The sequence below is a fragment of the sulfur-oxidizing endosymbiont of Gigantopelta aegis genome, assembly GCF_016097415.1.
Classification (GTDB): Bacteria; Pseudomonadota; Gammaproteobacteria; order GRL18; family GRL18; genus GRL18.
This window is the reverse complement of the sequence record NZ_JAEHGE010000002.1, coordinates 230,687-275,236: the sequence shown is the minus strand read 5'-3', so window position 1 is coordinate 275,236 and position 44,550 is coordinate 230,687. Positions and strand designations below refer to the sequence as shown.

The window sequence follows — 44,550 nt, the reverse complement described above, 5'->3', positions numbered from 1 at the left end:
CTAATTTAGTATAACAAGGAGAGCCGGCTTTTGGATGCCCAAACAATTATTGATGACATGAAAGTATTACCTGAAATTGATGCTGAATTTGAGATCCAGCGACGTATTACATTTATTCAAACGCAACTCAAACAATCAGGACTCAAACACCTTATTCTAGGTATCAGTGGCGGTATCGACTCAACCACTTGTGGTCGTTTAGCGCAACTTGCAGTGACACAGCTTAATGAACAGGAAACTGATGCCAACTATCAATTTATTGCGGTTCGCTTACCTTATGGCGTGCAAGCAGATGAAGTCGATGCCCAAACATCGTTGGCCTTTATTAAGCCTGACAAAAGTTTAGCCGTTAATGTTAAACCAGGCGCGGATGAAATTCATCGTGAGTCCTTAAGTGCGCTTGAAGAACAAGGCTTATTAACACAATCTGAATTTGCCATTGATTTTGCCAAGGGCAATGTTAAGGCTCGCACACGTATGATCATTCAATTTGAAATTGCAGGAATTTTAGGTGGCTTAGTCATTGGTACCGACCATTCTGCTGAAAATGTCACCGGGTTTTACACAAAATATGGTGATGGCGCTTGTGATCTAGCCCCATTATTTGGCCTCAATAAACGCCAGATAAGACAAATAGCTCAAACATTGGGCGCACCGCTACAACTGATTAATAAAACACCAACCGCCGATCTAGAGTGTCACTCCCCTTCTAAAGCAGATGAATTAGCGTTGGGTATCAAATATGATCAAATTGATGACTTTCTTGAAGGCAAAGAGATTAATGCAGAAATTAAAAAGAAAATCATACAAATCTATACCAACACGCAACATAAGCGCCAAGCAATTCCGACGATTTATGGATAATTAATGTCCAGCCGTTTATTCTAGACTGATTTGATAATTGTGATCGTAGGGTGGGCACGCTTTTTGTGCCCCACACTGAAAGTATGAATACAAGCTATTGAGCCCGTGTGGGCAGATAAAGCCATGCCCACCCTACAAATTATAACTCACTCCATTAATGCCAACATTGCCTTGCCCATTTCTGCCGGTGAACGAGTAATACTCACCCCAGCGGCTTCAAGGGCTTTGAATTTTTCTTCTGCAGTACCTTTACCACCCGCAATAATTGCCCCCGCATGTCCCATGCGTTTGCCCTTAGGTGCGGTGACGCCAGCGATATAAGCGACGACTGGCTTGGTCACATTTTGCTTGATATATTCAGCGGCTTCTTCCTCTGCGGTACCACCAATTTCACCAACCATAATGATACCTTCGGTTTGTGGATCTTGCTCAAACAAGGCCAAGCAATCGATAAAATTCATACCATGAATAGGATCACCACCGATACCAATACAGGTACTTTGCCCTAGACCAGTTATTGTGGTTTGATGAACGGCTTCATAAGTTAAAGTGCCTGAGCGGGAAACAATACCGATTTTACCTTTAAGATGAATTGAACCCGGCATAATACCAATTTTACATTCATCTGGGGTAATCAAGCCCGGACAATTAGGGCCGATTAAATACACATCATCGGGCAAGCCTGCTTTCACTTTCAACATATCAAGTACAGGAATACCTTCTGTGATGCAGGCAATGACTTTAATTCCAGCGTTAGCCGCTTCTAAAATGGCATCCGCAGCAAAAGGTGCAGGCACATAGATCATTGTGGCATTGGCAGCAGTTTGCTGCACCGCCTCTTTCACGGTATTAAACACCGGCCTCTCCAAGTGCATCTGACCACCTTTGCCCGGTGTTACGCCACCAACCAGATTGGTTCCATAAGCAATAGCCTGTTCGGAGTGGAAAGTACCTTGCTGACCGGTAAAGCCCTGACAAATAACGCGAGTTGATTTATTAATTAGGATAGACATTATGCATTTTCCTCGCTCTTGTTGGCTGAAGCAGCCTTTACCACTTCAACCGCCGCTTCAGTAAAGTCACCTCGGGAAATAATATCCAAACCACTCTGTTCCAGTAATTCACGCCCCAGCTCAACATTCGTGCCTTCAAGACGCACTACAACCGGCACGCTGAGTGTCACTTCTTTAGCGGCTGCAATAATCCCTTCAGCAATTAAGTCACAACGGACAATACCACCAAAAATATTAATTAATATGGCTTTAACATTGGGATCAGAGAGGATCAGTTTTAAGGCTTCTGCGACACGTTCTTTAGTAACACCACCGCCCACATCTAAAAAGTTGGCCGGATCACCGCCATTGTTTTTGATGATATCCATGGTTGCCATTGCCAAACCTGCACCATTGACCATACAGCCAATATCACCATCCAAGGGTACATAATTCAATTCAAATTCTTTGGCACGATTTTCTTTATCATCTTCTTGTGAGGGATCACGAAATGCCTGCATATCTTTATGACGATAGAGGGCATTGTCATCCAGAGAGATTTTGGCATCCAGAGCAACCACTTCACCACCCGAACCATTATCCTCTGTGACAACCAATGGATTAATTTCCACTTGAGAGGCATCTTTATCCATAAAGATTCGATACACACCTTGCATGACTTTCATTAAACCTTTTTGTTGCTGTGGCGATAAGTGCATGGCGAAGCCTGCCTCACGCACCTGATTAGGCATCAGGCCATTGACCGGATCAATTGATAGGGTAATGATTTTTTCTGGTGTATTGGCAGCCACTTCTTCGATATTCATGCCCCCCGCTTCAGAGGCCATCATCGTCACTCGCTTAGAGCCACGATCAACCAAAGCACCCAAATAAAGCTCCCGAGCAATGGAGCTGGGAACTTCAATCATCAATGTATTGACTGGTTGACCCTGAGCATCGGTTTGAAAAGTGACTAATTGAGTACCCAGCATTTTTTCTGCAAAGGCTTTGATTTCGTCTATCGAATGGGCTTTGATAACACCACCGGCCTTGCCTCGACCGCCAGCATGTACCTGCACTTTCACCATCCATTCATTGCCACCTAATTCACTCACCGCCTGCTCAATTTCATCCACTGAGTTTATTGTGCGGTTTTCGGGGACAGGAATACCATAGTCAGAAAAAACCTGTTTTGCCTGATACTCATGTAAATTCATGATATTTCATCCATATTATTGTGTTTCTTATTAAAAGCAGACCTAAGTGCCGAGCAGTTTGCTTAATTTAGCGTTTCATTTTAACCTAGCTCAGAGTATTTTAGCTTAGGCTCAAGGCATTTTAACTTAGCTCAAGACATTTTAACTTAGCTCAAGGCTGTTGATAAGCTATTTTGAACTTGCTTTCATGTTATTTTACAATTTTAGATAAAAAAGAATGGCATTTCTGATATGATTTAGCCTACATCATCACTCTTTAAATTTTACAGGGATCACTTGTGAGTCGCATTTTATTGATTTTAGGTATTCTTTTCCTTGCCTGGATGGGCTATCGTTTTCTCAATAAAACGTGGTCAACTCGAGTCAAAGAAGTAGAAAAAAAAGCACGTCAGGATTCACAGCAACAGCCCAAAGCCGTGCAACAAGTCAAATCTTGCGCCTATTGCAAGGTTCACATCCCTGAGGCAGAGGGTATTTATAAAGATAAGCAATTTTTCTGTAGTTATCAGCACTTAGACAGCTATCTTGACCATAAAAAATAGCAACGGCTGATATTATGTCCTCTTCAAAAATGTCTGATAGCAAACAAAATATTAAAGAATCTCTTTTTTCTACCAATTTTCAAACAAATCTTTCTCAAGAACAAAAAGCTTGGCGGCCCTTACATTTATTAAACTTATACCGCCTGCTTATTTCTGGTATTTTTGTTGCGCTTATTTTTTCCAATACCGAAATAAGACCCTTTGGTCTCATTCATCCTGAACTTTTCAAAATTGTTAGTTTTGGCTACCTCATTGCCAGTATTCTAAATGGCTTTACTATTCGCTGGCGCTGGCCGGCATTATGGTTTCAAACTCATGCGCATATATTACTGGATTTTGGCGCCATTATTCTGATTATGCATGCCAGTGGCGGTGTCACTAGTGGTGTTGGATTACTTTTACTGATTCCCATTGCCGCTATCAGTATATTATCGATGGGGCACTCCTCCATTTTTTACGCCGCGCTAATGACTTTAATCTTATTGCTTGATCAGGTATATTTACAGTTAACCCAAGAAATAACAACCACTTATGCACAAACAGGTCTGCTCGGGGGTATTTTATTTCTCATTGCTTTTTTGACTAATTATCTAGTCAAAAAAACCGAAGAAAGTGTTGAAATAGCCAGCCAGAGAGAGGTTGATCTGGCCAATATGGAACAACTCACTCAATTCATTATGCAGCGAATGCAAACCGCCATTATCGTTGTCGATTATCAAGCTAAGGTACAACTTGTTAATGAAACAGCCATTAATTTACTTAATATAAAAGAAACGACTGATGCTAATAAGCCTAAGCATTTATATGACTATTCACCCGAATTAGGTGATACCTTTCTATCGTGGCAAGAGACACAGGACTATCAAATTCATAAAATTAAACAGGAAAACTCGGTTTCTGATTTAAATGTTAAGTTTGCGGCTTTAGGGGCTCAAAGTGAAAGCGGCACCGTTATTTTTATTGAAGACAATGCCGAACTCACCCAACAAGCCCAGCAATTAAAATTGGCTTCACTTGGGCGCTTAACTGCCAGTATTGCACATGAATTACGCAATCCTCTCGCCGCCATTCGCCATGCAGGCGAGCTATTAGGCGAATCGCCCACATTAGAAGAAACCGATAAACGTCTAACAGAAATCATTGATAAACAATCTATTCGCGTCAATGACATTATCGGCACGGTATTGGATTTGAGTCGCCGTCAACAAGCTGAACAGGAAACAATCAACCTATTTCAATGGATTCAGGAATTTTTGAGTGAATACATACAATTACCTCAGGAACGATTTTATCTGAAATTTGAAAGTGAAGACCTCGAAGTCCAATTTGATCGCCAACATCTACATCAAATATTTAACAATCTCATTCAAAATGCCCTAAGACATACGATTGAGCACAATCACCACTTTCGTCCTATCGTCGTCACTGTTGGCGTGGATGCCCTGAGCAAAAATATTTATCTGCAAGTCATGAATTATGGCATTTCAATCCCCGAAGATGATATCACTCAATTGTTTGAACCTTTTTTTACGACTGAAGCCTCAGGCACTGGTTTAGGCTTATACATCTCCCAGGAAATGGCCGTATGTAATTCTGCAAAACTGGAATATATTGGTATCAAGGAAGGTGCCTGCTTCCAACTACGTTTTGCCGATTCCAGACGCCAAAAGCAATAATGAGATTTTTTCATTAAATAGTGCTATTATTTTTACACACTTCAAAAAAATTCAAAAAAACATTACATAAATGAACAAACACCTTGCCCTTATTGTTGATGATGAGCCCGATATTTGTGAACTGCTAGAACTCACTTTAAATCGCATGGATATCAATACTCTTTCAGCAGGTGACTTAAAGTCCGCTTACAAAATTCTAAATGAACATAATATTTCTATTTGTCTCACTGATATGCGCCTGCCTGATGGCAATGGCATTGAATTGGTAAAAAAGATACAGGAGCAATCATACGACATCCCGGTCGCGATGATTAGCGCTCATGGTAATATGGATACGGCAATAGAAGCACTCAAAGCCGGGGCATTTGATTTTGTATCCAAGCCATTGGAATTAGCTGAACTCAGAAATTTAGTGAATTCAGCAATTAAGCTAGCTGATAAAAACCACTCAAAGAAAAGTTTCCAAAGCAAACGAACAAGCCGAGAGAATAGTGAAGAAGAACAACCGCTACTATTGGGTGATTCGTTACAAATGCAACAAACTACAAAATTAATCAACAAATTGGCAAAAAGCCAAGCCCCAGTTTATATCAGTGGAGAATCTGGGACGGGTAAAGAATTAGCCGCCAATCAAATACATAAAATGAGCTCCCGCTCTGATATGCCTTTTGTCCCTGTCAACTGCGGTGCCATCCCCTCAGAATTAATGGAAAGTGAATTTTTTGGCCATACTAAGGGTAGTTTTACTGGTGCCAATAAAGATAAACAAGGCCTATTTCAAGCTGCCAATGGAGGCACTCTATTTTTAGATGAGGTTGCTGACTTACCATTATCAATGCAGGTTAAATTACTCAGAGCTATACAAGAAAAAGCAATCCGCCCTATAGGCGCACAAAAAGAAGAAAAAATAGACGTACGAATTATCAGTGCCACTCACAAAGACCTCAAGAACCTTGTTGCTGACGGCAATTTTCGTCAAGATCTTTACTATCGGATTAACGTCATTGAGTTACCCATGCCACCATTAAGAGCTCGTGTAAACGATATTTTACTTTTGGCTGAGTTTTTTTTGAAGCAGCAAACCTATAATGGCAATCAATATACTATTTCCCCCGAAGCGGCTGAGACCCTGATGTCTTATTCATTTCCAGGTAATGTGCGGGAATTAGAAAACATCTTAGAACGAGCTACAACGTTGTGCGATGGACTCATTATTCAGAATACTGACTTATCATTGCGTTCAGAACCTCTATCCGTTCCAACCAATCAATCAACTCAAACCGAAAAAACAACTGAAAACTTAGTCTCACCCTTAAGTGACGAAGAAAAAATAAAAAATGCCCTAGAAAAAACTCGATGGAATAGAAAGGCGGCAGCAGAATTACTAGGGGTTACTTACAGACAATTTCTCTATAAGTTGAAAAAAATGAGCTTGGACCAATGAGAAGCATGATACTCGATAAATTTAAAGCATCTGCAATACATCTCACAATAAGTGCCATTATTATTGGCGTTTTTCTTTTCCTGGTTTATTCTATTTGGTATCCCTACCCTTTGTACGTTACCGAAGGTCTATCAGAAATCACCATTATTCTATTGGGTGTTGATTTAGTGTTAGGCCCTATTATGACGCTCATTCTCTATAGAAAAGACAAAAAATATTTGCTTTTAGATCTATCCATTATAATTATCATTCAGTTCAGCGCCTTTGTATACGGGGTCAATAGCATTGCCGAGGGCCGTCCCGTTTATTTAGTTTTTGCCACCGATGTTTTTAAAACCGTATCGCCTAACATGATTGATATCAACACATTAAAGGATAGCACTCTTAGATATTCTTTATTCAGTAAGCCAATTTATATTTATGCCACAGCACCTAAAGATCCCAAAAAACGCACCCGATTGATGTGGAGTACCCTATCTGGGGGCAAAGATATAGAACAACTACCGGAATATTATCAATCATATAATAAAAATATTGATAAAGTTATGAGCAAGCAATTTAGGTATAATAATTTTTTAAAAAAACACCCTGACCTGCAAAACATTCTCATCTCAACATTACACAAATATAAACTAACTCAAGCAAACTCTGCATTATTCCTTTTATTAGGGAAGAAAAAAGAAACCTTTGTCATCATCGATTTAGCAACAGGCCATATTATTGATTTTATCAATCCAGCCGTTTTGTAAGCCAATTGTCACTATAAAACATTTATTGTGTTATTTTTGTCACTTATTGACAAAGAAAAATGATCACTTCCCCCGTTATTCGACATAAACAATCACACACAGAAATTTGGCATGGTTAGTGCTTTATTATAATCAAACAGTTCCCCCCTACAAACAAACCAATTTTATTTTTAGGAGCATTACATGAAAAAGTTATCCCAAGGTTTTACACTTATCGAATTAATGATTGTTGTAGCAATTATCGGTATTTTGGCTGCAGTAGCCATTCCCGCATATCAAGACTACATTGCCCGCGCCCAAGTTACGGAAGCTGTCAATCTGACTGGTGGCCTAAAAGCTCCGGTTGCTGAATTCATTCAGAGCACAAACTCAATGCCTGTATTGTCCGATGTAGGTGCAACTAATTTAGCCGGTGCAACAGGTTCTGGTGTAGCAAAATATGTTGACTTTTTAACTATTACAGGAACCACAAGTAGCTTAACAATTCAAGCCACCATGAGAGCAACAGGAGTTAACACCAACATATCCAGTGGAACGTTCGCTATGACTACAGTAGATACTGGTCAAACATGGGATTGTGGTAGCATAGGCAACGCAGCAGCTGGCACAAATATCGGTAACCAATATTTACCATCCGCTTGTAAGTAAAGTTATCTCAATATTGGAATGCCTCCTTTACGGAGGCATTTCTATTTATGATTTCAAAAAAATATTATATACATATTCCTTTTATTTTTTTATTAGCTTTAACATGGCTATTGTTTCAACAGGGGATATCCAATAGTTTTATTCTAGATGATGTGCCTAATTTAAGGGGCTTATCTAATTTACAAGACTTTCCCTCTTTTGATCAAATATTAGCATTTATTTTTCACAATACACATGTTAATAGCGGACGCCCTGTTTCATTTCTTTCTTTTTTTTTCCAAGTATCTGACTGGCCTAATCCTGCACCTTTCAAACAAATTAATATTTATCTACATTTATTCAATGGGATATTAGTTTACTGGTTCATTCAATTATTAATAAGCCATTCACTAAAAAAATCAATACCTCTTTTATCAATAGGAATCACGGCTCTCTGGTTAATCTCACCAATCCAAGTTGATACAGTCCAATATGTTGTACAACGAATGACGATGCTCGCCAGCACGTTTATGCTGCTCGGTTTAATCGCTTATATGTACGCACGCACACGATTATCAGAAATTTCAAAAGCTATACTTCTTCTCTATATTGTATTTGGCTCATGCTTGGTATTAGCCGTTTTTAGTAAAGAAAATGGACTACTGCTAACCACACTGATCGTTTTACTGGAATATAGCCTCTTTAAAAAAATGACTCGCCCTCGATTCTATAAAGTATGGTTTTCAATTGCGATTATACTGCCAATTTTTTTATTTATTGCTTTATTAATCTATCGTAGTGAGAATACTATTTTTTACACCTATCGTGGTTTTAATGCTATTGAACGTCTTCTCACTCAACAGGGGATAATCTTACACTACATTTCATCTGTAATAGCACCGACAACCAGTAAGTTAACTCTCTTCTATGATGACTATCCAATTTCCAGTGCCTTATTTTCTCCTCCTATCACCTTTTTCTATTTGTTAATTAATTTAGGATTGATTGTCATTGGAATAAAGTCACTGAGAAAATGGCCTTTATTTGGCATTGGAATTTTATTCTTTTACATCAATCATTTAATGGAATCCACCTTTCTACCTCTAGAACTGTATTTTGAACATCGAAACTATCTTGCCATACTAGGAATTTCAATTAGCATTTTTTCCAGTGTTTATTATCTTCAACAATTCATCCACAAAAAATCCATTGCCATTTTAATATATGCAGTCCCTTTAGTGCTTGTTGTTACATCTATATTAGTCAATATACAACAAAATATAATTTGGAAAAATCCATTGTATCAAGCACAACAATGGTATCAAAAGCATCCATTGTCACATCGAGCTCATGGTCATTATGGCATGCAATTAAATAAAAGTGGTATGTATAATGATGCCATAAAATTCTACGAGTCAACCTCTGACCTCTTTCCAAACGATCCGACAAAATCATTACTATGGCTTGAAATAAGCTGCAACCCAAAAGCAAAACCTGCCCCCGACAAACGGAAATTGCTACACATTGTACAGCATGGTGCGCATTATAAAGAAACCATTGCTATCCTACTTGATTTCATACAACTTTTTGAAGCAGATAAATGTCCTGGTGTTAGCATTGAATATTTTTTAAAAATAGTTAAGTCAGTTATGAATAACTCAAAATACAAAGGCAAAGCTGAATCAATTAATCTACTTATTATTGAATACAGAGCCTACCAACTATTATCTAACTATAGACAAGCATCCAAGGCACTAGAAAAAGTACTTTTGACAAAAAAGAGAGCCGATATATTATCAGCCCTAACTGAAAAATACATTTTGTTAAATCAGATAGATGATGCCCAGAAGATGATAATAGTATTAAAATCTTTTTGCTCAGAAAATCCGATTAAATGTGCTTATTCAAAAAAGAATATTAATTTATTGGAAAAAATGATCCTTCACAATAAAGCAAGAACACCTATTCAACAACATCAGAGAAAATAATTACATCTAATATATGTAATTATTTGAACAAAAAACTGAATAAATTCTCTTTTACAAATAATTACTTTTCAAATTGTGTTAAATAATAATGAAAAAAAAACTATCCTAGTATTAACTTCAAGTTTTCCAAGATGGGAAGGTGATACTAAATCTTGTTTTGTCTATGAACTTAGCAAAAGATTATCAAAAGAATTCAACGTTATTATTCTTGCTCCACATGATAAAAATTGCAAGACTAATGAAACTTTCGGTGGTTGTAAAATATACCGTTTTAAATATGCACCTGAAAAATTTGAAGTTTTGGCTTATAATGCTGGAATATTATCCAATTTAAAACACAATCGTTTAGCTTACTTGCTTATTCCATTTTTTTTTGTTGCACAGTACATTTCAATTAAAAAAATATTAAAAGAATATAATATTGATCTTATTCATGCTCACTGGGTCATTCCACAAGGTATGACTGCAATGATTGCTTCATACTTTTCACAAAAAAAATATCGTCTATTAATAACCACTCATGGTGGCGATCTATTTTCACTTAATTATAAAGTATTTCATTTTCTTAAACAAAAAATTTTTCAGCAAGCCGATTATATCACTGTTGTTAGCAATGCAATGAAACGACATATTATCTTAAATTACACCAATATCCATAGCCATACTTCAGTCATTCCAATGGGTACGGATTTGAAAAAAACATTTATACCGAATAAAAAAATACAACGAAATGAAGACCAAATTGTTTTTGTTGGAAGATTAGTAGAAAAAAAAGGTCTCACAGAATTATTAAATACAATGAAACTTTTGATTGAAAAATCATCAAAAATCAAACTCATAATCATAGGTTCAGGTCCAGAAAAAAAACACCTAATAAAGCAAGTAAACCAACTAAATATTAGTTCTCATATCTCTTTTGTGGGTCACCTTCCCCCCGATAAAATTGTTGATTATTATCAAAAAGCATCCATAGCTGTTTTTCCTTTTAAAGTTGCCGAAAATGGTGACCAGGAAGGTTTTGGACTTGTAGTTATTGAAGCAATGGGATGTGCTTGTCCCGTCATTGCAGGCAATGTTCCTGCAGTACACGACTCAGTTATCGACAAGCAAACAGGTTTGCTTGTCGAACCGAAAAACACACAAGCATTAGCAGATAAAATCTATCATTTACTCAAAGATAAAAAACTTCAAAAAGAATTATCATTAAATGCATATAAAAACGTTGTAGAGAAATATGACTGGGATAGAATCAGCAATAAATATGCTGACATAATTAAGAATTTATTATGAGCATCATTTTAATTCCTTATTGGCTTCCATATCAAACCACATAGCAAAGAATAGAAATTGAAACCCCATAATAAGTAAAAAAGCAGAAAAAAGAGCACTTGTACCTGCGATATTATCTGTAAATATTCTAAATATTACGAGATATAAACCTAAGCCCCCTCCACAAGGAATCAATAAAGAAGCCATAAAATAAAAAAAGACTAAGGGGTGAAAATCTCGGATAATATATTTATGCAGCATTCGATACCAAAACAAGCGGAACAACAACCAGGAAAGTTTTGGAATCATTCTCATCGGCTTAATACCAGAATGCTCTCCAATATTATATATAGGTCGAATGGGAACATCTTTAACTCTGAAGTTATGAATATTTAATCTCACTAATAAATCATTAGGTTGACCATAACGCTTATAAGTTTTATCCCAATCAATTGCTTGTAAAGCATTTTTTGAAATAGCTGTGTAGCCTGATTGTGAATCTTTTACATGCCAATAACCTGATGCAATTTTGGTCAGCAAACTCAAAGCTGAGTTGCCCAAATAACGAATCTTAGGAATCATTTCCCATGCTTGCCCACTACTTAATCTATCACCTTTAGCATAATCATAACTTTCCTCTATTATAGGATCGAGTAACAATGGTAATTCTTCTGGATCCATTTGAGCATCACCGGCCATCACGACAGCAATATGAGCATCAAGTTGTAAAGATTTTTTATAACCCGTGCTGATAGCACCACCTACGCCTTCATTTTTTTTATGTTGAATAACCAATATACGACTGTCTTTTAAAGCATAATTTTGTGCAACTTCATAAGTATTGTCAGGACTATTATCATCAACAACGATAATAGTATCCACAAAGTCAGGCAAGCCCTCTATCACTTGCCCCAAAAGCTTTTCTTCTTTATAACATGGAATGACAATAGATATTTTATTATGCTTATACAAACTAGTTTCTCTTTTTATAAATAATATTTTTGAAATAACTTATTTTACTTGAGTTTTTTGTCAAAATCTTTAACAATCTGCCTCACTCGATGTTCCCAGGTATTATCATTTGCATAACACAGTACATTATTACTACATTTCTGTAACTTATTTAATAATTCTGATGTATGGGAAAAGCTTTGTAAAAATTCTTCATAATTCATTGACAAACCAAGTTTGTTTTTTTTTATAAAATCACCCATCACACAATCCGAAAAGCTAAGCAGTGGCACTCCAAATCCCACTGCCTCAAAAGCTTTATAAGGCATAGCCAAATAACGATACGAATGAGAAGGATAAAGCATTAAACAAGCATCAGAAATAGCATAATATTCATGTAATTGATTTTTATCTTTACCCACGATAACATCTACATTCAGAAAGTTCCATTGGTAATAGCTACCATATTTATCCCACTCATTCTTGCGAATAATTATAATCAAATGAATATTGTCTCGGCCACCGATTAAGTCGAGCATTAAGCTAATATCATTTAGTGGTGGCGATATGCCGCCAGAATATAACAATGTTATTTTTGATTGTATATTTTTTTTAGGAGCCAAAGGGCTTATTTCATTTATTTTAGGCGTATCACAACCGGGTAAAAGGACTTCATACTTGCTCCGCTCTTTTTCCCCCATAAAATCAGCTAATTCAAGTGATGGAAGATAAATTATATCAAATATCTTATTAAACAAAATCCATTCTAATTTGAAACAGCCCTTTAAGAGTAGTGCAACCAGAAAGAAGTAGTTTTCAAATAAAAAATCTCCTGCCCAAAAAGCATCACGATAAAAAACAGATAGTTTAATGCCTCTTTTTTTTAATCGCCACAGATTCCAATAGTCTGAAAAAATTCGCCAATCTTTTTCTATAATCCGCTGAATAAAAAAAGGTCTATTAATAGATTCAAGATACAATCCTTTAACCCCATTTTGAGGGATATTTTTAAATCTCTGTTTCCCATTTCTGATCAATAAATTTTTACCAAACGCTTCTTTAAAAGCCAATTCCATCATATAAGGACGTATTTTGCTCGCGTTATTAATTGCTCCTTCTTGCTGTTCATAGGGATAAACAAAAATAATTTTATCCTTTTTATTTGTCATCTAATGCTCTTGTCAGTATGTTTTTCACCAATTGAGACGCTCTATAGTCAATTAATAATGCAGCAGGAAAACTAATTGAAGAAGCAGAAAACATTCCACCCCGTGAGCCACTTGGCTCACGAACAACCATATCTGCACCACCACCTTTATTCATACCACTCGCAATAATATAACAGTCTTTTGGAGCCGAACGCGATAATTTATCTGTTTCCCACCCAGAAGCGCCTGCACCATACAATCCATTCGCCAAGCCAAGTCTTCCTGGATCATAACTCCAGCCCTTCTTCGGAGTATTTTGTAACAATGACTGTTCTCCAAAATATGGATAATCTGGATGAAAATGAATATTATTAAAAGCCCAATGCTCAGGTTTTTTTACCTTGTATGCTGCACATGTTCCATAATCTCTCATAGTAAAGCGAACACCTATAAGTTGAGTTTCATCGGCATAATTTTTCTGAAAAGAAAGGCTGATACAACGGCTTGAACCATCATCAAAAAACTCAATTTGTCGGTAAAGAGTATTACCTGATAAATTCAAAATCCAAAGATTTTGTTCATTGTGAGCTTTTTTTAAAGTTTCAAACATATCTGAAGACCAATATTCACAATGAGACGACAAGACAATACATTGATAGTTATTCAATATTCTTGGATTACAATGTAAATCATAACCACTTATCATATCATATGCGATATTTTCTCTCTCTAGCCAGGCTAACAACCGCCATTCTGAACTTGCTAAGTGATTAGTAAATGGCTGATATACAGTGGACCCCATTGTCAAGACAGCTTTCTCAAATATTAAGATATAATTCTGTTGGTTATTTATAGTATTAGTCTTATCCACATATCCACAGGTCTGCCAGTAGTCCAGAGACGCTTGCGATATATCTCAGGGCTACTGGCTTGGCCTGTGGATATGTGGACAAGGCGGTTGCCAGTAAAGTTGATTATCCTCTCATCATGCTGCCCGTTTTAAGTCTGGAACAACTTCTTTCATCACGCCATAGATCTCTGCAGGCGTTTTTCCACCGTGTGTACTGTGTGGTCTTTCATGGTTGTAAAACTCAAAATATTCCTTTAATGAGCTCTTTAGCTCATCAATACTTTGGTAATCCTTGAGGTAAATTTCCTCATATTTTACACTTCGCCAGAGTCGTTCAATCATAATGTTATCCATTGCTCTGCCTTTGCCGTCCATGCTGATTTTTATATCATTGGCCTTTAGAACACCTGTAAATGCTCTGCTAGTATATTGAGCACCTTGATCCGTATTGAAGATTTCTGGCTTTCCATATCGTCGCAGTGCTGTTTCCAGACTACTGATACAAAAGCTTTCTTCCATGCTGGTTGACACTTCCCAGGACAGCACAAAACGGCTACTCCAGTCCATAACAGCACTTAGGTAGACAAATCCATGTGGCATCCGTAAATACGTGATATCTGTGCACCAAACCTGGTTATTCCTATTAATATCAATTCCTTTGAGCAAATATGGATAGAGGTTATTTACTTTGCAAGGCTTGCTGGTATTGGGTTTTGGTGCCACTGAAACCAATCCCATGATCCGCATAAGCCGTTGAACTTTTTACGATTAATTTTATAACATTTCAATCTTAATGCATTACGAATTTGACGACTGCCATAGAATGGATGTTTTATGTACAACTCATCAATCAAATTCATTAATGTTAAATCTTTATTTTGCAGAGGCTTTTTAGGTTGATAGTAATAGCTTGAACGGTTCAGGCCGATAAGCTCACATTGTTTTTGATGCTCAACTGAGGGTGCTCTTTTTCTATGCAACACCGCTTTTCTGCTCTACTCAGTTGAACATCTTCAACTTTTTGACAGCCAGTCAGCCTCTACTTTTAGTTGACCTATTTGGCTGTACAGGTGTTCTTTTTCCTTTTCATGTTCAGCATCTTTATTCTCTAATTTTTTTTGAAAAAGTATCGGCTGCACCATCAAGCATCTGCTTTTTCCAGCTATTGACCTGGGTGGTGTGCACTTCAAATTCTGACGCAATTTCTGCGACTGTTTTTTGACCTTTCAAAGCCTCAATGGCTACTTTTGCTTTAAATTTGTTGTTGAATGTTTTTCTTTTTGTGCTCATTTTTTTGTTCCCCGTTAGGTTAGCTCTTATATCTTAACCTATTGTCCAGTTTTCGGGGTCCACTATAATAAACATCATCACCCTCCAATAAACAATTAGTATAGGGTCGTTTAATTGATAGTTTTTTAAATTTCCATTGTGCAGGCTGATAAGAAAAAACTTTCTTGATCCATTCAATTATGAAATTGGGTATGAATTTCACAACCCATTCAACCAAACGAATATAAACTAATCGTTTTTGAGAAATAAAGTCTTCTGCCTTACGATCTTCATTATTTCGGTAACGGCTACGCCCACCCCAAATATTATACGATTGCCAAGTATTTGTGCTAGCCAAAACCAATAATTTAGATTGTTGATGATTTATCGAAGAAACAATAAAAGGAATAGCAAAAGTTTCATTTTTTGAAGTTAATAATACACTATAGAGGCCTGAGAGACAGTCTTCAGGAAGAGTATATGAAAAACTTTCTTCCCAGCTTAAACCACTCTCAACGAAATGATCATCTGGTGTTGACTGTTTTTGTATTTCATGTTTTCCCAGTTCAAGAATGATTTCTTTTTCCAAACCATGGCGAAAAACATTGACACCATATAATTCTGGAGCATTAACAAATACAGATATTTTTTCTCTTGGTGTAAACCAAAGCTTATTTTGATAAGCCACTAGTTTTTTTTCCAAAAGCCGTATTTTTTTTGGCAATGAATGATAAGAATATTTTTTAGATATAAATCCTGGTAATGAAACATAAATAATATCGTTGGAGTTTAATTCAGAAAAGCTCCACTGACCGTTTTTATCACTATAATTTTTTTTTGTAACAATTGAATTATTTAACACTTCAAATAAAACATTGCATAACGGTAGTGCTAACTGAGCACAACATACAGAGCCATTTTTCATCATTTATAATTTAATTCAATTAAGGGTTCTTCCAGTATTGCTTCAACTTTTACAAGGTCCTCTTGAGAAAAGTCATTTCTCCAACGTCCAGAGTGAGAATGCGAAAGGTCAATGTTAATGAGTTGTGAATGGTATTTGATTCCCCAAAAATTGCATATTTCTCGAGTGGTTAATTCAGTGTTTTCCACTAAATTTTCCAAAGAACATTCAAAAAAAGAGTTCGATGGTATATTCAACTTTATTTGTTTCCATTTAAGAAATAAATCTCTGTATATTAAAGCACATTTCTCTGCAGTGGATGGCATCCAAGTCTGATTAATAAAAGATGCTACAACATCTCTTGGATCTCGATAAATATACAACATTCTTGCTTCAGGTAATATTTCAAGAATTTTATCAAACCAAAGGATATTCCATGTATTTTTTTCAAGATAATATAATTTATTTTGCCTAGCGTTAACATCTTGCATAACTTGTAATAAAAACACTCTCAAAATTTTAATTAATTTATCCCTATTAAAATGAGAGTGATAATACATTCCTTGTGTTCCCCCACGTTCCAATCCAATCCAACGTGCTTTATATTGAAATTGATTAAGTTGTGTAATTAAATTTTCAACATGAAACAAAAATTGTGGTGATATCTTAGAAACAGAAACCCCCGAATATGCTGCTGTAACTTTAAATTTAAAGTGAGTTTTTATAAATATCTGTTCGTCTATATAACGTAATAATTTATCATACCAGGAAGATTTAGCAGTTTTAAGCAATAAAGCATTTAAGCGTTTAATATAAACATCATAATGATAAGGCGACCAAAAATCAGAATTGTTGAGAAAATCAATTATGCCATCAGGATCGATTAAAAAACGCCATTCGGGAACGTCCGTTAAATCTGGATGCTTAGCAAACATCTTTGATACTATCGTTGTCCCTGACCTACCAGACCCACCAATTAAGCAAACTTTTACAGGTTTATGAGCTAACATTAAAACATTTCAACCAATTTCCATAACTAATAATTTTCCAGGGCAATTGAGAAAAACTCTTTTTTCCAGAAAAAATATCATTCATATTAGAACGAATATTACTATTTACTACAGATGATGGATGCTCTATTGCCTGCGTTATCATTTGTAAAAAAAAATCTTTAGCTTCTGACTTCATCCAAATCTCTTCGGCGGTGGAAAAACCTATCTTATCATGACGATTACAGTGGACCCCATTGTCAAGACAGCTTTCTCAAATATTAAGATATAATTCTGTTGGTTATTTATAGTATTAGTCTTATCCACATATCCACAGGTCTGCCAGTAGTCCAGAGACGCTTGCGATATATCTCAGGGCTACTGGCTTGGCCTGTGGATATGTGGACAAGGCGGTTGCCAGTAAAGTTGATTATCCTCTCATCATGCTGCCCGTTTTAAGTCTGGAACAACTTCTTTCATCACGCCATAGATCTCTGCAGGCGTTTTTCCACCGTGTGTACTGTGTGGTCGTTCATGGTTGTAAAACTCAAAATATTCCTTTAATGAGCTCTTTAGCTCATCAATACTTTGGTAATCCTTGAGGTAAATTTCCTCATATTTTACACTTCGCCAGAGTCGTTCAATCATAATGTTATCCATTGCTCTGCCTTTGCCGTCCATGCTGATTTTTATATCATTGGCCTTTAGAACACCTGTAAATGCTCTGCTAGTATATTGAGCACCTTGATCCGTATTGAAGATTTCTGGCTTTCCATATCGTCGCAGTGCTGTTTCCAGACTACTGATACAAAAGCTTTCTTCCATGCTGGTTGACACTTCCCAGGACAGCACAAAACGGCTACTCCAGTCCATAACAGCACTTAGGTAGACAAATCCATGTGGCATCCGTAAATACGTGATATCTGTGCACCAAACCTGGTTATTCCTATTAATATCAATTCCTTTGAGCAAATATGGATAGAGGTTATTTACTTTGCAAGGCTTGCTGGTATTGGGTTTTGGTGCCACTGAAACCAATCCCATGATCCGCATAAGCCGTTGAACTTTTTACGATTAATTTTATAACATTTCAATCTTAATGCATTACGAATTTGACGACTGCCATAGAATGGATGTTTTATGTACAACTCATCAATCAAATTCATTAATGTTAAATCTTTATTTTGCAGAGGCTTTTTAGGTTGATAGTAATAGCTTGAACGGTTCAGGCCGATAAGCTCACATTGTTTTTGATGCTCAACTGAGGGTGCTCTTTTCTATGCAACACCGCTTTTCTGCTCTACTCAGTTGAACATCTTCAACTTTTTTGACAGCCAGTCAGCCTCTACTTTTAGTTGACCTATTTGGCTGTACAGGTGTTCTTTTTCCTTTTCATGTTCAGCATCTTTATTCTCTAATTTTTTTGAAAAAGTATCGGCTGCACCATCAAGCATCTGCTTTTTCCAGCTATTGACCTGGGTGGTGTGCACTTCAAATTCTGACGCAATTTCTGCGACTGTTTTTGACCTTTCAAAGCCTCAATGGCTACTTTTGCTTTAAATTTGTTGTTGAATGTTTTTCTTTTTGTGCTCATTTTTTTGTTCCCCGTTAGGTTAGCTCTTATATCTTAACCTATTGTCCAGTTTTCGGGGTCCACTATAGATTGTAAATTTTTTCAGGAATATAGTTTTTCATTGCATCTCTCAAAATACGTTTAGACACCCCTTGTTTGAATTTATACTCTGTTGGTAGAGAAAGACTTTTTTCCACTAAATTATGATCCAAAAAAGGGACTCTTGCCTCAACAGAATGAGCCATAGAGTTTCGGTCTTCTAAGTGTAATAATGATTGTAAATTAATAGATTTAGTTTGAGCTATACTAAATTGTTGAAAAGAAGACGTACGAGAATTTAGCAACAAAAAAGGATCTCGTTTATCAACCAGTGATTCTTTAAAATCAAACCATGGGGGTGTTATTTTATTATCCGTAATAATGTTTCGAATGATACCACTAAAACGACCTTTTACAAATGGATTAACAACCCGTTGAAACAAAGAAAAATATGATAAGCCCGAATTTTTTAGAATAGCTTTATATTCCTCTGAAAAATCACTCCAATGCCCCTTACAAATCTTTTCTGCAAGTAAAACGCCCCAAAAGGAGGCATAGCCTCCTAATTGTTCATCAGCCCCTTGACCATCAATCATCACTTTAACTCCTTGTTCATGAGCTAACTTGAAAACACACCACTGTGCAAATGTACTTGTTGAACGAAAGGGTTCATCTTGTGAATAGGTGAGCTCATTTAAAGAGTTTTCCAATAAACTAGCAGTTGGTGTAATGAAATATGCATCTAAACTCTGAGCCTTTACAACGCAATCAATCCATTTTGACTCGTCAATCCGTGGATCATGGGATAATGCAGAAAAAGTTTTTTGAGTTTGATTGTTTTTTTTCAAACTATTAATAACACCCACAATTGAGGATGAATCAATTCCTCCAGAGAGGCAAGAACCTACTGAAACATCAGCTTGTAAATGCATACTAACAGAATTGACAAATAAATCCTTATAGCTATTTTTTTCATCATTATATTCTAAAAAAGGTAAACTAAATGATAAGCTGTACCACATTTTTCTCAAAGTATTAATTTTTTTATTTGATATAGTAAGTTTAAGTATTTCTCCGGGAAGAACCTGGTATACACCTTTAAAAAAAGTTTCATTCGTGTGATCAATTAGTGACCAGTTTAAAAAATCATAAACAATTTGATAATTTTGCGTTGCTTTCCATGTATTTATAGCCATAAATTGTTTTATTTCTGAAGCAAAATATATGCCTCTATCATTTTGAAAGTAATAAAGAGGTTTTATTCCAAAGCGATCACGAATAGCATAAAGAGTATTAGTTTTATTATTAAAAATGATAATACTAAACATTCCTTCAAGCTTGGAGAGGCAAGATTCCCCCCAAAAAGACCATGCATTTAAAATAACCTCCGTATCAGTTTGAGTCTTGAAAATAAATCCTTCTTTATTTAATAAGACACGTAATGCCTTGTAGTTATATATTTCACCATTAAAAATTATTGTCAAATTGTTATCATGCGAAGTCATCGGTTGATGCCCGGCAGATGTCAAATCAAGAATAGATAAGCGTCTATGCCCTAAACCAACATTAAACTGTTTGTAAGATTCTTCATCATAATGCTTAAAATCATGTTTATCTCTCGAAAAAGTCATTGATAAATCAGAAGAAAAAGATTTTAAAAAAAAGCCTTCATCATCAGGACCTCTATGAATAATAGTATCATTCATAGAAATTAATTCATTTATATTTACTGAGTTTGTAGCAATAATTGCTGTCAAGCCGCACATAAGTTAAAAGTTTAACTCCTATTTTTTTAATTAAGCCTTAAAAGATAAAATAAAATCTAATAATGACTTGGAAAAAAGTGGGAAATTAATGTCTGCATTAAAATGTTTTTCCCAAGTTTTAAATGCATTAAAACTTTTAATATTTAATTTTTCTCTTGAAAAAATTATTTCTTTCAATACGTTCGAAAGATATTTGGCATCAATTTCATTTTCCAATAAATATCCATTTTCAGAATTTATGATTTCTGAAATACCCCCGACGTTTCTAGCAAGACAAGGAATGCCAAAACTCATAGCTTCCATTATGGAGACAGGGATTCCTTCGCTATCGCTTACGTTAACAAAGAGATTAAACTTATCCAATTGATATCGTTCTAGAATTTTTTCATTCTCCAAATGCCCATTAAAAAAGACATTAATATTAACATTATTTATTTTACATAAGCCATCTTCAATAACACGCATTTCTGAACCGCTTCCAAAATGATGCCATTCGATTTCTTCTTTTATATCATTTAACTCAGATAATGCATCAACTATCAAGTCAAGCCTCTTTAAAGGAATAATGCTTGAACATGATACTGATTTTTAGAATTATTTGTTATAGTACCCAGTTTAATAACAAATAATTTCTTGCGGAGGCCAGGAATATCCATGTAAAACTTATCAGTTAAATGCTCATATCCATCATATGAAACACAGCTCATATCCATCATATGAAACATAGTATAATCGATCTATCATTTCCAGCGTAGCTTTTTGAAAAGGAATATAATTTGTTTTATGTTGATAATCATATAAATCATAGCCATGAATTCTAGAAACCACTTTGATATTTGGAAATTCATTTTTTAGAAGACATAAACCTAAAGAGGCGGAAGTACACCAATAAGTATAAAAGAGAGTCGAATCTAAGGAAACACTCCTAGAAACAATGATTTTTTTAATCGTTCTTTTATAAAGATTGCTTTAGTAAAAAACACAATTGATTTATATAAATTTGTTAAGAAATATTTTCTTCTTAACAAGAGTAATTCTTTATAAAATAGCCTCGAAAAAACATTTTTATAAAAGCTAATAGCAAAAGAAAAGGATTCGCATTAATTAAGTCATCAGTATAAGATGCATTTTCAGGAATTTTATACAAACGCTCTGATTTTTTAAATGGGAATAGTGTGATTGTATTAAAACATTTAGAAAGATGCGTTATTTCTAAATCCAAAAAATTTTCACCGGGTTTAAAAGGGAAATTATTTGTAAAGATAAAGACATCAACATTTTTTTTTTTATTAGCTATCATCTTTGGTACTTTTTTTTGCTATGTATGCAAGCTTCTTGATTCTATAATTTCTTTAAAAAAATCAATACGTTGACTCTCTTTATTGTAACTTCTCAATAAGTCTGTGCAAAACTTGAAATAAAAACAAAAAAAGTCTTGACAGCATTTTAGAGGACAAAAATTGCATTTTCACTGCCCCATGTAATTTATCCCTATAAATGATCCTGTCGATCTGTCTCAGATCGAAATAGAATATTTTTGAATATTATCTTAACTGAGAGGGAGTTTGATCAACACAGGGCAAACTAAAGAGCCTTAAAAGCCATGATACAATTGTTTTATTGAAAACAACCTGTATTGATTATAGTGAAAAAATTACCTCCAATTCCAGAGATACCTGAAGAAGAAAAGACACCGGTAGTCCGATTACTCCTTGCTTTCATGGAGCAACAACAGGAAATCATTCAAAACCAACAGGTTGAAATCGATGCCCTTAAAACAGAAGTTGCTAAGCTTAAAAAGCTACCTCCAAAGCCTAAAATAAGAGCCAGTAAATTGCCAAAGGATGATGACAATGATAATCCGACAGGTCATTCAGGAAGCAAGAAAAACAACTCAGGAAATGGGACTAGTAAAAGTCGTAAACGAAAGAAGAAATTGGCTATTCATAAAACCACCGTTATCAAACCAGATAACCTGCCAGAACATTCACGTTTTTAGGGTATCAGGATTATTTTGTTCAGGAGCTGCTGATTAAGCCTTTCAATACTCGTTATCGATTGGCTCGCTATAAAACACCCGATGGTGATACCTGTATAGGAAAATTGAGCTTTGATACACATATAGGACATTTTGGCCATACATTACAGAGTTATATCGTTTATCAATATTATCACCAGAGAGTGACTCAGCCATTGATAATACAACAATTAACAGAATTAGGTTTTGATATTTCAACGGGTCAGATCAATGAGATTTTAATCCATGACAAAGACCATTTTCATACTGAAAAAATACATTGCTAACTGCCGGTATCAACAATAGTACTTATATCCATGTTGATGATACGGGTAGTCGTCATGATGGAAAGAATGGTTATTGTACTCACGTTGGCAATGAAACCTTTGCCTGGTTTTCAAGTACTCGATATAAGAGCCGGATTAATTTTCTACAATTGTTACGAGGTGCTGCTGTTGATTATACGCTCAACGATGCAGCACTTGATTATATGAGAGCAGAAAAATTACCTCACAAGCCATTGAGCGTTATTGAACAAAGTCATCAGACTTGCTTTGATAATGAAGAAGCCTGGAAATACTATCTGCAGAACAATAGTATCATAACACAACGGCATGTTCGCATTGCCACAGAAGGCGCTTTACTGGGGGCATTAATTAACAGTGGCTTTCCAAGTGATTTGGTGATTGTGAGTGATGATGCAGGACAATTTGATATTTTGTTGCACGCATTATGTTGGATACATGCAGACAGAGTGTTTCAGCGGATACTACCACTCAATGAGCGACATGATAAAGAACTGAACTGGGTACATACTCAGATTTGGGAACTATTTTATGATCTCAAACAATATAAACTTGAGCCAGATGATCCGTTGAAGTCAGCGATTGCTGAACATTTTGATGAATTGTGCCGGACTAAAACAAGCTTTGAAACGTTGAATCAGGCACTGAAACGATTGGCAAGAAATAAAACAGAATTACTGCTGGTATTGGAACGGCCTGATATTCCTCTTCATAATAATTTGAGTGAAAATGATATTCGAGAATATGTTATTAAGCGTAAAATTAGTGGTAGTACACGCTCAAAGGATGGGCAACTTTGCAGAGATACCTTTGTCAGTTTAAAGAAAACTTGTTTGAAACAAGGAATTTCATTCTGGGATTTTATTAATGACCGGATCAGCAAGAGAAATTTGATCCCATATCTGCCTGAGTTGCTGAAAGGTAAAGTTTGTGCTGTTTAAATGCACAGACTTATTGAGAAGTTACTCTTTATTATACATGTCGATATGTTTCATATCATATTTAATTTCTTTATCTTTCCAAAACCTTATAAATTCTTTTATTTTCTTTAAATTATCATGAATATTACGTTCATAATTTCCAACATTCAAAATAAAATCACAGCCATCTAAATCAGAGTCAATATAACCAAGGATAACAGGCAAACCATAAGCAACATATTCTCTTACTTTCAAAGCAGAAGCTTCTTTCATATTTTTTTTATGCAATGACAGTGTACCGATTGCTATATTCATCTTAGAATATAGCTCAGCCAAACATTTGTTATTTAAAAACCCATAAAATGTTATATTTTTTGACAATTTATTAAATTTATTTAATTCTGGGCCTACAATATGAAAATCACAATCATCCAATACAGAGGCAAGGTATACGATTTTTTCAACACCATGCCATGGGCAGCTTGAATTTCCGACAAATATTATTTGAGTTCTTATACTATTCTCAACTTTCACAGCAGTTATTGCCGATAAATCTATACCATTTGAGATAGCAACTGACACCCCATCCTTTGGTGGAATTTTATGTCTAAGCTCTCTCGTAACACAACAAAAACCATTTGCCCGTTTCAACAGCATACTTCTACTTCTTAAATGTAAAAATCGCGTTATATCACTATATAATAGAGATTCCTCAATATCATCTGAATTTATTTCTACCACCAGAGGTACATTAAGAAATCTAATTAACTGTCCCGGAAACCATATTCCAAATCGATAATAAATAATATCAGGTTTAAATCGCAATACTTTTAGCAATATTTTTATTGAAACTAATATTTTATTAAAATAAACATATTTTCCTCCAAAAACCGAGCTAAGCTTTGCTAATAATCCACTATAGAAAATATAAATACTTTTTGACTCCAAATATGAAACTAGTAATGATTTCTTACTGGGTGGCTTTGAGACCAATAACATTTCACAATCATTCTCCAGTTTTTTCCAGCAACTTAGTTGAGAAACTACTTTTCTAAGAACACCACTATCACTATATGCATCTAACTCAACAATGTATATTATTTTCATTTATCAAAAAAGTCTCTTAATTTCTAATTTATATCTCTGTGAGAAGCATATTTTAATTAAATTATATTTATATTTTGTATAAATCGTGTATAATTTTTTTTTGCATTATATTTTTCTAAGAAAATATAATGCGAGTTCATTCTTGTTTTAGTATTTTTAAAAAAAGATATGTTTTCCAAACTATTACAAACTTCATCTATTGTACAAACATTGCTTAATAGGAATCCACTTTCATTATTTACAATCATATCTGATATCCCACCAACATTAGGAGCAACAATAGGAATGCTGCAACTCATAGCTTCCATTATAGAAACAGGGACACCCTCAGACTCACTCACATTAACAAATACATCGATTTTATTTTTTTTATAAAAGTCATAAACTTTAACATTATCAAGTCCCCCCAAAAAATCAAAGTCAACATTTTGTTTTTCACCAAGTTTTTTTCTAGCTTTTATTTTTAGATTATCGTAAAGTTCTCCTTCACCTATATGTGTCCAGATAAATTTTATATTTTTAAATTTTTTCGATAAGATATATAAAACGTCTATAATTTTATCTATACGCTTTACTTCTTTTAAAGCTGAACAAGTCACCATATGAAACTTACTGCTATCAGTAGGCAGAGTTTTAATATGAAAATCATTTACTCCAAGATAACCACACTTTATTATACTTTTATCAACATTGTAATTATCTATTAAATATTCTATAGCTTTTCTTGTCACAACATAAAGAGCATCAATATTTTTATTAAATTGTTTTTTTAACGGCATATATCCCAGAGACCGTCTTTCCTTATATAAATCAATTCCATGAATTCTACTAATTAATTTAAAATCAAATTCATTTTTAAGGCTTTCAAGTGCATAGGTCACTTCATTATTCCAATAAGTATAAAAGATAATATCAATTGACTTATCCGACTTCCGTAAAAAACTTCTCATTACTTCATAATAATACTGATAGAAAGTTATTGATGAAAATAATATTTTTAATTTTCTTAAATTTATTTTTTCTTTATATAATTCTTTATAAAGTACAGTTCTAAACAATGATTTAAAAAAAAAATAAAACTTCATTCTCTTCCATGATTGACAAATAAAAGCATTATTTGCATCTATATGTTCTGGTATTTTTCTAACAAATGCATTCTTTGATAAAGGTAAAATTGTATAAGAAACAGACTTAGACTCACAATAATATTTTATTTCTGTCTCTAAGAACTGTTCACCTCCCTGACAAGGAAATTGTGATGTTATTAATACAATCTTCTTCATTACTTATACTTTTTTTTCATCTGCATTAGAAATTCATCATGACTCTTATCGATAGGAATTTTTACGCAATAACAATCAACTGTATTAAAAAACACTTGGTATATTTTTATAAATTTTTCATCAATTTCTTTCATTGTTATAATCGGTTCAAATTTCATTAATTGACAATTATTTTCATACCATAAGATATGTTGATAAACACTGTGATATTCATTTTTGATAATATTCAGTGTTAGCCTTGCTGCAATTTTGGCATTAACGACCTCAATTTCGATTGAGTTTATTGTGTTTGTTTTATATAAAATATAATATTCACTGGCATTGTTTTCCATTGTTTCAACAGAATAAAAAAAATCATTCGGAGCTATAGCTCTCCTAACTTTACTTTCCCCCTTATATTTTTTCATAAAAAACCATTGAAACTTATCAACCCACCCCCTATTTTTGAATAAATCCTTTTCAACACTATCATTACATACTGTATTATAAGCATATATTTTTGGGTAAGATAAGTTTGGGTAAACTTTAGTATTGTTAGAAATTACCGCAATATCATCTGAAATAAAACTATACCCCAATTCACGGCATAAAAGAATTTCTAATGATGTCTTTCCAACACCCCCTGTACCACCAAACATCACCACCCTATTTTGACCTTTTTTCTTCATGGTTGATGCATGTATTAATGCACTTGTCTTATCAAAAAAACTTATTGGAACCAACACCAATTCATGTAAAATTTGTCCTACATTTTCATAATTCAATCTATATCCCATACTTAAAAATTTATGAAAAAAACCACCTTTTTCACTAATAGAAATATATATTTTTAAAATTTTATTTTTTTGATATAGAATTCTATTGCTACCATAATATGCTATAAATCCATTTGAAAAGCTTTTATGTATTGTGGGACTATTTAAAAAGCTTTTTTCAGAAGGAAAGTTATCAGTGAAATTAATCTCCACATCTACACTATCATTTTCATCTGACTTTTTATATCCCATCAATTCTTTTTTTAAAATTTCTTTTATCAACCGTTTATCAACATTTATTTCTATATTTTTTCCAAAAATTTTATATTTCAATTTTTCTACCTTTTACTATTTCATAATACCAAAAAAGTCTATAAGTTGTCATACACGAACTAACAGCAGAAAACAAAGTCAAACCTAAAACAATATCATTCAAAAGCCCCCCAACAAGTAGAGAAGAAAACCTTAATGTTGTATGAATGACCTCCAGAGTTAATGCTTTTTTTGTTCATCATATATGATTACTACGGATGACATAACCGATCCAGTAAATCTAAGATATAGCATCGGTAATAAAATTTGTGCATATTCACCTGTTATCGACCAATTTTCACCAAAAACAAATGAAAAAAGATCTTTAGAATATATAAAAAAAATTACAAAAAAAGGTAATGACCATACCAGCAATCTAAACATGATTTTTTTAAAAAAAATCATCTCATTTGTATTTTTTTCAACATACAAATGACTCATCTCCTGAAAAAAAACTTGTCCAAATGATCCGGAAACAATATTGATAGGAGTCATTAGAACTCTGTTCATTAATGCATAAAACCCTGTAACAGTATTATAAAAAAAATAACTTATCAGAAAAAATGGTAATTGTGTCGAAAAAACATTCAACAAAGCATGCAACGAATTTATTTTTGGAAACTCATTATATCTTCTCATCAAAGCAAGTAATTTTAATTTTCTTGTTTTATTAAAAGATAAATTTATATTTTTAAAAACCACCTTTCCTAACAATAAAACAACTACACTTCGACCAATCACACTTCCTAAAATGAGACCACCACTACCCCACCCCAAAGCCCCCAGGCCAAGATTGGTTGTAGCAGTTGTAGAACTTTGAATTACATTGTTAATTGCTAATCGTTTATATTCTTTATTTCTATTATTCCAACATATTAAATTTTGATACACTCCATTTAAAAAAATAGCCAATGGTATAAAATAGAGCCAATTTTTAAGTTCTGGATTGCCGATTAATTTTATTATTTTCTCGTCAAATTTAAATACAATAAGAACGAGCATAAAGCTAACAAAAAAACTAATCAAAATTGACATTATAAGTATATTATTAGCATCTTCTGTTTTTTTTGGTAATAATATAGCTAATTCATATCGTCCTGTTACTACTGTTGATATGACCGTGACTATGCTTAAGTAAAGAGCAAATATTCCAAATTCATCTGGTGTATAAATCCGCGTCAATATTGGACTAATTGCAATTGGTAACGCCTGAGCAATGCTCGACCCAGCCATTAATGTTAAAACATTTTTAAAAAACATTAGATTTACTTTACCTAATTTAATACTTTCAAGATTAACAGCCATCTAGAAATTTGAATTTTGCAAATTCAGAAAAAATATGAGTTTATAATACTTATTGAAAAGTAAGCCTCCTTTTAAAAACCCCTTCGAGTCCTCATGACAGCACTGTATTTCTTTAACCAAATTATCATTACCAAATAATTAATGAGTTCAATGAGTATTATTTCACGATTCTAACTAAAATAGATTTAATGAACTATGGCTTTGCACTGAGTATGTTCATTATGTCTTTATCACGCCTCATGAAAAATCAGTTAAAAATCGTTAACAAAATAGGCACAAGGGGAAATAATCCAGTAAGGGTATTATTTACTGGCAGATAACATGAGCAATTCTTTCCTGTTCTGTTTCAGTGACATATGGATTCATGGGCAAACTCACAACCTCTTTTACAACTTTTTCTGCAATTTTCAAACTCGTTTTCTGATTTAAATATTGGAAGCATTTTTGTTGATGCAAAGGCATAGGATAATGAATGGCAGTTGGTATCCCGTGTTGTTTGAGTTTTTCTTGAAGGTTATCACGCTCAGGTGTCCTTATTGTATATTGCGCCCAAACTGAGGTTCTATCATTTTTAATCATTGGTATGATTAATGACGATGTTTGCACACTTAATTTTTTACAATAAGATTCAGCTACGTTTTGGCGTAGCGTTATTTCCTTTGCATAAAGTGGCAGTTTAACTAATAATACAGCAGCCTGAAGGGTGTCAAATCTCCCCCCCATCCCAATGTATTGATGATGATAGCGTTTACTCTGACCATGTATACGTAATTTTTTTATTTTTTCTGCATAATCATCATTATTAGTAAATACGGCACCACCATCTCCATAGCAACCTAGCGGTTTAGCTGGAAAAAAACTAGTCGTATAAATATCACAGTGATGTACTTCCATTTGTTTTTTGTAAGTAGCACCAAAGGATTGTGCACCATCTATAATGACTTTTAAATTATATTTTTTTGCAATCCCATTGATTTCGTCCATGTCTGATGGTTGTCCATAGATACTGACGGGCATAATGGCTTTGGTTTTATCAGTAATAGCCGCTACAATTTTTGTAGCATCAATATTAAGTGTGTCTTCTTCAATATCAATAAAAACTGGAATAGCTTTCATTAGGGCAATCGTTTCTGCCGTAGCAATAAAAGTAAAAGGAGTGGTTATAATTTCATCTCCAGGACGAACATCCATAGCCATCATAGCAAGTAATAACGCATCTGTACCGCTGGAGCAGGTAATTGCATGCTTGGCTTGGGTGAACTCCTGTAGTTCACTTTCCAATTGTATGATTTTATCACCCATAATAAATGATGTTGCATTTAATACATCATCCATTTGTTTTGCTATCTGTGGTTGAAGATCATAGTACTGTTTTTTTAGATTAGCAAAATCGATTTTTTGTGTTTGTTTTTTAACTTGAGCCAAAAAAATTTGAGGTGTTATAGCAACATTCTGATACTTTGCTAACATAGCTTTATCTCTTGTAACGACTTGCGCATCAATTGCGTTTGCAGAAGCTATTATCTGGGAGTTTTCTATATCATCATAGTCAAAAACAATATAAGAAGGTGTACTTGCGAGTTTAAAGTACTTGAGGATTTCTTTTATCATCTCAATGATAATAATTTTTCTTTCTTTAAAGGTAAATTCTGGTTTTTCTCTTTTTAACACGCCATGTTTTAAAAATTCAATATTAGAAATCGCTGAGGTTGATATATAAGGGTAAACATCATCTCGTTCCAATGCCAGTTCATAAGCTTTAATTGACTCAGGATATTTCTTACGCCTTGTTATACTGTAATAATCAAGAACGATGTTAATATCAAAAAGAATTTTTTTCATTCAAATAATCTATATAGGCATTGGATAATTCATCATCATCAGTTTCTGGGGTTTCATGGGTCATAATTAACTTCCGCCAATGTTGTTTCAGATACTCTTCAGAATACCCCCTCACATGTAAACTTTGCTCTGATGTTCGTTTAATCATTATTCCACTATTTTTAAATTCATCCAGAAAAGAAAGTTTTTTTACAGGGTGTTCATCATTGATATCAATTAATATTTGCATGTTTCACCTCGTTTATCTTCGAATACCATAATTCAAATAGCGGTCAAGTTATCATTTTTCAGTCGATATATTTTACCGCTGTGTGGGCAACGTATTTGTGCCTCACCTATTAACGGAAGTTCCAATTGCTCACCATATTCACTCATCCAACCAATTTGTCTTGCGGGCACACCAACCATCAGCGCATAATTCAAGACATCTTTATTCACCACAGCACCAGCACCAATGAATGCATATTCACCAATAATTACACCGCATACGATAGTACAATTTGCGCCTAAAGTTGCACCTCTTTTGACCAAGGTTTCTCTATACTCTAACTTTCTTTTAATCGCTGCACGTGGATTATAAACATTAGTAAAAACCATACTCGGTCCACAAAAAACATTTTCTTCTAATGTTACGTTATCATAAACAGAGACATTATTTTGTATTTTTACATTATTGCCAATCTTTACTTGACTCCCTATAAAAACATTTTGCCCTAATGAACAATGCTTCCCAATTTCAGCCCCAGCACTAACATGCACCCAGTGCCAGATTCGTGTTTGCTTGCCAATTCGAGCACCATCGTCAATAATTGCGCTAGGATGAGAAAAATAGTCCATTGTTATTAGCTAATATTCCAAAGGTAAAGACACTTTTTTTCCATCCCTAGCCGAAAGATAAGATGCTATTAATAATTCCAACGATCTTAAACCTTCTCTTCCATCAGTTTCGGCTCTTGCACCACCATTCAGGGTATCCACTACATTTTTATAATAGAGTGGATGTCCAAAGCCGTAAACGGATGTCGTTTCATAGCTGGCTTCTTTGACTTTTTTATCATCCGGATCTGACTCTTCAAAATCCCAGCGCTCAATTTCATTAACGGCGACTCCCCCCACTTTAACGGTTCCTTTTTCACCAATAATCGTAATTGAACCTTCCAGATTTTGGGGGTAAGTTAGCATAGTCACACTGACCGAACCCAATGCCCCCGAACGCCATTTAATATTCATCACAGCAGTATCTTCAACTTCAATATCTCTTGCCAGAGTTCCTATCATTGATTGCACGCTTTTTACCGGACCAATTAACCAATCCAGTAAGTCAATATAATGGCTCGCCTGATTCATTAAAGCCCCACCATCAAACTCCCAGGTTCCTCTCCATTTTGCCTGATCATAGTATTCTTGGGGTCGAGTCCAAAAAACATTGACTTGAACCATATAAATTTTCCCAAAGCGCTTTTTTGTTATTGCCTTCTTCAGTAACTGTAGGGTTGAATTGCGGCGATTTTGCTTAACCACAAAAAGTTCTACACCAGCAACATCACAAGCTTTCACCATATTCAAACCATCTTGCCATCGGGTTGCCATTGGTTTTTCTGTCATAACATGTCGTCCAGATTCTGCACAAAGAATTGTTTGACAAGCATGTAATCCACTGGGTGTACATAGAATAATTAATTGCGCATCATTATTTGCCAATAGCTCAGCTAGCGTTTTAAATGCCATACAATTTTGTTCTAATGCAATCCGCTCTCTAGCTTCCTGGTTAGTATCACAAATAGCCACCAATTCAAGCGAATCCTTATGTTGTTCAATAGCATCAAAATGCTTGAGCGAAATGCGGCCAACGCCAACGATTGCGCATTTAATTTTCTTCATATGCAGTAGCCATTCCTCATATTATTGTTTACCGTGCAATTTAAGCATCAACCCATGTTTATCAAATATAATTACTTCTTTTCATCGTTTAATCAACTATCCAAGGTGATTAGTTTTATAATTTAGACAGACTCTGCAAATTAGGATAGCTTAGAAGTACTTTATATCACGTATATATTCATACATTTTAAAAATTATAGTGCAATACTTGTGATTTTGTTGAAATATATCTCATTTTTACCATTTTCTTTAGAAAAAACAATAATTTTTTGGCTATAATTAAAGTTCGTACTAGAATGTATTAGTATAGTATGTCACTCTTTACTAAATCTTCTTAATAACAGGCAATTATGGTACTCGCACAACAAACAACTCAACTAACCGGTTTGGCACGACAACTCGTCATGCAAAACTTTCTCAATGAGGAAGAAGCTCTGGAGGCTATTCAAGCATCAAAAAAGGAAAAACTTCCTTTTGTTCAATATGTAACCATAAAGAACTTAGTTAAAGCCATTGATATTGCCACAATTGCTTCTACCGAATTTGGCACGCCCATTCTTGATATCAGTGTCATAGAGCTTGATAAGAATACTGTCAGTGTCATTAAAGAAGATTTAATTACTAAGCACCATGCTCTTCCTCTCTATAAAAGAGGAACTCGATTATTTGTTGCTGTTGCAGATCCAACCAATATTGCAGCGCTTGACGAAATCAAGTTTCAATCTGGCTTAAGCACTGAGGCCATACTCGTCGAAGCAGACAAGCTTGAAATTGCCATCACCAAGGCTTTATCTGAAGCAGATGAAGCCATGAACATGTCTGATTTTGATGATGACGACTTAGAAGGGCTTGACTACGAAGATACTGAAAAAGAAGAAAACAGTGCAGGTGATGGTAAAGATGATGCACCTGTTGTCAAATTTGTTAATAAAATTTTATTGGATGCAATCAATAAGGGTGCTTCCGATATTCATTTTGAGCCCTATGAGAAATTTTTTCGGGTACGCTTAAGAATAGATGGCATTCTTGAAGAAGTCGCCAAACCACCTGTTAGTCTAACACCTCGTATTCTGGCCCGTATTAAAGTGTTATCACGATTAGATATTTCAGAACGCCGAATCCCTCAGGATGGCCGTATGCGCATGAAAATATCCAAAAGCCGAGCCATCGATTTTCGTGTCAGTACCTGCCCAACCTTATTCGGTGAAAAAGCGGTTTTACGAATACTGGATCCCAGTAGCGCTCAATTAGGTATCGATGCGCTGGGCTATGAAAAGTTTCAAAAAGAACTTTACATGGATGCATTATCAAAGCCTCAAGGTATGATTTTGGTCACTGGACCAACCGGGTCTGGTAAAACAGTTTCCCTCTACACTGGACTCAATATATTAAATACTGAAGGGGTCAATATATCAACCGCTGAAGATCCTGCTGAAATCAATTTACCTGGCGTCAACCAGGTTAACGTCAACCCCAAAACAGGGCTTACTTTTGCTGCGGCATTACGCTCTTTTCTTCGCCAAGATCCCGATATTGTCATGGTTGGGGAAATTCGAGATTTAGAAACAGCAGAAATTGCGATTAAGGCCGCTCAAACAGGCCATATGGTATTATCAACATTGCACACTAATGATGCCCCCAAACACTGGGACGTTTAATGAATATGGGTGTTCCACCCTACAATATTGCTTCGGCTGTCAGCCTGATTATTGCTCAGCGTTTAGCCCGTCGCTTATGCGACAACTGCAAACAACCGCATGAAGTACCCAAAGAGGCGTTATTAGAAGAAGGCTTTACAGAAGAGAATGTGGAAAATAGCTTTACCGTCTACAAACCGGTTGGTTGCTCCAGTTGTAATGCAGGTTATAAAGGCCGAGTCGGAATTTATCAAGTCATGAAAATTTCTGAAGCAATGGGTAAGATTATCATGGAAGGTGGTAATGCAATGAACCTTGCCGATCAAGCTAAAAAAGAAAAAATTCCTGATCTAAGAGAATCGGGACTAAAGAAAGTGATGGACGGAACCACCAGTTTAGAAGAAATAAACCGGGTAACGAAAGATTAAGAGCTAAAATAAAAATCAAATTTTTTATAATTAAGGATTTATAATGGCGACTAAAGAGAAAGTAGCTCCACTTTTTATTTGGGAGGGTGCTGATAGAAACGGCAATCGAAAAAAAGGTGAAGTACAGGCAAAGAACACTGCTTTAGCCAAGGCTCAGCTTAGGCGTGAGGGAATCAACGTGCTTAAACTTAAGCCCAAGCCCAAGCCATTGTTTGGACTAGGTGGGCCAAAAAGAAAACCTATTACGCCATTAGATATTGCCATTTTCTCACGGCAACTGGCCACTATGATGAAAGCAGGTGTACCGCTGGTACAATCATTTGAAATCGTTGGCAATGGCCATGATAACTTCGCCATGCAAGAAATGATTATGGGACTCAAAGCCGAAGTTGAGGGTGGTAATTCCCTCACTGAAGCATTAAAAAAATACCCTCTACTCTTTGATGATTTATATTGTAACTTAATACAAGCGGGTGAACATGCGGGTATTTTAGATGGTATTTTAGATAAAATTGCGACTTATAAAGAAAAAACTGAAGCACTGAAAGCAAAAATCAAAAAAGCCATGGGCTACCCTATTGCTGTCATCGTAGTTGCTATTGTTGTGGTAACCATTTTATTGCTTTTTGTCATTCCAGTATTTGACGATATGTTCAGTGGTTTTGGTGCAGCTCTCCCTGCTCCTACACAACTGGTGGTTGACCTTTCTAAATTTTTGCAAGAATGGTGGTGGGCACTCTTTGGATCTATCGGTATTGCTCTCTATGTCTTCTTTTATTTCAAAAAACGTTCTAAAAAGATGCGTGAGTTTTTAGACCGTTTAATGCTGAAAATGGCAATCATTGGCCCTATTATGGAAAAAGCAGCTATAGCTCGCTACGCCCGCACCTTGCAAACCATGTTTGCGGCAGGCACACCATTAGTTGAAGCCTTGGGCTCAGTGTCTGGTGCAGTGGGTAACATCGTCTTTAGTAAAGCGGTTGATCAAATACAGCAAGAAGTGTCAACCGGTACACAATTAAATAAAGCAATGACCAACACTGGTGTATTTCCTAATATGGTTATCCAAATGACTGCAATTGGTGAAGAAGCGGGTGCGCTTGATACGATGCTAGGCAAAGTAGCTGATTTCTATGAAGACGAAGTGGATAACCTAGTTGATGGCCTTACCAGTCTTATGGAACCCATTATTATGTCGGTTTTAGGTGTCATTATTGGTGGTATTGTTGTTGCCATGTACTTGCCGATCTTCCAAATGGGTCAAGTCGTCTAAAATTTTATGAATATTTTTGTATATTTTGAGTCAAATCCTGAGTTTTTTCTTTTTTCAGTATTTTTACTCAGTTTATTGGTGGGGAGTTTTTTAAATGTGGTTATTTACCGCATTCCCATCATGTTGAAACGAGAATGGAAAGCGGATTGCATTGGCTTCCTCTCTGATGAGCTCGATCAGAAAGAGTTTAATCCTGAGCAATATGCACATCATATAAATGAAGAAACGTTTAACCTATCCGTTCCGCGTTCTCGATGCCCGTCCTGTGGGCATAAAATTACAGCCTTAGAAAACATACCGGTATTATCATGGCTGTTTTTAAAAGCTAAATGCTCTCAATGCCAGTCCAGTATCTCCATTCGCTATCCTATTATTGAGTTATCTACGGCACTGTTGTCTGTGCTAGTCGCTTATTATTTTGGTGTTCAATGGTACACCCTGGCACTCTTAGTGCTAACTTGGACGCTCATAGCGCTATCAATGATCGATTTTGACACCCAATTACTCCCTGATAATATTACTCTCCCTATACTCTGGCTGGGGATTTTACTCAGCGTACTGGGTATTTCAAGCATATCTTTGATGACCAGTGTTATCGGAGCAATAGCGGGGTATCTAATCCTTTGGTTTGTCTCACAAATATTCAAGTTAGTCACAAAAAAAGATGGCATGGGTGGTGGCGACCTTAAATTGCTCGCACTGTTAGGCGCTTGGCTTGGCTGGCAGGCATTACCCCTAATTCTATTTTTATCCGCCTTTGTAGGTGCAATTGTTGGCATTTCTCTCATTATCTTTCTAGGGAGAGATAAAAACATCCCGATACCCTTTGGCCCCTATCTCGCCTCAGCAGGTTTTATTAGTTTGCTATGGGGTGAACAAATTAAACAGTTTTACTTTAATCTCGCGGGCATATAATGCTAAGCATTGCTCTGACAGGCGGTATTGGCTGTGGTAAAAGCGCAAGCACTCAATTATTTTATCAGCTAGCATCAAAGCCCACTTCACTCTGCAAGCTAGAAATTATTGATGCTGATATCATTGCCCGGCATCTATTATCGGGCTCACTTGATGAGAATTACTCACAAAGTCTCTCATATTCTGCTCTGAAAGAGGTGCAGCAACTATTTGGCTCAGAAATATTTGATAATAAAGGCTACTTGCAACGCGATAAGCTACGCTCTCTTATTTTTTCATCCAAAGAAAAAAAAGACCAGCTTGAATCACTATTACATCCTTTAGTTTATCAAGCTATTTTTAGTCAAATGTCGGAGATTATCGCTCGAAACAACTTACCAGATAACAACAAACCATGTGATATTGTCATCGTGGCTATACCTTTGCTTTTTGAAACCCTGGATCAAGCAATAATAGCAAAGCATTTTGATCGAGTTTTACTGATTGATGTACCCACTGAAATACAAGTTGAGCGGAGTAGCCAACGTGATAATAATTCTGCAGAGCAAATAAGAAGCATCATTAACAACCAAATAGACCGTCAAACCCGTCTTAAGCAAGCTGATGATATTATTGACAATTCAGGTACACACACCGACTTATACGAAAAAATAGACGAACTTTGGCAAGCTTATTGTCATTTAGCCAAGCAATGATAAGCCAAGTACCTCACAGCTTGAAAAATCTTTGTTGCAACCATGAGCAAGATATTGGACAATGACAGCAATAACATTTAGACCCGTATAGGAAGTATTTAACAACGTGACAGACTCCACTATTTACGAGCTTCCCCTTAACGAACGAATACGCACATTATTGCGCCTCGAGTTTTTGTTCCAGCAAGCAAGGTATTCCATGAGGGGTTATTCTGTCTGGGATAGTCGTGCGACCATTAGCCATATTCTCGACATTATGAATATCATGAGCCGTATTGATTTACGCTCCGAGCTCGTCAAAGAATTAGAGCGTCAGACTGCGGCCTTATTAGCCATCAGCTCTCGCCCGGGTGTTGACCCGTCTATTTTAGAAGATACTCTAAAAAAGCTAGACACTTATACTCGCAACCTTAAATCTGCTCAGAACCATTCCAGCAATGATTTAAGCAATAACGAATTACTCAAGGTCATTCGTCAACGCGATTCAATTCCCGGTGGCAGTTGTGATTTTGATATTCCAATTTATCATTTTTGGCTTAAACAGCAACCCGAACAACGCATTGAAATTCTTGAGTCCTGGCTGGGACAATTAGACAATTACCGCCTGTCCATTGGTGTTATCTTAAACTTATTACGTGAAAGTGCCATTAATTCCCCCGTACTTGCAGAACAGGGCTTTTATCAGCAATCACTGGATACTAGCGTGCCATTTCAACTAATACGCGTCATAGTCCCAATTGAAGCGACTTATTATGCCGAGATGAGCGGTGGTAAGCATCGTTTTAGTGTGCGTTTTATGACACCAGCCAACGGTGAACGCCCTAGCCCCTGCACATCGGATATTGATTTTCAGTTATCTTGTTGCGCACTATAATCCGAAAACACTTATTCAAATTCTTGTCAAATAAGGCCTATGAAAAAACTCATCGTAAAATGTCCCAACTGTGCCAAACAACATGATTATTATCAGTCTAAACCCTGGAGTCCTTTTTGCTCTGAGCGTTGCCACATGATCGATTTGGGTGCTTGGGCTAGCGAAGAACATCGTATCAAGGGTGAACCGATAACAAATTCTGAACAAATGTCAGAATTTATCGACACCAGTCAGTCCGATAACTTATTGAATTAAATGACAGGGGAATTCGGCGCGGTATTGTTTTTTGCTTGATTTAAGGTTAACCGTAGCAAAACAATCACGACTATTCTCAGGCAGTGACACTTTTAGTCTTGCCTGCCAATTTTCTGGAACCACCTGATTGCTGGACTTATCCGCTACAAATGCAATCCGCTGGGCCTCTTCATCACTATCCAGTAGCTCAAATACCACCGCTAGCGATTCAATGCCTTCGAAGTCAAAACCCACTGCATTTAAACTCAAGGTTAAATCTAGCTCCCCAGACTGTTTATTGATAGGCATGCTTTGTTTAATTGCCAAGCTAATTCTTTGAAAATCACCCTCATTGATAATTGAAGCGCTACAAATGCTAGCAACGGGATTACACTGTTGATTCACCCCTAATTTAACGATTTTATCAGAATTTTCATCTAAAAAATCAGCAAAATCTTGCACAAAAATTAACGCTAAAATAATAATCAAACTCATTATCAGTAAACGAATATATTTATTGTTCAATGCTTCTCTACCCTTTTAATTGCCATTTTTTATTGCCACAAGCTACGAATCGCTGCAATCCCCTGCCCACCAACCTCTTGCGCTTGAGAAACATCATCAGACCTCATTCCCCCTAGCGCATAGACAGGCATTTCAGCCATTGTGACCAAAGACTCAAATGCTTCCCAGCCCATTGCTTCTTGTTCTGGATGGGATTCTGTCTGTTGTACGGGAGACAAAACAATAAAATCTATCCCCAGTTTATTGGCCTGAATAATATCCTTTTCACTATGGCAAGAAGCCGCTATTTTCTTGTTTGAAAAACGTTGTCGATAGTTTGTAACAAAAGTATCGTCATACAGGTGACGACTATTGAGATGAATACCTGCTGCCAACGCCATTTGTTGCCATTTTCTCTCACTTAGATCAAACGTTTCTTCTGATAGCCTATCTTGCAGCATAGAGGAATTAAGCAGTAACAGCGCGTTTTTTTGTTCAGAGATACGACAGAGTTGTTGGTAGAGTGTCTGTGAGCTTGACTCATTTTGTATTAACGAATCAGCTAGCTTATGTGAAGGCAGGCGAAGTTGCACTAAGGGATTTTCTGCTACTTTTTGAGAAAAACGCTTGATGAACTGCTTAATTTCTTCCTGCTCTACACTCTCCATTCCAGCAGAGCAATCCGGGGTTATTAAATACTGTTCAGGTAAATTCAAAGCATTTAGAATAGCCTGATTTGCTGCGGGGAACTGGTAATCATCCAATTTTCTAAACGGTATCCATTTAACGAGTTGATTTTCCAAGCCATACTGCTTCTTATCTGGATGAGATTCAAAAGAATATTCCTTCCCGGCAAAAGAACTGACTAATCGAGTTTCTAAAACCACACTTTTATCTGGATAATGATATTCAAGTTTGATCAGCGGTCGGCTATCTTTTATTCGTAAGCCCAACTCTTCCTGAATTTCTCTATACAGTGCTTCAACAATGCTTTCACCCGCTTCAACTTTACCACCGGGAAACTCCCAAAGCCCTCCCTGATGCGCATCATCTGCTCGTTTTGCAATGAGTACATGGGCATCTTTAACAATCACAGCAACCGCAACATGAACAACTTTACTCACTATTAAGTCCGATATTCAGCATTAATTTTTACATAATCATAGGAGAGATCACAGGTCCAAATCTGAGTTTCACATTGACCCCGATGTAAATCAACCAACACCGTAATTTCGTCCTGATCCATCACCTTTTGACCACGCGCTTCGGTATAGTCATCCGCCCGACCACCCTGACGTACCAGGCACACATCATCCAGATAAATTTCCAGAGCATCAATATCAAGCTCACTGACACCGGCACGACCCACAGCAGCTAAAATCCGTCCCCAATTAGGATCACTGGCAAAAAAAGCAGTTTTCACTAAGGGTGAATGAGCGATGGTATAAGCCACATCACTGCACTCATCAATAGAAGCACCGGATTTCACTTGAATATTAATGAGCTTGGTTGCTCCCTCACCATCCAATACGATTGCTTTGGCCAGTTGTTCTAGTACTGATGTTATTGCATCCAACAGTACTGGATAATCAGGGTGATCTTCACTATCAATCGCATTAGACATTGCCTTGCCTGTCGCCACTAACATGCACGAGTCATTGGTTGAGGTATCACCATCAACCGTGATCCGGTTAAAAGAATGATCGGCACCATGCTTTAATATTTTCTCTAATACCCTTTGTTCAATCGCCGCATCTGTTGCCACGAAGCCCAGCATCGTCGCCATATCGGGACGGATCATACCTGAACCTTTAGATATCCCCGTAATGGTCAGCCATTCATCATGCAATTTTAGCTGTACTGATGCACCTTTAGTACAGGTATCCGTTGTCAAAATACCTTCAGCCGCAGCCTGCCATCCTTGTTCAGATAAATCCTCTAAAGCATCTGGTAAGGCTGCAATAATTTTATCAACTGGCAGTGTTTCACCAATCACCCCCGTAGAAAAGGGCAATACACTATTTTGCTCACGACTTGTGAGTTCACCCAAGTGCTGACAAGTACTTAAGGCATCTTTCATTCCTTGTTCACCCGTTCCAGCATTGGCATTACCCGTATTGATCACAAAGTATTGAACAGCCTGATTGCCATTTTCATCACTCTGAGTCTCTGATAAATGCTTTTTACATACATGAACCGGCGCAGCACAAAAGGCATTTTGGGTAAATACACCAGTAACATTTGCGGACGAATCAAAGGCCATTAAGACTACATCTTTACGATCTTTAACTTTGATTCCAGCACAGGCCGTGCCTAATTTAAATCCTGCAATAGGGTGCATTTCAGGAAGTTTATTTTCGATTGCCATCGTTTTACCTTTTTATTATCCTAAAATAATCAGTTGAATCGTAGCGAGAGCGACTTAGGTGCTGAAGATTAAGGGGTTTACAGGTTATTTTGGCTTTATTCGTAGTCACCCTAAGGGTGAAGTCAAAATGTTCTGGAAAATCCTTAAGATTCAGTGCATAAGGCGGTCGCAGTAGGTTCAACTGATTTTTTTAGGATTGTTTACCAGTCAAAAAAAATGCCCACAATTTGCGGGCATTTTTTAATCAGAAGATTATTTTATCAGCTGAGCTTGCCACAACACTGCTTATATTTCTTGCCTGAACCACAAGGACAAGGCTGATTTCGTCCTACTTTTTGCCCATCACGAACAAAGGGCTTAGATTTATCTTCAGCATCCGAAGTCTCTTCCTCAGCAGCACCTTCATCCCCCAAAGAATTCATCCCATCATGCTGAAATTCCATTTCTGGTTGCTCATGGTTTTCAAATTCACTTAAATCCGGTTCTTCTCGAATATGCATCTGACTCAAACGAGCAATCACATCATATTTTACCCGATCTAATAGATCGGTAAACAATTCAAATGATTCCCGCTTATATTCCTGCTTAGGATTTTTTTGTGCATAACCGCGCAGGCCAATACCCTTGCGCAGATAGTCCATAGCAGCCAAATGTTCTTTCCACAAACTATCCAGTACTTCTAACATGACACCTTTTTCAACACGGCGCATCATCTCGGCACCGATAAGCTCTTCCTTTTGTGCCATGGCATCAACAATTTCTTGTTCGATGCGTTGCCTTAAAGGCTCTTCATGCAAATCATCATCATCTTTCAGCCATTCTGCGACCGGTAATTCGATTAAAAATTCAGTTTTTAAGCCGTCTTCCAAGCCCGGCACATCCCATTGTTCTTCAATGCTTTCAGGCGGAATATAAGTATCGATAAATTGAGCGATAACATCACCACGAATATCGGTAATAAGCTCAGAGATGTCTTCCATCGCCATTAATTCATTACGTTGCTCATAGATCACTTTACGCTGATCATTGGCGACATCATCATATTCCAGCAATTGCTTACGAATATCGAAGTTATGACCTTCAACCTTGCGTTGCGCATTTTCAATGGAACGTGTCACCCATTTATGTTCAATGGCCTCACCTTTTTCCATGCCTAATTTACGCATCAAGCCAGCCATTTTATCGGAAGCAAAAATACGCATTAAGTTATCGTCAAGAGACAAGTAAAAGCGCGATGAACCCGGATCGCCCTGACGACCGGAACGCCCTCTTAACTGGTTATCAATACGGCGTGATTCGTGACGTTCGGTACCAATAATGTGCAAGCCACCATTTTTTAGCACTTGCTCATGGGCTTCTTTCCATTCCGCACGCATTTTCTGGATGGTCGCATCATCGGGATTATCCAGCTTATTGATTTCAGCATCAATATTACCACCCAATACAATATCCGTACCACGACCGGCCATATTGGTTGCAATCGTGATAGACCCAGCCTGTCCAGCCTGAGCAATAATATCCGCTTCACGAGCATGTTGCTTGGCATTTAGCACTTCATGCTTAATCTTAGCCTTGCTCAATGCTTCAGACAATAACTCTGAGACTTCAATCGAGGCCGTACCGACTAACGCTGGCTGCCCCCGTTCCTGACAGTCTTTAATGTCTTCGATAATAGCATCAAACTTTTCGTCCTGAGTCAGGAAGATTAAATCACCATGATCCTTACGTTGCATGGGATTATTAGTAGGTAACACAATGACTTCAAGGTGATAAATCTCATGAAACTCAAACGCTTCTGTATCTGCCGTACCGGTCATACCCGATAATTTATTATATAAACGGAACAGGTTCTGGAAGGTTATCGATGCTAAAGTCTGATTTTCAACCTGAATTTCAACACCTTCTTTGGCTTCAACCGCCTGATGCAAACCATCAGACCAACGCCTACCGGGCATAGTACGTCCAGTAAACTCATCAACAATGACCACTTCGCCATTACTGACAATATAATCCACATTGACAGTGAACAAACTATGTGCTCGCAGAGCCGCATTAATATGGTGCATCAAAATAATATTCGAGGGGTCGTAGAGGCTTTCATTTTCCTGAATCAGACCTTCTTCAACAAGCAACTCTTCAACGTGCTGATGCCCCTCATTAGACAACAAGACTTGCTTGTCTTTTTCATTGACCGTGTAATCACCTTCCGGCTCTTCAGTCTGTTCATCCAATGATTCAACAACTGGTGCTTGCTGAACCAGTTTGGGAATCAATTTGTTTACCCGCTGATAAACATCAGAATTATCTTCCGCTGGTCCGGAAATAATCAATGGCGTACGTGCCTCATCGATTAAAATCGAATCAACTTCATCCACAATTGCAAAATTTAGCCCACGTTGTACTTTATCTTCACTAGAAAAAGCCATATTATCGCGCAGATAATCAAAGCCAAATTCATTATTAGTACCATAGGTAATATCAGCAGCATAGGCAGCGCGTTTTTCATCGCCATCCATGCCGGATAAAATAGTCCCTACACTGAGGCCAATAAAGTTATACAGCTTACCCATCCACTTGGCATCACGTTCGGCTAAGTAATCATTGACCGTAACAACATGTACCCCTTCGCCACTGAGGGCATTGAGATATACCGCCAATGTCGCCATGAGGGTTTTACCCTCACCAGTACGCATTTCAGCAATTTTGCCTTCATTTAGGACCATGGCACCAACCAACTGCACATCAAAATGGCGCATTTCCATGACACGGCGACTGGCTTCTCTAACCACAGCAAAAGCTTCGGGCAAAATATCTTCCAATGTTTTACCCTCTATAAGCTGCTGTTTCAGCTCAAGAGTCTTTGCTTTAATGTCTTCATCTGTCAACGCTTGCATTGCCTCTTCAAAGGCATTGACATCGACAGTTAATTTAGAATAACGTTTTATTTCCCGGTCATTGCGACTACCGAAAATTTTCCTGAATAATTTTGCAACCATATTTTTATAAACACTTATTGTCAGATAGAGTATAGGTTAAGG

Annotated in this window: 39 protein-coding genes and 3 pseudogenes; 17 read left to right on the top strand and 25 right to left on the bottom strand. The window is 36.3% G+C overall.

All coding sequences use genetic code 11. The annotated features are described in order from the left end of the window. Positions 1 to 30: 30 nt before the first annotated feature. Positions 31 to 864, top strand: coding sequence for an ammonia-dependent NAD(+) synthetase (nadE, locus tag JEU79_RS23455; RefSeq protein WP_198266348.1), 834 nt, complete (start codon positions 31 to 33; stop codon positions 862 to 864). A 146-nt stretch (positions 865 to 1,010) separates the two neighbouring features. On the opposite strand, the gene sucD is transcribed toward nadE, so the two are convergent. Further along, a complete protein-coding gene (sucD, locus tag JEU79_RS23450; protein WP_198264143.1) occupies positions 1,011 to 1,877 on the bottom strand; it encodes a succinate--CoA ligase subunit alpha in 867 nt (288 codons plus the stop codon). Beyond that, positions 1,877 to 3,073, bottom strand: a complete 1,197-nt coding sequence (sucC, locus tag JEU79_RS23445; RefSeq protein ID WP_198264142.1) for an ADP-forming succinate--CoA ligase subunit beta — start codon at positions 3,071 to 3,073, stop codon at positions 1,877 to 1,879. Before sucC ends, sucD begins: the two co-directional genes overlap by 1 nt. Before the next feature lie 278 nt (positions 3,074 to 3,351). On the opposite strand from sucC, the gene JEU79_RS23440 reads away from it, so the two are divergent. The 7 genes from JEU79_RS23440 to JEU79_RS23410 all read left to right on the top strand — a co-directional run bounded on the left by JEU79_RS23440 (position 3,352) and on the right by JEU79_RS23410 (position 11,389). After that, positions 3,352 to 3,615, top strand: a complete 264-nt coding sequence (locus JEU79_RS23440) for a PP0621 family protein (protein WP_198266347.1) — start codon at positions 3,352 to 3,354, stop codon at positions 3,613 to 3,615. A gap of 14 nt (positions 3,616 to 3,629) precedes the next feature. Beyond that, positions 3,630 to 5,291, top strand: coding sequence for a sensor histidine kinase (locus JEU79_RS23435; protein ID WP_198266346.1), 1,662 nt, complete (start codon positions 3,630 to 3,632; stop codon positions 5,289 to 5,291). A gap of 70 nt (positions 5,292 to 5,361) precedes the next feature. Continuing rightward, positions 5,362 to 6,735, top strand: a complete 1,374-nt coding sequence (locus JEU79_RS23430) for a sigma-54-dependent transcriptional regulator (RefSeq protein ID WP_198266345.1) — start codon at positions 5,362 to 5,364, stop codon at positions 6,733 to 6,735. Beyond that, positions 6,732 to 7,484: a TfpX/TfpZ family type IV pilin accessory protein gene (gene tfpZ, locus JEU79_RS23425; RefSeq protein WP_198266344.1), complete on the top strand. Its 753-nt coding sequence runs from the start codon at positions 6,732 to 6,734 to the stop codon at positions 7,482 to 7,484. The genes JEU79_RS23430 and tfpZ overlap by 4 nt, the downstream gene beginning before the upstream one ends. Positions 7,485 to 7,667: 183 nt before the next feature. Then, positions 7,668 to 8,132: a pilin gene (locus JEU79_RS23420; protein WP_198266343.1), complete on the top strand. Its 465-nt coding sequence runs from the start codon at positions 7,668 to 7,670 to the stop codon at positions 8,130 to 8,132. 47 nt (positions 8,133 to 8,179) lie between these two features. Next, positions 8,180 to 10,099, top strand: a complete 1,920-nt coding sequence (locus JEU79_RS23415) for a hypothetical protein (RefSeq protein ID WP_198266342.1) — start codon at positions 8,180 to 8,182, stop codon at positions 10,097 to 10,099. A 75-nt stretch (positions 10,100 to 10,174) separates the two neighbouring features. Continuing rightward, positions 10,175 to 11,389, top strand: coding sequence for a glycosyltransferase family 4 protein (locus JEU79_RS23410; protein WP_198266341.1), 1,215 nt, complete (start codon positions 10,175 to 10,177; stop codon positions 11,387 to 11,389). A 3-nt stretch (positions 11,390 to 11,392) separates the two neighbouring features. Here the strand turns inward: JEU79_RS23410 and JEU79_RS23405 are convergent, their stop codons facing one another. The 11 genes and pseudogenes from JEU79_RS23405 to JEU79_RS23355 all read right to left on the bottom strand — a co-directional run bounded on the left by JEU79_RS23405 (position 11,393) and on the right by JEU79_RS23355 (position 22,157). Further along, the gene (locus tag JEU79_RS23405; protein ID WP_198266340.1) at positions 11,393 to 12,340 is read right to left on the bottom strand and encodes a glycosyltransferase family 2 protein; all 948 of its coding nucleotides are present in this window, start codon (positions 12,338 to 12,340) and stop codon (positions 11,393 to 11,395) included. A 44-nt stretch (positions 12,341 to 12,384) separates the two neighbouring features. Next, positions 12,385 to 13,488, bottom strand: coding sequence for a glycosyltransferase family protein (locus JEU79_RS23400; RefSeq protein WP_198266339.1), 1,104 nt, complete (start codon positions 13,486 to 13,488; stop codon positions 12,385 to 12,387). After that, positions 13,478 to 14,338: a N,N-dimethylformamidase beta subunit family domain-containing protein gene (locus JEU79_RS23395; protein ID WP_198266338.1), complete on the bottom strand. Its 861-nt coding sequence runs from the start codon at positions 14,336 to 14,338 to the stop codon at positions 13,478 to 13,480. Before JEU79_RS23395 ends, JEU79_RS23400 begins: the two co-directional genes overlap by 11 nt. Positions 14,339 to 14,452: 114 nt before the next feature. Then, positions 14,453 to 15,607, bottom strand: a pseudogene (locus JEU79_RS23390) (IS3 family transposase). Positions 15,608 to 15,626: 19 nt separating this feature from the next. Beyond that, the gene (locus tag JEU79_RS23385) at positions 15,627 to 16,511 is read right to left on the bottom strand and encodes a N,N-dimethylformamidase beta subunit family domain-containing protein (RefSeq protein ID WP_198266337.1); all 885 of its coding nucleotides are present in this window, start codon (positions 16,509 to 16,511) and stop codon (positions 15,627 to 15,629) included. Next, on the bottom strand, positions 16,511 to 17,500 hold the full coding sequence (locus JEU79_RS23380; protein WP_198264127.1) for a sulfotransferase family protein: 990 nt from the start codon (positions 17,498 to 17,500) through the stop codon (positions 16,511 to 16,513). The genes JEU79_RS23385 and JEU79_RS23380 overlap by 1 nt, the downstream gene beginning before the upstream one ends. After that, positions 17,487 to 17,678, bottom strand: a complete 192-nt coding sequence (locus JEU79_RS23375; RefSeq protein WP_198266336.1) for a hypothetical protein — start codon at positions 17,676 to 17,678, stop codon at positions 17,487 to 17,489. Before JEU79_RS23375 ends, JEU79_RS23380 begins: the two co-directional genes overlap by 14 nt. 242 nt (positions 17,679 to 17,920) lie before the next feature. Continuing rightward, a pseudogene (locus JEU79_RS23370) lies at positions 17,921 to 19,073 on the bottom strand (IS3 family transposase). 62 nt (positions 19,074 to 19,135) lie between these two features. Further along, positions 19,136 to 20,857, bottom strand: coding sequence for an asparagine synthase (glutamine-hydrolyzing) (asnB, locus tag JEU79_RS23365; RefSeq protein WP_281401108.1), 1,722 nt, complete (start codon positions 20,855 to 20,857; stop codon positions 19,136 to 19,138). 30 nt (positions 20,858 to 20,887) lie between these two features. Further along, positions 20,888 to 21,421, bottom strand: a complete 534-nt coding sequence (locus JEU79_RS23360; RefSeq protein WP_281401109.1) for a glycosyltransferase — start codon at positions 21,419 to 21,421, stop codon at positions 20,888 to 20,890. Between the two features lie 457 nt (positions 21,422 to 21,878). After that, on the bottom strand, positions 21,879 to 22,157 hold the full coding sequence (locus JEU79_RS23355; protein ID WP_198266333.1) for a hypothetical protein: 279 nt from the start codon (positions 22,155 to 22,157) through the stop codon (positions 21,879 to 21,881). A 345-nt stretch (positions 22,158 to 22,502) separates the two neighbouring features. On the opposite strand from JEU79_RS23355, the gene JEU79_RS23350 reads away from it, so the two are divergent. The 3 genes from JEU79_RS23350 to JEU79_RS23345 are packed head-to-tail and all read left to right on the top strand — an operon-like array spanning position 22,503 to position 24,120. Further along, positions 22,503 to 22,856, top strand: coding sequence for a hypothetical protein (locus JEU79_RS23350; RefSeq protein ID WP_198266296.1), 354 nt, complete (start codon positions 22,503 to 22,505; stop codon positions 22,854 to 22,856). A gap of 59 nt (positions 22,857 to 22,915) precedes the next feature. Further along, complete coding sequence (locus JEU79_RS27165; protein ID WP_198263038.1) at positions 22,916 to 23,161, top strand: hypothetical protein; 246 nt, start codon at positions 22,916 to 22,918, stop codon at positions 23,159 to 23,161. Further along, positions 23,155 to 24,120 (top strand): IS66 family transposase, encoded by a 966-nt coding sequence (locus JEU79_RS23345; protein WP_198262524.1) that lies wholly within the window; start codon positions 23,155 to 23,157, stop codon positions 24,118 to 24,120. The genes JEU79_RS27165 and JEU79_RS23345 overlap by 7 nt, the downstream gene beginning before the upstream one ends. A gap of 21 nt (positions 24,121 to 24,141) precedes the next feature. Here JEU79_RS23345 and JEU79_RS23340 read toward each other — a convergent pair whose 3' ends face one another. From JEU79_RS23340 to JEU79_RS23305, 8 genes are all read right to left on the bottom strand, one after another. Continuing rightward, positions 24,142 to 25,206: a glycosyltransferase gene (locus JEU79_RS23340; RefSeq protein WP_198266332.1), complete on the bottom strand. Its 1,065-nt coding sequence runs from the start codon at positions 25,204 to 25,206 to the stop codon at positions 24,142 to 24,144. Between the two features lie 56 nt (positions 25,207 to 25,262). Then, entirely contained in the window at positions 25,263 to 26,489 is a 1,227-nt protein-coding gene (locus JEU79_RS23335) for a glycosyltransferase (protein ID WP_198266331.1), read from the bottom strand. After that, positions 26,489 to 27,577, bottom strand: a complete 1,089-nt coding sequence (locus JEU79_RS23330; protein ID WP_198266330.1) for a hypothetical protein — start codon at positions 27,575 to 27,577, stop codon at positions 26,489 to 26,491. The genes JEU79_RS23335 and JEU79_RS23330 overlap by 1 nt, the downstream gene beginning before the upstream one ends. Positions 27,578 to 27,736: 159 nt before the next feature. Then, entirely contained in the window at positions 27,737 to 28,861 is a 1,125-nt protein-coding gene (locus tag JEU79_RS23325) for a lipopolysaccharide biosynthesis protein (RefSeq protein WP_198266329.1), read from the bottom strand. 306 nt (positions 28,862 to 29,167) lie between these two features. Continuing rightward, a complete protein-coding gene (locus tag JEU79_RS23320) occupies positions 29,168 to 30,703 on the bottom strand; it encodes a DegT/DnrJ/EryC1/StrS family aminotransferase (RefSeq protein WP_343075026.1) in 1,536 nt (511 codons plus the stop codon). Then, the gene (locus JEU79_RS23315) at positions 30,684 to 30,932 is read right to left on the bottom strand and encodes a hypothetical protein (RefSeq protein ID WP_198266328.1); all 249 of its coding nucleotides are present in this window, start codon (positions 30,930 to 30,932) and stop codon (positions 30,684 to 30,686) included. Before JEU79_RS23315 ends, JEU79_RS23320 begins: the two co-directional genes overlap by 20 nt. Positions 30,933 to 30,964: 32 nt before the next feature. Next, the gene (locus JEU79_RS23310; protein WP_198266327.1) at positions 30,965 to 31,540 is read right to left on the bottom strand and encodes an acyltransferase; all 576 of its coding nucleotides are present in this window, start codon (positions 31,538 to 31,540) and stop codon (positions 30,965 to 30,967) included. Positions 31,541 to 31,549: 9 nt separating this feature from the next. Then, positions 31,550 to 32,584: a Gfo/Idh/MocA family protein gene (locus JEU79_RS23305; RefSeq protein WP_198266326.1), complete on the bottom strand. Its 1,035-nt coding sequence runs from the start codon at positions 32,582 to 32,584 to the stop codon at positions 31,550 to 31,552. A 350-nt stretch (positions 32,585 to 32,934) separates the two neighbouring features. Here JEU79_RS23305 and pilB point away from each other — a divergent pair. From pilB to JEU79_RS23275, 6 genes and pseudogenes are all read left to right on the top strand, one after another. After that, positions 32,935 to 34,649: pseudogene (gene pilB, locus JEU79_RS23300) on the top strand (type IV-A pilus assembly ATPase PilB). Positions 34,650 to 34,692: 43 nt separating this feature from the next. Beyond that, the gene (locus tag JEU79_RS23295) at positions 34,693 to 35,922 is read left to right on the top strand and encodes a type II secretion system F family protein (protein WP_198266325.1); all 1,230 of its coding nucleotides are present in this window, start codon (positions 34,693 to 34,695) and stop codon (positions 35,920 to 35,922) included. 6 nt (positions 35,923 to 35,928) lie between these two features. Continuing rightward, positions 35,929 to 36,837 (top strand): prepilin peptidase, encoded by a 909-nt coding sequence (locus JEU79_RS23290; protein ID WP_198266324.1) that lies wholly within the window; start codon positions 35,929 to 35,931, stop codon positions 36,835 to 36,837. Then, positions 36,837 to 37,532 carry a dephospho-CoA kinase gene (gene coaE / locus JEU79_RS23285; RefSeq protein ID WP_198266323.1) on the top strand — a complete coding sequence of 232 codons (696 nt, stop codon included), beginning with the start codon at positions 36,837 to 36,839 and terminating at the stop codon, positions 37,530 to 37,532. Before JEU79_RS23290 ends, coaE begins: the two co-directional genes overlap by 1 nt. A gap of 106 nt (positions 37,533 to 37,638) precedes the next feature. Continuing rightward, on the top strand, positions 37,639 to 38,406 hold the full coding sequence (zapD, locus tag JEU79_RS23280) for a cell division protein ZapD (protein WP_198266322.1): 768 nt from the start codon (positions 37,639 to 37,641) through the stop codon (positions 38,404 to 38,406). Between the two features lie 39 nt (positions 38,407 to 38,445). After that, positions 38,446 to 38,661 (top strand): DNA gyrase inhibitor YacG, encoded by a 216-nt coding sequence (locus JEU79_RS23275; RefSeq protein WP_198266321.1) that lies wholly within the window; start codon positions 38,446 to 38,448, stop codon positions 38,659 to 38,661. Here the strand turns inward: JEU79_RS23275 and JEU79_RS23270 are convergent. From JEU79_RS23270 to secA, 4 genes are all read right to left on the bottom strand, one after another. Beyond that, positions 38,650 to 39,165 (bottom strand): hypothetical protein, encoded by a 516-nt coding sequence (locus JEU79_RS23270; RefSeq protein WP_198266320.1) that lies wholly within the window; start codon positions 39,163 to 39,165, stop codon positions 38,650 to 38,652. The genes JEU79_RS23275 and JEU79_RS23270 overlap by 12 nt on opposite strands. Positions 39,166 to 39,194: 29 nt before the next feature. After that, positions 39,195 to 40,268 (bottom strand): Nudix family hydrolase, encoded by a 1,074-nt coding sequence (locus JEU79_RS23265; RefSeq protein WP_198266319.1) that lies wholly within the window; start codon positions 40,266 to 40,268, stop codon positions 39,195 to 39,197. A 2-nt stretch (positions 40,269 to 40,270) separates the two neighbouring features. Continuing rightward, on the bottom strand, positions 40,271 to 41,512 hold the full coding sequence (gene argJ, locus JEU79_RS23260) for a bifunctional glutamate N-acetyltransferase/amino-acid acetyltransferase ArgJ (protein ID WP_198266318.1): 1,242 nt from the start codon (positions 41,510 to 41,512) through the stop codon (positions 40,271 to 40,273). A 260-nt stretch (positions 41,513 to 41,772) separates the two neighbouring features. Next, on the bottom strand, positions 41,773 to 44,508 hold the full coding sequence (secA, locus tag JEU79_RS23255; RefSeq protein ID WP_198266317.1) for a preprotein translocase subunit SecA: 2,736 nt from the start codon (positions 44,506 to 44,508) through the stop codon (positions 41,773 to 41,775). Positions 44,509 to 44,550 lie beyond the last annotated feature (42 nt).

What these genes read in the sequence shown, in the direction of transcription:
- JEU79_RS23355 (WP_198266333.1), bottom strand. Translation starts at nt 22,157, where the DNA reads ATGATAGCTAATAAAAAAAAAAATGTTGATGTCTTTATCTTTACAAAT.
- JEU79_RS23325 (WP_198266329.1), bottom strand. Translation starts at nt 28,861, where the DNA reads ATGGCTGTTAATCTTGAAAGTATTAAATTAGGTAAAGTAAATCTAATG.
- JEU79_RS23430 (WP_198266345.1), top strand. Translation starts at nt 5,362, where the DNA reads ATGAACAAACACCTTGCCCTTATTGTTGATGATGAGCCCGATATTTGT.
- JEU79_RS23310 (WP_198266327.1), bottom strand. Translation starts at nt 31,540, where the DNA reads ATGGACTATTTTTCTCATCCTAGCGCAATTATTGACGATGGTGCTCGA.
- JEU79_RS23380 (WP_198264127.1), bottom strand. Translation starts at nt 17,500, where the DNA reads ATGTTAGCTCATAAACCTGTAAAAGTTTGCTTAATTGGTGGGTCTGGT.
- JEU79_RS23335 (WP_198266331.1), bottom strand. Translation starts at nt 26,489, where the DNA reads ATGAAGAAGATTGTATTAATAACATCACAATTTCCTTGTCAGGGAGGT.
- JEU79_RS23275 (WP_198266321.1), top strand. Translation starts at nt 38,446, where the DNA reads ATGAAAAAACTCATCGTAAAATGTCCCAACTGTGCCAAACAACATGAT.
- JEU79_RS23400 (WP_198266339.1), bottom strand. Translation starts at nt 13,488, where the DNA reads ATGACAAATAAAAAGGATAAAATTATTTTTGTTTATCCCTATGAACAG.
- JEU79_RS23415 (WP_198266342.1), top strand. Translation starts at nt 8,180, where the DNA reads ATGATTTCAAAAAAATATTATATACATATTCCTTTTATTTTTTTATTA.
- coaE (WP_198266323.1), top strand. Translation starts at nt 36,837, where the DNA reads ATGCTAAGCATTGCTCTGACAGGCGGTATTGGCTGTGGTAAAAGCGCA.
- JEU79_RS23305 (WP_198266326.1), bottom strand. Translation starts at nt 32,584, where the DNA reads ATGAAGAAAATTAAATGCGCAATCGTTGGCGTTGGCCGCATTTCGCTC.
- JEU79_RS23315 (WP_198266328.1), bottom strand. Translation starts at nt 30,932, where the DNA reads ATGCAAATATTAATTGATATCAATGATGAACACCCTGTAAAAAAACTT.
- secA (WP_198266317.1), bottom strand. Translation starts at nt 44,508, where the DNA reads ATGGTTGCAAAATTATTCAGGAAAATTTTCGGTAGTCGCAATGACCGG.
- JEU79_RS23375 (WP_198266336.1), bottom strand. Translation starts at nt 17,678, where the DNA reads ATGAAGTCAGAAGCTAAAGATTTTTTTTTACAAATGATAACGCAGGCA.
- JEU79_RS23295 (WP_198266325.1), top strand. Translation starts at nt 34,693, where the DNA reads ATGGCGACTAAAGAGAAAGTAGCTCCACTTTTTATTTGGGAGGGTGCT.
- JEU79_RS23290 (WP_198266324.1), top strand. Translation starts at nt 35,929, where the DNA reads ATGAATATTTTTGTATATTTTGAGTCAAATCCTGAGTTTTTTCTTTTT.
- JEU79_RS23385 (WP_198266337.1), bottom strand. Translation starts at nt 16,511, where the DNA reads ATGAAAAATGGCTCTGTATGTTGTGCTCAGTTAGCACTACCGTTATGC.
- JEU79_RS23320 (WP_343075026.1), bottom strand. Translation starts at nt 30,703, where the DNA reads ATGAAAAAAATTCTTTTTGATATTAACATCGTTCTTGATTATTACAGT.
- tfpZ (WP_198266344.1), top strand. Translation starts at nt 6,732, where the DNA reads ATGAGAAGCATGATACTCGATAAATTTAAAGCATCTGCAATACATCTC.
- JEU79_RS23420 (WP_198266343.1), top strand. Translation starts at nt 7,668, where the DNA reads ATGAAAAAGTTATCCCAAGGTTTTACACTTATCGAATTAATGATTGTT.
- JEU79_RS23340 (WP_198266332.1), bottom strand. Translation starts at nt 25,206, where the DNA reads ATGAAAATAATATACATTGTTGAGTTAGATGCATATAGTGATAGTGGT.
- sucC (WP_198264142.1), bottom strand. Translation starts at nt 3,073, where the DNA reads ATGAATTTACATGAGTATCAGGCAAAACAGGTTTTTTCTGACTATGGT.
- sucD (WP_198264143.1), bottom strand. Translation starts at nt 1,877, where the DNA reads ATGTCTATCCTAATTAATAAATCAACTCGCGTTATTTGTCAGGGCTTT.
- argJ (WP_198266318.1), bottom strand. Translation starts at nt 41,512, where the DNA reads ATGGCAATCGAAAATAAACTTCCTGAAATGCACCCTATTGCAGGATTT.
- JEU79_RS23435 (WP_198266346.1), top strand. Translation starts at nt 3,630, where the DNA reads ATGTCCTCTTCAAAAATGTCTGATAGCAAACAAAATATTAAAGAATCT.
- asnB (WP_281401108.1), bottom strand. Translation starts at nt 20,857, where the DNA reads ATGTGCGGCTTGACAGCAATTATTGCTACAAACTCAGTAAATATAAAT.